The sequence below is a fragment of the Xanthomonas sp. NCPPB 2864 genome (assembly GCF_056675615.1).
Map to the genome: position 1 here is coordinate 1 of NZ_JBWWVS010000007.1, position 57,408 is coordinate 57,408.

Sequence of the window (57,408 nt, forward strand, 5' to 3'; positions counted from 1 at the left end):
TGCGCCGCGCCATCGACGGCCATGTCGGCGACAGCGTGCTGCGCAGCTTCGAGCAGCGCGACCTGGTGGGCCTGGCGATCTACGATTCCGGTGCGCGTTGCTTCTACAACACCAAGCACCCGCTGCATCGCCCGGAAGATCTCAAGGGCCTGAAACTGCGCGTGGCCTCGTCGGACATCTTCCTCAAGCTGATGCGCATGCTGGGTGCCAATCCCACCCCGATGTCGCTGGGCGAGACGTTCTCGGCGATGGAAACGCACATGATCGACGGTGCGGAAAACAACATGCGCAGCTTCCAGTCCAGCCGGCATTTCGAAGCCGCGCATTACTGGTCGCAGAGCGAGCATTCCTATGCGCCGGACATCCTGGTGATGTCGCGGCAGAGTTTCGAATCGCTGCGTCCGGACGATCGCGCTCTGGTGGTGGAACTGGCACGCGCCTCGGTACCGGTGATGCGCAATCTGTGGGATGCCTCGGAGACCGTGGCGCGCAAGCAGGTGATCGATTACGGCGTCAAGCTCAATCAGGTCGACATGCCGGCGTTCCGCGCCGCCGCCGCACCGCTGCTGGCCGAATACCGCAAGCAGCCGGAGATCGAAGCGCTGTACCGCCGCATCCGCGATTTTGCATAGAGGTGACCCGATGACCGAACCCGAGACCGTCGCCGTCCCGGTCGCGCCGTTGCAGCGCGCGCTGGACCGCGTTTCCGATACCGCCGTTGGCGTGGCATCCATCGCGCTGCTGGGCCTGGTGGTCGTGCAGGGCTGGCAGGTGTTCACCCGCTACGTGCTCAACGACTCGCCCAGCTGGACCGAGCCGGTGACGCTGCTGTTGCTCAGCACCGCCCTGAGCCTGGGCGCGGCCGCCGGCGTGCATACCAACCGCCACTTCGGCTTCTACCTGCTGGGCGAACACGTGCCGCCGCTGGTGCGCAGGGTGTTCGACCTGATCCGCCCGTTGATGATCATGTCCATCGGTGCGGTGCTGGCGTGGTGGAGCGCGGCGCTGCTGCTCGATGGCCTGGATATCAAGATGGCCGGCGCGCAGATGCCGCAGAGCATCAACTACCTGCCGCTGTCGATCGGCGGTGCGCTGATGGTGATCTTTGCCTTGTACAAGCTGTGGCGTGTGCTACGCCCGATCCAGGCCGGAGGAGTGCGCTGATGGGCATTGCGATGTTGTTGGGAACCTTCGTGGTGCTGCTGCTGATCGGCGTGCCGGTGGCGTATGCGCTGGGCGCGGCCGCACTGGCCACGCTGCTGTATCTGGACCTGCCCACGGTGGTGCTGGTGCAGCAGATTTCCGCCGGCAGCGGCTCGGCCTCGTTGATCGCCATCCCGTTGTTTATCTTCGCCGGCGAGCTGATGCTGCGCGGCGGTATCTCCGAACGCCTGATCGCGCTGGCCTCCTCGCTGGTGGGGCGCGTGCGTGGCGGCCTGGGCCAGGTCAGCGTGCTGTCGTCGCTGTTCTTCGGCGGCGTATCCGGTTCGGCGATCGCCGACGTTTCGGCGGTCGGCGGCACCATGATCCCGCAGATGATCAAGCGCGGTTACGACCGCGACTACGCGGTCAACGTGAGCATGACCGCCGCGCTGGTGGCGTTGCTGGTGCCGCCCTCGCACAACCTGATCCTGTTCTCGGCCGCGGCCGGTGGCGGGCTGTCGATCGCCGACCTGTTCGCGGCCGGTATCTTCCCGGCGCTGTTGATGACCGCGGCGATGATGGTCACCGGCTATGCGGTGGCGCGTCATCGCGGCTACGGCACCGAGCCGTTCCCCGGCTGGCGCGCAGTGGCGCTGCGCCTGATCGGCGCGTTGCCGGGCCTGGGCCTGGTGGCGTTGATCTTCATCGGTATCCGTGCCGGCATTTTCACCGCGGTGGAGAGCGCGGCGATCGCGGTGGTGTACGCCTTGATCGTCACCGCGCTGCTGTATCGGCAGCTGCGGTGGGCCGAGTTCTTCGCCGCGGTGACGCACGCGGCGCGCACCACCGGCGTGATCCTGTTCGTGATCGCCACCGCGGCGGTGTTCGGCTGGTTGCTGGCCTACCTGCAGGTGCCGGCGGCGGCGGTGAAGTTCCTGCAGGCCATCGCCGACAGCAAGAACACGGTGCTGCTGATGATCGTGGTGATGCTGTTGCTGCTGGGCATGTTCATGGACCTGGCGCCGAAGATCCTGATCTGCACGCCGATCTTCCTGCCGGTGGTCAAGGCCTACGGCATCGACCCGATCCATTTCGGTCTGGTGATGGTGCTGGCCGGCGGCATCGGCCTGATCACCCCGCCGATCGGCTCGGTGCTGTTCATCGGCACCTCGATCGGGCAGATCACCATCGCCCAGAGCATGCGCACCATCTGGCCGTTCTGGCTGGCGGCCCTGGGCGTGCTGCTGATCGTGGCGTTCTTCCCCGAACTGTCGCTGTGGTTGCCACGCGCGCTGCGCGCGTAAGTGCCCGCGATCCCGACTGCGTCCGTCAGGTGGGCGTGGTCGATGCGTGGCAGCGGCCTGCACGGCGCGTGCGATGCGATGTCCGCGCGCCGCGCCTCGCCCGACAAACGCCTGGCGACGTTACCGGCGCGCTGCCCGGCGTTGCTGCTGGCAGGTAGTTCCGCCCTCATCCAGGCGGCCGACGCTCCAGGCGCTGGCCGTCGTATCGCCCCGCCGAGCGGGGACTAGGAGCAAGCATGCGTGTGCGTATCGCTTCAACCCGTTTGCGTTGGCTGCTGGCCGGCGGCCTGCTGCTGTGTGCCGGGCTCGCTGCCGCGGCCGACTGGAAGCGCGGCATCGAGCACCAGCGCATCGCCGACCAGGGCGACGGCACCTTCCTCAACCCGGTGCTGGCCGGCGATCACCCCGACCCGTCGGTACTCAAGGACGGGCAGGACTACTACCTCACGCTGTCCTCGTTCGATGCCTACCCGGGCCTACCGATCTGGCATTCGCGCGATCTGGTCAACTGGCAGCCGCTGGGCCATGCCATCACCCAGAACGTCGGCGCGATCTGGGCGCCGGACCTGATCAAGCACGGCAAGCGCTATTACATCTACTTCCCGGCGCGCCGTGGCGACCAGGGCGAGCGCAGCAACTTCGTGGTCTGGGCCGACGACATCAAGGGCCCGTGGAGCGCGCCGATCGACATCGGCCTGGGCAAGTACATCGACCCGGGCCACGCAGTGGGCGAGGACGGCAAGCGCTATCTGTTCCTGAGCGGTGGCGATTACGTGCAGCTCTCCGATGACGGCCTGAAAGTGGTCGGCACGCCCAAGCACGTCTACGACGGCTGGAAATACCCGGAAAGCTGGGACGTGGAAGGCTACGCGCAGGAAGGCCCCAAGATCACCCGCCACAACGGCTGGTACTACATGACCACCGCCGTCGGCGGCACCGCCGGCCCGCCGACCGGACACATGGTGATCACCGCGCGTTCGCGCTCGATCCACGGCCCCTGGCAGAACGCGCCCAACAACCCGATCACCCGTACCAGGAGCGCTGACGAGCCGTGGTGGTCGCGCGGCCATGCCACCCTGGTGGAAGGCACCGACCAGCGCTGGTGGATGCTCTACCACGGCTACGAACACGGCTACTGGACCCTGGGCCGGCAGGCCTTGCTGGACCCGATCGAGTGGACCCCGGACGGCTGGTTCGTCGCCAAGGGTGGCGACCTGGGCACGCCGCTGAAAAAGCCCAGCGGGCAGGCCTTGCCGCATGGGCTGGCGCTGTCGGACGACTTCCGCGCCAGCACGCTGGGCCCGCAGTGGGCGTTCTTCAACCCGGCCGCCGACGAGGCCAAGCGGCTGCAGGTCGGCGATGGCGTGTTGCGCCTGCAGGGCAAGGGCAGCGCCCCGCGCAACGCCTCGCCGCTGACGGTGATCGCCACCGACCAGGCCTACCAGTTCGAGGTGCAGATGACCGTGGCACCGGGCGGGCAGGGCGGGGCGCTGCTGTTCTACAGCGACAAGCTCTATGCCGGCGTGGGCAGCAATGGCGAGAACTTCGTCATGCACCGCTACGGCGAGGAACGCCCCGGCACGCTGGCCCCCAGTGCGACCGGTGGCACCTTGTGGCTGCGGGTCACCAACAACCGCCACATCGTCACCATCCATAGCAGCACCGACGGCACCACCTGGACCAAGTACCCGGTGCAGATGGAAGTGTCCGGCTACCACCACAACGTGGCCGGCAAGTTCCTGGCCTTGAAGCCGGCGCTGTATGCCGCCGGGCAGGGCCAGGTGGAGTTCCGCAACTTCCGCTACCGCGCCCTGGACTGACCGTTCTGCATCGCCGGGCATGCCGCCGTGCTGCCGGCTGCGGCGCGTCCTGCACGGCGGGTTCGGGGTGGCGGCAGGCTTCGCTCAGGTCTGCCGGCCGTCTGGCCGGTAGAATCCAATCAACTTCACTGGTTGACCGCTATGCCCGCCCGCAAGATGCCTGAAGAGGGAATGCCCGGCCTGCCGAAGGGCAAGGTAGCCACGATCAACGACATCGCGCGGATGTCGGGCGTGTCCAAGAAGACCGTGTCGCGAATCATCAACAACTCGCCGCTGGTGCGGCAGGACACCCGCGAAAAGGTCGAGGCGCTGATGCGCGAGGTCGGCTACGCGCCCGACCCGCTGGCGCGCGGGCTGGCGTTCCGGCGCTCGTTCCTGATCGGCATGGTCTACGACAACCCCACCGCGCAGTACATCGTGGACATGCAGTACGGCGCGCTGGACGCGCTGCGCGGCTCCAGCTTCGAGCTGGTGGTGCACCCCTGCGACAGCCGCAGCCCCGGCTACATCGAAGGCGTGCGCCGCTTCGCCCAGGCGCAGAAGCTGCATGGCGTGATCCTGGTGCCGCGCGCCTCCGAGGACCAGGCGCTGGCCGACATGCTGGCCGAGATCGGCTGCCGCTACACCCGCATCGCTTCGGTCGCGCTGGACACCACCTCGCAGACGGTGATCACCCACGACCGCGACGGCGCCGCTGAGGCCGCCGATTACCTGCTCTCGCTCGGCCACCGTGACATCGCCCTGGTCACCGGCCCCAGTGCCTACCGTTCCTCGATCGAGCGCACCTCCGGCTTTGCCGACGCGCTGACCCGGCGCGGCATCGAACTGCCGCCCGAGCGCATCGTCGAAGCCGGCTACACCTTCGAATCGGGCGTGGCCGCGGCCGAAAAGCTGCTGCTGGGCAAGAAGCGCCCCACCGCCATCTTCACCGGTAACGACGAAATGGCCGCCGGTATCTACAAGGTCGCGCTGCGCGCCGGCATCAGCATCCCGCGCCAGCTGTCGGTGATCGGCTACGACGACAGCTCGCTGGCCTCCCGCCTGTGGCCGCCGCTGACCTCGGTGCGCCGCCACACCCGCGACACCGGCCGCACCGCCGCGGCGATGCTGATCCAGCCCGACAACGCCCCGCAACTGCCCACCGCCAGCGTGCGCCCGCACCTGATCGTGCGCGACTCCTGCCAACCGCCGGAGGATTGAGCGAGGTCAAAGCCCAGGCAAGGGGACGCCAGGCGAGCAACAAAGCCCCTCTCCCGTCGGGGCGAGAAGGCACGGCTTGCGCGCCATGGGCGCGCGTGCCTTGGAGCGCCCGCGCCGCCAGCGCGGGCCGGGGCGCGGGGCGGGGCGGGGGTTGGGGCGGCAGACAGCCATCTGAGAAAGCTCAGCCATGAGCTGAGGGCACATAAGCCTCCACCCGACCAATCAAGCCCCGCATCCAACACCGCGCGCAGCCTCGTCCCCTCATCCGGCGCAATGCGCCACCTTCTCCAGAGGGGAGAAGGGATTCCCACGCTGCCACGCCGCCATGCGGCTATCGTGCACTGCGCAATGACACCGGTTAACCAGAGTCGGTAGAATGGCCCGGTGCAAGCCAATCCCCCCGCGCTTGGCACCGGAGATCGCGCATGTCCCTGTACTGCAAGACCCACTACGCCACCCATCCCGACGCCATCAAGGGCGCCAGCAACGACGACCTGCGCGAGCTCTATCTGCTCGATGGCCTGTTCGTCGACGATGCGGTCACGCTCAAATACACCCACTACGAGCGCTTCGTGCTCGGTGGCGCAGCACCGCTCGGCACCACGCTGGAACTGCCCAGGCAGACCGAACCGGCGTCTGCCGCCGGCCATCCGTTCCTGGAGCGCCGCGAGCTGGGCATCCTCAATGTCGGCGCCGGCACCGGCAGCGTGACCGTGGACGGCACCGTCTACACGCTCGGGCCGAAGGACGGCCTGTACGTGGCGATGGGCAGCACCGATGTCAGCTTCGCTTCTGACGATGCCGCCAACCCGGCCAGGTTCTATCTGGCCTCGACACCGGCGCATGCGCGTTTCGAGACCAAGCAACTGTCGATCAAGGATGCCGTGGCGCTGGAGCGCGGCGCGCTGGAAACCAGCAACGAGCGCACCATCTACCAGTACATCGTGCCGACCACCTGCCAGTCCTCGCAGCTGTTGCTGGGCCTGACCGTGCTCAAGCCGGGCAGCGTCTGGAACACCATGCCGCCGCATCTGCACGACCGCCGCAGCGAGGTGTATTTCTACTTCGATCTCGGCGCCAATGACCGCGTCTATCACTTCATGGGCGAGCCGGACGCGCAGCGCCACATCGTGATCCAGAACAACGAAGCGGTGGTGTCGCCGCCATGGTCCATCCACATGGGCGCCGGTACCAGCAATTACGCCTTCATCTGGGCGATGGGCGGCGAAAACCTGGATTACACCGACATGCACGTGCTGGACATCTGCCAGCTCAAGTAAGGCCATGCGTGCCGGGCAGCACCGCACTCACCGCGTCGATGCGCTAGCGCCATCGACGCGCCAGTTCCACCCCATGCCAGCGGCCGCGCATCGCGCGGACGCACGCACTCATCCAACGTGGCACACCCAGCAGGAGCGATAAGGTAATGAGCAATCCGTTCAGTCTCGAAGGCAAGGTCGCACTGGTCACCGGTGCCAACACGGGCTTGGGCCAGGGCATCGCGCTGGCACTGGCGCAGGCCGGCGCCGACATCGCCGCCGCCGGCATCCAGGCGCCGACCGAGACCGAGGAACTGGTCAAGGGACTGGGCCGCCGCTTCGTCGCCATCCAGGCCAACCTGATCAGCGTCGAACCGGTCGAGCGCATCCTCAAGGAAACGCTGGACGGCCTGGGTCGCCTGGACATCCTGGTCAACAACGCCGGCCTGATCCGCCGCACCGACGCGGTGGATTTCAGCGAGCAGGATTGGGACGACGTGATGAACGTCAATCTGAAATCGGCCTTCTTCATGGCGCAGGCCGCCGGCCGCCACTTCATCGCCCAGGGCAGCGGCAAGATCATCAACATCGCCTCGATGCTGTCGTTCCAGGGCGGCATCCGCGTGCCGTCCTACACCGCCAGCAAGTCCGGCATCGCCGGCATCACCCGCCTGCTGGCCAACGAATGGGCCAGCAAGGGCGTGACCACCAATGCCATCGCGCCCGGCTACATGGCCACCGACAACACCGCCCAGCTGCGAGCCGACCAGGACCGCAACAAGGCCATCCTGGACCGCATCCCGGCCGCGCGCTGGGGCGTGCCGGCCGACCTCGGCGGCACCGCGGTGTTCCTGGCCAGCAGCGCCTCGGACTACGTCAACGGCGCCATCATCCCGGTCGACGGCGGCTGGCTGGCACGCTGAGTCAAACCTTCTCCCTCAGGGAGAAGGTGCCCGAAGGGCGGATGAGGGCCGGCAGGCACGTACATGACCAGACGCGTGCCGCAGCTCCGACAAGACCTTCAGCACCTGATCGCTCACCGACAAGGCACCTGAAAAGCGAAGCAAGACCGCATCCAGGCGCGCACACCAATCAACTCCACAGTCGACACAACTTCCCCAAACCAATCGGAGCATCCCCATGAAAATCGCACTCATGAATGAGTTCAGTCAGGCCGGCAAGAACCCGGTGATCCTGCAGCAGCTCAACGACGTCGCCGGCGAGCAGGGCCACAGCGTCTTCAACGTCGGCATGGACGGCGACGACGACCACCGCCTGACCTACATCCACCTGGGCATCGTCGCCAGCCTGCTGCTGAACTCCAAGGCCGTGGACTTCGTCGTCGCCGGCTGCGGCACCGGCCAGGGCGCGATGATGTCGCTCAACGCGCATCCGGGCGTGTTCTGCGGCTATTGCATCGAGCCGACCGACGCCTACCTGTTCGCCCAGGTCAACAACGGCAACGCGCTGTCGCTGGCATTCGCCAAGGGCTACGGCTGGGGCGCGGAAATCAACGTGCGCTACATCTTCGAAAAGGCCTTCAGCGGCGAGCGCGGCATGGGCTACCCGGCCGAGCGTCGCGAATCGCAGGCCGCCAATGCCGGCATCCTGACCCATGTCAAGCAGGCCACCGCTAAGTCCTACCTCGACGGCCTGCGCGCCATCGACCCGGAGCTGATCAAGCAGGCCGTGGGCGGCGAGCGTTTCCAGCAGTGCTTCTTCGACAATGCGCAGGACGCCGAGATCCGCAACTTCGTCGCCGGCGTGCTGGGCAAGCCCGAAGCCGCCGCCGCAGCAGCATAACGGCCTAAAGCCCTCCTCCCGCGGGGTGAGAGGGCACTGTTCGCGCGCCACTGGCGCGCGTGCCTTGGAGCCCGCGCTGCCGGCGCGGGCCGGGGCGCGGAGCGGGGAAGTGAGGCCGCGGCCTGCCCTGAAAGGGGAGGCTTGAAAGGCTTGAGACGACAGTACGGCCGTCCAACATTTCCTGTGCCGCCGCACCCTCATCCGCCCTTCGGGCACCTTCTCCCGATGGGAGAAGGAACAGCGTCGCGCACTCAGCATTTTTACCGGAGCCCACCATGCGTCTGCTGCTGTTCGCATTGCTGCTGCTCTGCGCAAATGGCGCCCGCGCCGACCCACACCGCATCTTCATCGCCGGCGATTCCACCGCCGCCGAATACGGTGCCGAACGTGCGCCGCAGGCAGGCTGGGGCCAGATGCTGCAGGAGTGGTTCGACCCGGCGCAATGGCAGGTGCGCAACCACGCCAAGGGCGGCCGCAGCACCCGCAGTTTCATCGCCGAAGGGCGCCTGGACGCCATCGCCAAGGACCTCCGTGCCGGCGACGTGCTGCTGATCCAGTTCGGCCACAACGACGCCAAACACGAAGATCCAACCCGCTACACCGACCCGCAGGGCGACTATCAGCAGTTCCTGCGCCGCTATATCATCGCCGCGCGCGACAAGGGCGCCACGCCGATCCTGATCACGCCGGCCGCCCGTCTGCTCTACGACTTCGGCGCGCTGCTCGACACCCACGGCCGCTACACCCTGGCCATGCAGCAACTCGCCGCGCAGGAACACGTGGGCCTGATCGATCTCAACGCCAGTTCCAGCGACTGGATCCGCGCCCTCGGCGAACAGGCGGCCAGGCCGTACTTCCTGTTCGTTCCCGAACAAGGCAAAGCCGACGGCACCCACTTCAGCCGCGCCGGCGCCACTGCCGTGGCGTGCCTGGTCGTGCATGGCTGGATGCAGCTGCAACCCGCTCTCACGCCACAGCTGCGCCGCGATGCCGATTGCGGCGCAGCTCCCGACACCGCCATCCAACGCGCGGCGCAGGCGCATCCCTCGTTGGTGGTGCACGAACGCGATCTCGCACGCCCGCAACCCGGCCCGCACGGCGGCGCCGGGCCGACCATGGCGTATCCGTTCTTCGCCGACGCACCGCAGTTGCCGTTCGTGCTGCGCAAGCGCGTGCTGCACAAGGGCGCCGGCATCGGCCTGCATCTGCACGACAAGGACGAGATCTATTACATCGTCAGCGGGCGCGGGCTGTACGCGCTGGATGGCAAGCAGTACCAGGTCACTGCCGGCGATGCGCTGCTGACGCGCCCGGGCAGCACCCATGCCTTGCAGCAGACCGGCGATGAGCCACTGGTGCTGCTATTGGCCTATCTCGCCAAGCCGGCAGGCTGAGATAGGCCCGGTGCGTCGGTAGCGCGTTGCGGGTGTGGACGATGCGCGATGCCGGCTGTGAGCCATGCGCGTCATTGCACGCGTGCTTACGCCTTGTCGACCCCGTAGTGGGTCAGGCCCAGCCGGGCCAGTTCGCCGGAGCGGCGGTAGTAGACCTCTTCCCAGCCATCCACGCGCTGGCGATCGGTCTCGCTCATCGCGTCGAGAATGTCTTCGATGCTGAGCAGGTTGGGGTCTTCTTCCAGGCGTTCGAATACCGTGCCCAGGCCTTCGATCGCCTGGCGCGCCTGCACCGCGCCCATCGCGCCCAGCCCCTGCAATGCGTCACGCCGGGTAGCGGCGTCCCAGCGGTCGAAGTAGCGTGCATAGCCGCTCTCGCTCATGTCCGCATCCAGCCGCGCCAATGCCACCAGTTCGCGCTCGCCCGGTGACAAGGCATCCATGCGTCCGCGCAGCGCGGTCAGTTTGGTTTGCGCGCGTGCGCTGCGTCGGCGCCACAGCAAATCGGGCATGTTGAGCAGCCCCTCATCCGTGGGCGGCGCCACCGCCGGCCAGTTCACCCCGAAGCCGTCGTCGGTGAGCTGCCATTGCGCGCGTTGCGGCGGCGTTGCCTTCAACAACAGCCGCTGCGCCTTGATCGGCTCGTCGATACGGATGCCGTTGGCCAGGGTGAACAGCAGGCGGGTGTCGTCCAGCTCCAAGCGCCGGATGCGAAGCTGCGTCAGGTCCATTGAGCGAAGGCGGTATGGGGAGGTTTGACCATAGTCTGCGTCGGCGATGGTGTCGAGTCGGTGCGGCCTCACACGTCGCCGTCTGTACTCCAGCCTTCGCCGCTGCCGCGCTGGATGACCCGATCCGTGTCCAGCACCTCGCCGGCCGGCACCTGCGCCTGCTGCGCAAGATCGGCATAGATCGGGGTGAAATCCGGCGCGGTGGCGCTCATCAACTGCGCAAAGCTGTCGATGACGAAGTAGGTCTTCTGGAAGCTGTCGATGCGGTAGCGCGTGCGCATGATGCGTTGCAGGTCGAAGCCGATCCGGTTGGGCGCCAGCGATTCCAGCGAATGCAGCGATTCGCCCTTCGACGACACGATGCCGGCACCAAAGATGCGCAGCCCCTGCGGTGTGGCGATCAGGCCGAATTCCACCGTGTACCAGTACAGGCGGGTGAGGTTCTGCAGCGCGTCCGCGCCGATGCCGTGCGCCTTGACCCCGCCACGGCCATAGGCCTGCATGAAGTCGGCAAACAGCGGATTCATCAGCAGCGGCACGTGCCCGAACAGGTCATGGAACAGGTCCGGTTCGGCGATGTAGTCGATCTGATCGGGGCGGCGGATCCACCACGTCACCGGGAAGCGCTGGTTGGCCAGATGCTCGAAGAAATCCAGCTCCGGCAGCAGGCCCTGCACGCCGACCAGGGTCCAGCCAGTGGCCGCCTGCAGCACCGCATTGAGCGCATCGAAACGCGGAATGTGGGTCTCGCCCATGCCCATCGCATCCTGCGCCTGCAGGAACTCGTCGCAGGCGCGGTCGACCAGCAGCGCGCGCTGGCGGCGATACAGGGTGCCCCAGGTGGCATGGTCGTCGGCGCTGTAGCCATCCCACGGCTGCTCGACCACGGCGGTGGTGTAGACCGGCACATAGCCCTTGTCGGTGAGCTGATTCTCGACGCGTTGCGGTGCGATGTTCATGCGGCGGCGGTTCCCGATGATCAGCGCTCACCTTAGCCGGATGGTCGCGCAACGGGATTGCGAATCTTGCGTGTCCGATGCTTCCGGGCGCAAGATTCGTGCGTCATCCTCTGCTGCTGCGCAACATATGGACCAGCCAATCGCCCTGGACCGCACCGATCTACGCCTGCTCGCCCTGCTGCAGACGCAGGGCCGCAGCAGCAATGCGGAGCTGGCGGTGCAGGTCAATCTGTCGGCCTCGGCCTGCCTGCGCCGCACCCAGCGGCTGGAGGCGGCCGGCATCATCGCCGGCTACGGCGCACGCCTGGATGCCAAGGCGCTGGGGCTGGGGCTGCAGGCCTTCGTGCGCGTGCAGCTGGAGCAGCACGGCCAGGCCGATATCGAACATTTTGCCGACGGCGTGCGCGGCTGGGACGAGGTGGTGGCCTGCTGGGCGCTCACCGGCGACATGGATTACCTGCTGCAGGTGCAGGTGCGCGACCTGGAGCATTTCTCGCGCTTCCTGCTCGACCGCCTGCTCAATGCGACCGGCGTGTCCGACGTCAATTCCAGCTTCGTGCTGCGCACGGTGAAGGCACCGGAAGGCCTGCCGCTCTCGCATCTGGGCTGATCCGGCGGGCTGCGAGGCAGGCACGCGTGCACTGTGACTTGCCTCTCAAACGATAACGATTTACATTTGCGTAACATCCGGCTGCGCCCGGCATGTCTTCTCGTCGATCCGCCAGCCCGACAGGGCCAGCCAGCTCGTCGCCCGAGTGGGACGCGCCGCGCATGCCTGCGTTTTTTGCCCGGTGACGCCGCGCGTCCCGCACCGATCGACGAGAACCCTCCAATGCCCGCGATTTCCGCCCCCCTGGCCACGTTGTCCGCTGCCTTGCTATGCGCGTTGGCGCTGACGCCCAGCGCTGCCCGTGCCGACAATGCCGCCGCCGATGCACGCGATGCCAAGACGCTGGACCAGGTCAACGTCAACGGTGCGGTGAGCCGCGCGCAGCCGGCCACCACCACACGCCTGCCGCTGACCTTGCAGGAAACGCCGCAGTCGGTGAGCGTGATCGGGCTGCAGCGGCTGGAAGAGCAATCGCTGTTCAGCATCGACGATGTGATGCGCAACGTCACCGGCGTCAACGTGTCGTTCTACGACACCCAGCGCCCGCTGTATTTCGCGCGCGGCTTCCAGATCACCGACTTCCAGGTCGATGGCCTGCCTACCTACAGCGGTGCGACCAACCAGGAATACGACACGGTCTTCTACGACCGCATCGAGGTGATCCGCGGCGCCAACGGCCTGCTCACCGGCGCCGGCATTCCCTCGGCCACGGTCAACCTGCTGCGCAAGCGCCCGGGCAAGGACTTCGATGCCTCGTTCGCAGTCAGTGCCGGCACCTGGGATTTCCGCCGCATGCAGGCCGACGTCAATGCGCCGCTGACCGAAGACGGGCGCTGGCGCAGCCGCGTGGTCGCGGCCTGGCAGGACCGCGATTACTACTACGACCGTTACCACGACAACAAGATGTCGGGCATGACGGTGCTGGAAGGCGACCTGACCGACAGCACCACGCTCACCGTCGGCTATCAGCGCCAGGACAACACCCCCGTCGGCTCGACCTGGGGCACGGTGCCGTTCTTCGCCGCCGACGGTTCGCCGGCCAACCTGCCGCGCTCGACCAACATGGCGCCCAAGTGGAGCCGCTGGCAGCGCGAGACCAGCACCGCCTTCGCCAACCTCGAACAACGCTTCGGCGAGGATTGGCTGCTGCGCGTCAACTACGCGCATACCAAGGGCGATGTGCAGAGCCTGCGCGTTTACGGCACCGGCTATCCGGCCGCCGATGGCAGCGGCATCTTTCTGCGCACCGGCGCCGGCGAAACCAGCGACGCGCGCGATGGCGTGGACGTGTACCTGTCCGGCGGTTTCTCGTTGTTCGGCCGCCAGCACGATGTGGTGGTCGGCGGCAGCTGGCAGGATCTGCAGTCGACCTCCTACGGCGTCGCGCAGACCTATCCCGATGACTGGGCGAGCTGCCCTAACGACTTTGGCCCGCCCGAGCGCTGTTATTTCATCCCCAATATCCGCAACTGGGATGGCGATATTTCCGAAGTGACCTATGCGCGGACCGGCCGCCGCAGCGAAGCGCGCACCACGCAGCGCGGCGTGTATGCCTCCACCCGGTTGCGTCTGGCCGACCCGCTGTCGCTGATCGCCGGTGCACGCCTGAGCTCCTGGGAAACCCGCACCCAGGCCTTCAATGCCAGCGGCGCCTACACCGGCACCAGCGGCCGGTACGAGGTGAGCGACGAAGTCACCCCGTATGTGGGACTGGTCTACGACATCGTGCCGGATGTGTCGCTCTACGCCAGCTATACCGAGATCTTCAACCCGCAGAATTACCGCGACAAGGACAACAACCTGCTCGCCCCGGTGGAAGGTTCCAACCTGGAAGCCGGCATCAAGGCGCAGTTGTTCGACGGCCGTGCGATGGCCACCGCCGCCGTGTTCGAGGCCAAGCAGGACAACTTCGCCGTGCGCGACATGACCCAGCCGGAATCCTCGCTGCCGGACGGCAATTCGGCCTACATCGGTATCAACGGCACCAAGAGCCGGGGCTGGGAAATGGATTTCAACGGCGAACTCCTGCCCGGCTGGACCGTCAATGCCGGCTTTACCCACGTCAAGGTGACGCGCCCTCCCACCGATGCGATCTACGCCAACCTGCCCGAGGATTACCTGCAGCTGTCCACGCAGCTGCGCCTGCCCGGCGCCTGGGAGCGCCTGAGCATCGGCGGCGGCGTCAGCTGGCAGAGCGCGGTGCGCGGCTTCAATATCCAGCGCCCCACCGGCGACGGCACCGGCGCCACCACGCCGGTGACCGTGGTGCAGAACCCGTATGCACTGGTGCACTTCAACGCCAACTACCTCATCAGCGAGCAATGGACCGCCACGCTGGCGGTACGCAACGCCTTCGACAAGACCTACTGGGCCAACCTGGATTACCAGAACTACGGCGAGCCGCGGTTTGTCAGCCTGTCGTTGCGTTGGCGCTATTGAGGCGTTGCCGATGAAGCGGATGCGTTACCGGTAAGGCATCGCGGCCAGGGCCGCTCCTACAGGAGTGGTGCTGGCCGCGCCGACATAGCCGATACACCCGCCCCTGGTAGGAGCGGACCCGGCCGCGACCCCATCCCGCCTCAGCGCACCTGAAAAAAATGCCCCGCCGTCGTAGGAGCGGCCCAGGCCGCGCCCCCCTCCGCGACACATCTCAGCGCAGCCGAAAAGAACGCCGCCCCGGCCGCGACCTCGTCCGGCACACCCTCGGTGCATCAACACAAGGCATCCAACAACGCAGTCGCCCTACGCATCGGCTTTAAAAATGCGCGTGTCTCGGAACAGGCGCCCACGCCCGCTCAGCTCCGCATGACCTCGCGCGGCACCCGCATCAGCTGCACATCGCCTCGCACCGCCTTTGCCTCACGGCGCCACGCAGGCCTCGTCCTTGCCGCGCAGTTTCTGCCAGCGCGAGCGCTCTTGCAGGCAGCGCCGATACGCTTCCGCCTTGGCGGCGGCAGCCTGCTCGGCGGCAGTGCGGGTGGCGCTGCTGCGCTGCGCCTGCAACTGCGCGATCTTGGCGCGGATCTGCGGCATCGCCGCCATCGCCGCACGCTCGCCTTCCAGGATGGCCGCGCCACGCTGGTTGAAATCGGCCGAGCCGATGTCGTTGACCTTGGGGCGGATCACCACATCGGCACGCTTGAGTTCCGCCTCGCCCAGGCGCTGGCCCATGATCGAGATCGATTGGTTGACGGTGCCGAGCAGATCGCCGGGATTCTTGCCGCTGGCCTTGCTGGAGATATCCACCGCCACCACGAATTCCGCACCGAGCTGGCGCGCCGCATCCACCGGCACCGGGCTGACCACGCCGCCGTCCACATAGTGGTATTGGCCGATGGTCACCGGCTCGAACACGCCGGGAATGCTGCTGGATGCGCGCACCGCCTGGCCGGCATTGCCGCGCACGAACACGGTGCGTTCGCCGTCTTCCAGCCGCGTGGCGACCGCCGCGAACGGCTTGCGCAACTTGTCGATCGGCTTGCCGCCGAGCTGTTCGTTGACGTAGTCCTGCAGCTTCTGGCCCTGCACCAGGCCGCCGGAGAAGATCCGCACATCGCGGATGCTGGTCTGGTCGAGCGCGACGGCCTTTTCCTGCATCTGGAACGCATCCATGCCGCTGGCATACAGCGCCCCGACCACGCTGCCGGCGCTGGTGCCCGACACCACCACCGGCGCAAAACCGTTGGCCTCGAGCATCTTGATCACGCCGATATGCGCAAAGCCCTTGGCCGCGCCGCCACCGAGCGCCACGCCGATCTTGACCGGTTTGACCGCGCCGGCAGACGGTGCCTGCACCACCGGCGCCGGTGCTGCCGGGCGCGGCTCGCCACCGCAGGCCGAGAGCAGACCGAGCATGGACAACAGGGCAAGCGAGCGTGGGCGGCGGAGCGCAGTCATGGCGAAAACGTCGATGGGAAAGGCGAGGGAGAATACACGCGTGCCGTCACGGTGGCGCTGATGGTAGGCGTGCGTGGAGATTGTTCAGAACGGCATCGTTTGCAGGCGTTGCACTGCCTTGTCCCGGCAAGAAGGGCGAGCCGGTTCGTTCGGGCGATGACCGCAGCCACCTGCACGGGCCGGGGGCGCGGAGCGGGGGGGAGGGTAAGGAGCGAGGCCACATGGGATCGCAGCAGGCTTCGCCGGTCCCCTCATCCGGCGCGACGCGCCACCGTCTCCCGGCAGGAGAAGGGTGCCCGCACACCCGCCTGCCGCGTCACCCCATCAAAATCGGTTGTCGCCATCCAGCAACCTTCCCAGGCCGCCCAGCACCGAGCCCTCGCCGCGTTGCTGGCCGCCGGCCTGTGGGGCGGCCTGCAGCATGCGGCCGGCCATGCGCGAGAACGGCAGCGATTGCAGCCACACCTTGCCGGGGCCGGTGAGGGTGGCCAGGAAGACGCCTTCGCCGCCGAAGAACATGCTCTTCAGCCCGGCGACGCGGCGCACGTCCATGTCCACACCGGCGTGGTAGGCGACCACGCAGCCGGTGTCCACATCGATGCGTTCGCCAGGGCCGAGTTCGCGTTCCACCACGGTGCCGCCGGCATGCACGAAGACCCAGCCGTCGCCTTCGAGCTTCTGCATGATGAAGCCCTCGCCGCCGAACAGGCCGGTGAGGATCTTGCGTTGAAACGCGATCCCCAGCGACACGCCGCGCGCGCCGGCCAGGAAGCTGTCCTTCTGGCAGATCAGTTGCCCGCCATGCTCGGACAGGCGCAGCGCCAGCACCGTGCCCGGATAGGGCGCGGCGAATGCGACCCTGGCCTTGCCGCTGCCGGCATGGGTGAACACGGTGGTGAACATGCTCTCGCCGGTGACCACGCGTTTGCCGGCCGACAGCAGCTTGCCCATCAGCCCGCCGCCGCCGCTCTGGCCGGCATGCGAGCCGTCGCCGAACACGGTGTCCATCTGCACCGCGGCGTCCTTGTACATCAGCGCGCCGGCCTCGGCGATGGCGCTTTCGCCCGGGTCCAGCTCGACCTCGACGAACTGCATGTCGTTGCCGACGATGCGGTAGTCGATCTCGTCGGCGCGCCCGGCCGCGCCGGTCAGCGGCGGCGGCAGGCCGCTGCCGCCCTGCAGCTCGGCCAGCTGGCGGGCCGGCGTCCAGCCATCGAGTCCGTCGCGCCAGGCCAGCGCGTCGGGCTGGCGCTGGGCATGCGCGCGGGCGCTGGCATCGTCGAGCGGGCCGATGCGATCGGCCTGTCCGGGAACATGGAAATACCACTGGGCCATCGGGACGACTCCTGTCTGTGCGTGCGCCGAGTCTAAGCGCAGCCGCGGTGACGGCGTCCCGTGTCCAAGGTCATGCCCGGAAGGTACGGTTGGGCGCGGTTGTGGGCTGTAAGGAGCGCGTCGCTGCCGGCTGTCGTCGCGCAGCTTGCGCAGGGTCCCCGGCCTGCGCGCACGGCAGGGGGGGGGCGCTTACTCGCCCACCGTCGCCCAATAGCGCTCGCCGTCGCGCTGCACCCGCACCGGGCCACCAAACACGTCCGACAGGCTGGCGTCGGTGAGCAGCGCATCGCGCGGACCATCGGCCACGACGGTGCCGGCACGCAGCAGGATCACCCGCGCGATCTCCGGCACGATTTCCTCGATGTGATGGGTCACCAGGATCAGGGTGATGCCTTGCCGGGCCAGGTGACGCATGGTGTCGAGCAGGTGCTGTCGCGCCACCAGGTCCAGGCCGGTGGACGGCTCGTCCAGTAGCAGCGCCTGCGGGCGGTTGACCAGTGCGCGCGCGATCAGCACGCGGCGGGTCTCGCCGGCCGACAGTTCGGCAAATTGCCGGTCCAGCAACGGCAGCGCGCGCGCCAGGGCCAAGGCCTCCCGTGCCCGCGCGCGCATGTCGTCGCTGATCTCGCGATGCGGTGGCACCACATAGCTGGCGAAGAAACCGGACAGCACCGCGCTTTCCACATCCAGCCCCGGCATGTCGGCCAGGTTGACGCTGAGGTCGCCAGTGACGATACCCAGCTGCGAGCGCAAGCGATCCACCTGCCAGCGCACCTGCCCGAGCACTTTCACCGCGGCCTGGCCGTCGGCGCGCACCAGCGGATACAGCTCGCGGGTGATCAGCTTGATGAAGGAGGATTTGCCGCAGCCATTGGGGCCGAGGATGGCGGTGTGCTGCCCCAGCGCGATGCGCAGGCTGAGCGCATGCAGCACGCGTACCTGGCCGCGCATCACGCTGGCCTGGTCGAGCTCGATCAACGGGATGGCGTTGGCAACAGCAGCAGGATCGGTGGACATTTCGGCAGTAACCGTCATACGGGTGACATCAGGCGCAGTGGGGAAGGGGAGCGTGTGAACCGCTTTAGAAATGTAGGGCGCACCCTACGCATCCGGAGGGTGAAGTTTGCCGCCATCGCCCCCATCATGTCTCCATCGACCCAACCCGATGGCGCCGCTGTGGAAATGCCGATGTTGTCCGACCCGATCATCGACCTTCTGACTTCCGGCGTGGCCGGGCTGGGCGTATGGGGCATGCTGGCGGTGCTGCTGGTGTTCACCCAGCTCACCATCTTCGCAGTGACCTTGTACCTGCATCGCAGCCAGGCCCATCGCGGTGTGGACTTCCATCCGGTGGTGGCGCACTTCTTCCGCTTCTGGACCTGGCTGACCACCTCGATGATCACCCGCGAATGGGTGGCAATCCATCGCAAGCATCACGCCAAGGTCGAGACCGAGGAAGACCCGCACAGCCCGCAGACCAAGGGCATCAGCCAGGTGTTCTGGCGTGGCGTGGAGCTGTACCGCGAAGCGCGTGCGCAGCGTGCCGACATCGAGCAATACGGCAAGGGCGCGCCCACCGACTGGATCGAGCGGCATCTGTACACCCCGCATGCCAATGCCGGCCCGATCGCGTTGCTGGTGATCAACGCGGTGCTGTTCGGTTTGCCCGGCATCGCGCTGTGGGCGATCCAGATGGCGTGGATTCCGTTCTGGGCCGCCGGCGTGGTCAACGGCCTGGGCCACTGGTGGGGCTATCGCAATTTCGAGTCGGCCGACACCTCCACCAACCTGACGCCGTGGGCGCTGTGGATCGGTGGCGAAGAACTGCACAACAACCATCATGCGTTCCCGAGCTCGGCGCGGTTTTCGATGCGGCGCTGGGAGCTGGATATCGGCTGGGTCGCCATCCGCGGGCTGCAGGCGATCGGCCTGGCCAAGGTGCTGCGGGTGGCACCGTCGCTGGACATCCGCCCCAACATCGCCGTGCCCGATGCCGACACGCTCAAGGCCCTGCTCTCGCATCGCTTCCAGGCGATGACCGATTACCAGCGCAATGTGTTCACCCCGGCGCTACGCGAAGAGGCCGCGGCCACCGGCGCCAAGTTGCGGCAGCTGTTGCCGCGGCGGCTGCGCAAGGGCCTGGTCGATGACGGGCGGTGGCTCAAGCCCGATGCGCGCGCGCAACTGCAGCACTGGGTGGCCGAGCGCCCGCGCATGCGCACGCTGGTCGAGTACCGCGCACGCCTGACTGCAGTGCTGGAGGCGCGCAGCCACGATGCGTCCGAACGGCTCAAGCACCTGCAGCAGTGGTGTCACGAAGCCGAAGCCAGCGGCAATGCCGCCTTGCAGGCCTATGCGGCGCGGTTGAAGGGTTATGCGCTGAGTGGGTCGTAATCGTCGGGGCACGCGTGCTGCTGTGCGTGTGCGTGGATCGTATGGCTTGATCGCGCGCGGCCTGCTGCTGGCGGGTGTTGTGTGCGCTCCGGCTTTTCTTGCGCAAGCGCAGGCCCAGGTGCAGGACAGCCAGCAGTATCTGCAACGCATGGATACCGATGGCGATGGCCGGGTCAGCCGCGATGAATATCTGGCCTGGATGAGCTATGCCTTCGAGCAGCGCGACCTGGACCATGACGGCGTGCTGCAGGGCGATGAGCTACCTGGCCGGCGCGGCAAGCCGATCACCCGCGCCGCGCATCGCGCCACGCTGATCGAGCGCTTCGCGCGGCAGGATGCCAACGGCGACGGCTACCTGAGCGCGCGCGAGTTGCTGGCGCCGCCGCGCTGATGCGTACCTTCGCGCGCGTCTGACGCTGCGTTCGGCAAGCTCGAGCGCATGTTCACTCTCGACCAGGTCAGCCGGCGCTACGGCCAGGCCATTGCCCTCGACTCCGTCTCCCTGCAGTTCGCCAGCGGCATCACCACCGCCTTGATCGGCCCCAGCGGCGCCGGCAAGTCCACCGTGTTGCGGATGCTGGTGGGGCTGGAGTGGCCGGACAGCGGCACGGTCGCCTTCGATGGCGCGCCGCTGCAACGCGCCGGCCTGCAGGCGCAGCGCCAGCGCATCGGTTATGTGATTCAAGAGGGCGGGCTGTTCCCGCATCTGGATGCACGCAGCAACGTGGTGTTGCTGGCGCAGACGCTGGGCTGGACGCGGCAGCGCATCGACCAACGCCTGCAGACCCTGTGCGCGCTCTGCCAGTTGCCGCCGGAGTTGCTGGCGCGTTATCCGGCCGAGCTGTCCGGCGGTCAACGCCAGCGCGTGGGCTTGATCCGTGCGCTGATGCTGGATCCACCGGCCCTGCTGCTGGACGAGCCACTGGGCGCGCTCGACCCGATCGTGCGTTACGACCTGCAGGCGCAGATGCGCGCGCTGTTCGCCCAGCTCGGCAAGACCGTGGTGCTGGTGACCCACGACGTTGCCGAAGCCGCCTACCTGGCCGACACCCTGGTGCTGATGCGGGCCGGCCAGGTGGTGCAGCAGGGCAGTGCGCGCAGCCTGCTGGAACAGCCGGCCGATCCGTTCGTGCAGCGCTTTCTCACTGCGCAGCGCAGCATCGGCGACGCCGCATGATCGCGCGCGTGCTGCTCGCCGTGGCACTGCTGATCGCAAGCGTCGGTGCGCAGGCCGCGCAGGTGACGATCGGCTCGAAGAACTTCACCGAGGCCGTGCTGCTGGGCGAGATCGCCACCGCCGCCGGGCAGCGCGACGGCGTGGACGTGCAACACCGCGCGCAGCTCGGTGGCACGCGCATCCTGTGGCGCGCGCTGGAGACCGGGCAGATCGATGCGTACGCCGAATACACCGGCACGCTGGCGCAGGAACTGCTGCAGCTGCCCAAGGCTAGCCAGGCCGAACTGCGCGCCGCACTGGACGCGCGTGGGCTGGCGATGACCGACTCGCTCGGCTTCCAGAACACCTATGCCTTCGGCATGCGCGTCGAGCGCGCGCAGGCGCTTGGCATCGCATCGATGTCGGATCTGGCACGGCATCCATCGCTCAAGATCGGGCTGAGCAACGAATTCATGCAGCGCGCCGATGGCTGGCCCGGCGTGCGCGCCGCCTATGCACTGCCGCAGACCGCGACCGGGCTGGATCACGATCTGGCCTATCGCGCGCTGCAGAGCGGGGCGATCGAGGTCACCGATCTGTACAGCACCGATGCGGAAATTCCGTATTACCGGCTGCAGGTGCTGCGCGACGACCGCCATTACTTTCCCGATTACCAGGCGGTGTTCCTGTATCGCAAGGACCTGGCGCAGCGCTCGCCGGCGATGCTCAAGGCATTGCGGGGGCTGCAGGGGCGCATCGACGAGGCGACCATGCAGCGGCTCAACGCACAGGTGAAGCTGGAGCGTCAGTCCGAGGCGGCGGTGGCTGCGCAATGGCTGGGCGTTACGCCGGCATCGGCAGCCGACTCGCGTGTGGCGCGTCTGCTGCGGCATACGCGCGAGCATCTGGCCCTGGTCGGCATCTCGTTGGGCTTTGCCTTGCTGATCGCGTTGCCGCTGGGCGTGCTGGCGGCCCGGCGGCCGCGGCTCGGGCAGGTGGTGCTGTCGTTGACCGGCGTGCTGCAGACCTTGCCGTCGCTGGCAGTGTTCGTCTTCATGATTCCCTTGTTCGGCATCGGCGCCAAACCGGCGATTGCCGCGTTGTTTCTCTACAGCCTGCTGCCGATCGTGCGCAACACGCATGCCGGGCTGACCTCGATCCCGCGCGAGTTGCGCCAGACCGCCGAGGCGATCGGGCTGCCGGCATGGACGCGCCTGTGGCGGGTGGAACTGCCGCTGGCGCGTCGCACCATCGTGGCCGGCATTCAGACCGCGGCGGTGATCAACGTGGGCACCGCCACGCTGGGCGCGTTGATCGGCGCAGGCGGCTACGGCCAGCCGATCCTCACCGGCATCCGCCTGGACGATATCGGCCTGATCCTGGAAGGCGCGATTCCTGCGGCGGTGCTCGCGCTGATCGTGCAGGCGCTGTTCGAAGGCCTGGAGCGCTGGGTCACCCCGCGTGGGCTGCGCATCCGCCAGCGCGGCTGAGCCCGTAGGAGCGGACCCGGCCGCGATGTGGCTTAGCCGGTAACGCCCCGTCGCGGCCTGGTCCGCTCCTACGGTTAGGCGGCTGGCAGCGCTGCGATCAGGGCTGAGAGCGCATCCTCGGTGACATTGAGGTGCGGTGCGATACGTAGACGTCCGTGTCGGCGTGTGCAGATCGCCCCGCGCGCGCCGAACGCCGTCGCCACCGCATCCAGCCGGTTTGCTGGCGGCTGCAACGCGGTCAGATGCGCCGCGTGGGCGGGCGTGCACCAACTGCCCAGACCGCGTGCCTGCAGCGCCGCATCCCAGCGCGCGGTGAGCGCGCCCAGCGCCTGCGCGATGCGCGCCGGTTGCCAGGCAGCGACCTGCTGCAAGGCCACCGTCGCCATCGCGATCCTCATTGGATCGGCAACGCCGCCGGCATCGAACCGGCGCGCACCGCTGCGATAGGACGGCGCCTGGGCCACCGGAAATTCCCAGCTGCTGCCGGCATCGCGGCCGATCCAGTGTTCTTCGATTGGCACGCCGTGCGCCCGCCATTGCGGGGCCACCCACAGCCAGGCCAGCCCCATCGGCCCCAGCAGCCATTTGTGGCCGACGCTGACCACGAAGTCCGGCCGCCAGCGCGGCAGGTCGGTCGGCAGCACGCCCAGGCTCTGGCTCAGATCCAGCACCAGCGCCGCACCGCGTGCGTGCACCGCGGCGCTGATGCGGTCCAGATCGAGCTGTCGTCCATCCAGCCAGTACGCATGCGGCAAGGTCACGATGCGCAAGGCCGGTGTCTGGGCGATGGCCTGCAGCACCGCCGCGGTCAAGGCATCGCCACCGGCCGTGGACACCGCCACGATATGCGCGCCCACCTCGGCACAGCGGCGTTGCCAGATCAGCAGGTTCGAGGGGAACTGGCCTTCCAGTAGCAGCACCGCCTCGTCGCGTCGCAGTGGCAGGTTGCGTGCGGCAGTCGCCAGGCCGTGCGCGGCCGAGGGCAGCATTGCCACGCCGTCGGCATCGTCGTCGAACAGGCCTGCAGCGAGCGTGCGCAAACGCTCGATGTCCTGCAGCCAGGCATCGAACGGCAGCTGCCACGGGGTGGCCAGCGCATCCACCGCCTGATGCGCGACCGCTTGCACCGCGCGCAGCAGCGGGCCGCGCGAGGCGGCATCCAGATAGGTGATGTCGGCAGGTAACGCAAATGCCTGCTGGCGGCGTTCCCATTCGACGGGCGCGGCGAGCAGGCTGGACAGAGAAAAAGAAGACATGGCGACAGCTTACCGCTGGCTGCCACGCTGCCGACACGGCGCGTTCACAGGCGCTCCTCAAGCATATGGCGATGTCTGCACTCTCATCTCTGCTGGGCCACCACCAGCAACAGCAGCTGACGCTGCTGGAACGCTACGCGCAGACCCGCGCGCTGAGCGATCGCCTCGCCGCACCCCTGAGCGCTGAAGACGCAATGGTGCAGAGCATGCCCGACGCCAGCCCCAGCAAATGGCATCTGGCACACACCACCTGGTTTTTCGAACGCTTCGTGCTGCAGGCCGATCCGGCCTACCGTGTGTTCGACCCGGCCTGGGATTTCCTGTTCAACAGTTACTACCAGAGCGTGGGCCCGATGCATGCGCGCGCGCGTCGCGGGGTGTTGTCGCGGCCGTCGTTGCAGCAGGTGCGCGACTACCGGGCCGCAGTCGATGCGCAGATGCAGCAGCGACTTCGCGATGGGGTGTTGGACGCGCAGGCTTGCACCATCGTGCAGCTCGGCATACAGCACGAGCAGCAGCACCAGGAATTGCTGTTGACCGATATCAAGCACGCGCTGTGGAGCAATCCGCTGCAGCCAGCGTACCGCGATGCGCCGGCACCGCCTGCGGCCGTCGCCAGCACGCTGCGCTGGCAGGCACGCGACGAACAGATCGTGGAGATCGGCGCAGCGGCATGGCCGCAGGCCGACACCTTCGCCTACGACAACGAGTCGCCGCGTCACCGCGTGCTGGTCGGTGCGCATGCGTTGGCGCATCGGGTGGTCAGCAACGCCGAGTTCCAGCAGTTCATCGACGCCGGTGGCTACCGCAGTGCCGGTGCGTGGCTCAGCGATGGCTGGGCGATGGTGCAGGCGCAAGGCTGGCAGCACCCGCTGTATTGGGACGCGGACGGACGCGAGTTCACCCTGGATGGCTGGCGCCCGCGCGACGCGCATGCGCCGGTATGCCATCTGAGCCTGTTCGAAGCCGATGCGTTCGCGCGCTGGGCCGGCGCACGCCTGCCCACCGAAGCCGAGTGGGAACAGGCCGCCACCGGTGTGCCGGTGCAGGGCAATTTCGTCGATAGCGACGCCTTGCATCCGCGCGGCGCCGACGCGGTGGATACCGGCCTGCAGCAGTTGTTCGGCGATGTCTGGGAATGGACCGGCAGCGCCTACCTGCCGTATCCCGGCTTTGCGCCGTGGCCCGGGTCGCTGGGCGAATACAACGGCAAATTCATGAATGCGCAATGGGTGCTGCGCGGTGGCAGCTGTGCCACGCCGGCCAGCCATGTCCGCGCCAGTTACCGCAACTTTTTTCCCTCCGATGCGCGTTGGCAGTTTGCCGGCGTGCGCCTTGCCAAGGATCTGCCTTGAACGCCGCCGCCCATGCCATGCAACGCGCGCACGCCGCGCTGACCGACCTGCGCCCGCAACCGGATGACATCACCGCCGACGCGCTGGCCGGCCTGTCGCAAACGCCCAAGACGCTGCCGTCGAAGTATTTCTACGATGCGCACGGCTCGCAGTTGTTCGAGGCGATCACCCGGCAGCCGGAGTATTACCTCACCGGCACCGAACTGGCCTTGCTGGAGGCCAGCATGGCCTCGATCGCGCAGGCGATCGGCGCTGGCGTGCACGTGGTCGAATACGGCAGCGGCAGCGGGCGCAAGACCGAATTGCTGCTGCAGGGCCTGCGCGATGTGGTGGCTTACACGCCGCTGGAAATCTCGCGCACGGCCTTGCTTGAGAGCACCGCGCGGCTGGCGCAGCAGTTCCCGCAGATCCAGATGCTGCCGGTATGCACCGACTTCACCAAGCCGCTGCAGCTGCCGCAGGCGCAGCGCCCGGCGCGCCGGCATCTGGTGTTCTTCCCCGGTTCGACGCTGGGCAATTTCACCGATGATGCCGCCGTCGAGTTGCTCGATGCGATGCGCCAGACCATGGGCAGCGACGGGTGCGCCCTGGTCGGCATCGATCTGGACAAGGATGCCGGCCTGATCGAGGCCGCCTACAACGATGCGGCCGGCGTCACTGCCGAGTTCACCCTGAATCTGCTGGCGCGGCTCAACCGCGAGATCGGCAGCGACTTCGATCTGGACGGCTTCCGCCACCACGCGGTGTATGCGCGGGAGCGCGGCCGCATCGAAACCTTCCTGATCAGCCAGCGCGCCCAGCGCGTGCAGGTGGGCGGCAAGGCATTCGAATTTGCCGAAGGCGAGGCGATGCAGGTCGAATACAGCTACAAGTACACCGACGCGCGCTTTGCCGAACTTGCCGCCGCTGCGGGGCTGAAAGTCACTCACGGCTGGAACGATGCCAAGGACTGGTTCGGCCTGCGCGTGTTGCGCCCGCTCTGAGTTCTGGCGTCTGGCGTGCAACGGATCGACGAGGCGCATATCGTCGCGACCATCCGCGCGCTACTGGCGCGCCGGCGGCCGGAGCAATCGATCTGCCCGTCCGAGGTTGCCCGCGCACTCAGCGGCGACGAAGCGCGCTGGCGCGCGCTGATGCCGCAGATCCGCAGCGTTGCTGCTGATCTGGCTGGCAGGGACGTGGTGCAGATCAGCCAAAGCGGTGAAGTGGTCGATGTGCGAACTGTGCGTGGGCCGGTCCGCCTGAAACGCGGTCTGCATTTCGAATGACGGGTGGGCGCTGCAGGCGCAGCACCGCTCGCGTGCGCGGCAGGAGCGCCTTGGCGAGCCGATCGTGACGCCGGCAGCCCATCGCCTCAGCCGGCACTGACCGCCGTCATGCGGCAAACGTGATCAGTCGACGCAGCAGCGGCCGTTGCGCGGCGTCTGTGCCACGACCCACCAGCCTGTCACTGCCGCACTACCGGCAACACCTCATCGGGTCGGCGCGCAACGCGTTGATCCTGCAACGCTGATCCGCAGACCTACGCCGCCTGCACCACATGCAAGGCCTTGGGATTGCGCCACTGCACCAGCAGCGCGGCTTCGCGTGCCTTGGCTTCCTGCAGGTGCGCGTGCTTGATATGCCCATAGCCGCGGATATGTTCGGGAATGCTGGCGATCTGCGCGGCCAGGCCGACGTTGTCGGCATCCAGCCGTTGCAGCAGCGTGTCCACTGTTGCCACGTAGTCGGCAATCAGCTGACGCTCGCCACGCCGTTCGGCGCTGTAGCCGAACACATCCAGCTTGCCGCCGCGCAGGAACTTCAGCCGCGCCAGCAGCTTGAAGGCAGTGAACATCCACGGCCCGTATTCGCGCTTGATCGCGTGGCCGTGCGCATCCTTCCTGGCCAACAGCGGTGGTGCCAGATGGAAGTGCAAGGTGTAGTCGCCGTCGAACTGCTGCTGCAACCGGCGCTGGAAGTCGCCACGCGTATACAGCCGCGCCACCTCGTATTCGTCCTTGTAGGCCATCAGCTTGAAGAAGTAACGCGCCACTGCCTCACTCAGCGCGCTGCTGCCGGGCGCCTGTTGCGCTTCGTGCGTGCGTACGCGCTCGACCAGGCTGCGATAGCGCTGTGCGTAGGCGGCATCCTGGTAGTCGGTCAGAAACGCCGCGCGCCGCGCGATGGCTTCGTCCAGCGACTGCGCCAGCTGCTCGTCGTCGAGCGGATGCGTGGGCGCATCGACATCGCCATGCAGCGTGTTGCCGTCGCTCTGCGCCAGCGCATGCGGTGCGGTCTGTCCGCCAAGATCGTGCTCTTCCCAGCTGCCCGGTGCGCGCACTGGCGGCGTATCGCCCTGTGCATGCGCACGCTCGCCACCCTTGCGCAGTCCTGCGGCCTGCTGCACCGCCGGCAGGTCGATCGCGGCCAGGCGCCCCCACGCAAACGCCTGCTGGTTCATCGCCACCGCCGCGCCATTGAGCTCGATGGCGCGCATCAGCGCGGCATGCGACAACGGCACCAGCCCGTGTTGCCAGGCATAGCCGAGCACGAACAGGTTGCTGGCGATCGCATCGCCCAGCAGCGCGGTCGCCAGTTGCGTGGCATCCAGCAACAGCGGCTCCTGGCCGCCCAATGCGGTGCGCACGCCGGCAATGATCTCGGCGGCGGGGAACTGCAGATCCGGCTGGGTGGTGAAGTTGCCCGGCATCGCTTCGTAGGTGTTGAGCACCACCTGGGTGCGGCCGTCGCGCACCTTGGACAGGGCCCAATAATCGTTGACCACCACCATGTCGCAGCCCAGCACCAGATCCGCTTCGCCGGCCGCGATGCGCACCGCGTGGATATCGGCCGGCCGGCGCGCGATGCGGATATGCGTGGTCACCGCGCCACCCTTCTGCGCCAGGCCGGTCTGGTCCAGCACCGTGGCGCCCTTGCCTTCCAGGTGCCCGGCCATGCCGAGCAATGCGCCGATGGTCACCACGCCGGTACCGCCGACGCCGGTGATGAGGATGTTCCAGGGCTGTTGCAGCGTGGTGCGTTGCGGCGGCGCGGGCAGGTTGCCCAGCAAGGCGCTGGCATCGCGCTGTTTGCCCTTGCGCGGCGCACCGCCATGCACGGTGACAAAGCTCGGGCAAAAGCCCGACACGCAGGAATAATCCTTGTTGCAATTGGATTGGTCGATCTGCCGCTTGCGGCCGAATTCGGTCTCCTTGGGCAGCACCGACACGCAGAAACTCTTTTCGCCGCAATCGCCGCAGCCTTCGCACACCAGCGAATTGATCATGACGCGCTTGGGCGGGTCGACCAGCTTGCCGCGCTTGCGGCGGCGGCGCTTTTCGGTCGCGCAGGTCTGGTCGTAGATCAGGATCGACACGCCCTTGACCGTGCGCAACTGCTGCTGCACCGCATCCAGTTCGCTGCGATCGTGGAACGCCACCTCGCTGGGGAAGCGCTCGCGCCGGCGCGTCCATTTGCCGATGTCGTCGCTGACCACCGCGATGGTGTGGATGCCTTCGGCGCGCAGCTGCTGCGCGATGTCCGGCACGGTGAGCGTGCCGTCCACCGGCTGGCCGCCGGTCATCGCCACCGCATCGTTGTAGAGGATCTTGTAGGTGATGTTGACGCCGCTGGCGACCGACTGCCGGATTGCCAGCGAGCCGCTGTGGAAATAGGTGCCGTCGCCCAGGTTCTGGAACACGTGCGGCGTTTCGGTGAACGGCGCCTGCCCCGACCAGGTCACGCCTTCGCCGCCCATATGGGTGAAGGTGTCGGTGGAGCGGTTCATCCAGGTCACCATGTAATGGCAACCGATGCCGCCCAGCGCACGCGAGCCTTCCGGCACCGCGGTGGAGGTGTTGTGCGGGCAGCCGGAGCAGTAATGCGGCACGCGCGGGAACAGCGCGCGCGGCAAGGCCATTTCGGCCTCCTTGCTGTCCATCCAGCGCAGCCGCTGTTCGATCGACTCGGTCATCGCGCTGGACGGCAGTGCAAAGCGCTGGATGCGCTTGCCGATCACCGCGGCGATCGTGGCCGGGGTCAACTCGCCGGTGGACGGCAGGATCCATTCGCCCTGCTCGTCGTACTTGCCGACGATGCTCGGCCGTGCACCGGCGCTGGCCGGCCAGTTGTAGAACAGCTCCTTCATCTGGCGCTCGATGAAGGCCTTTTTCTCTTCCACCACCACGATATCGTCGAGCCCGCGCGCGAACGCGCTGATGCCCACCGGCTCCAGCGGCCAGGTCATGCCGACCTTGTACACGCGGATGCCGATCTGCGCGCAGGCCTGCGCATCCAGGCCCAGGTATTCCAGCGCCTGCAACACGTCCAGATAGCTCTTGCCGGTGGTGACGATGCCCAGCCGCGCATGTGGCGAATCCAGCACCAGCTTGTCGATCTGGTTGGCCCGTGCGAAGGCCTGTGCGGCGGCGATCGCATAGCGGTGCAGGCGCATTTCCTGGTCCACCGGCGGGTCCGGCCAGCGGATGCTCAGGCCGCCCGCCGGTAGCGCAAAGTCCTCCGGCAACACGATGCTGCGTGCGAACGGATCCACATCCACCGAGGCCGACGACTCCACCGTCTCGGCAATGGTCTTGAAGCCGACCCAGCGCCCGGTATAGCGGCTCATCGCCCAGCCGAGCAGGCCCATGTCCAGGATGTCCTGCACCCCGGCCGGGTTGAGGATCGGCATCATCGCGCTGACGAATTCTTCTTCCGAACCGTGCGGCAGGGTGGAGCTGCGGCAGGCATGGTCGTCGGCGGCCAGTGCCAGCACGCCGCCATACGGCGAGGTGCCGGCGGCGTTGCCGTGCTTGAACACATCGCCGCTGCGGTCCACGCCCGGGCCCTTGCCGTACCACATGCCGTAGACGCCCTGCACCTTGGCACCGGGGAACAGGTTGGTCTGTTGGGTGCCCCAGACCATGGTGGCGGCCAGATCTTCGTTGAGGCCGGGGGTGAAGGTCACCCTGGCCGCGTCCAGATGCTTGCGCGCACGCCACAGCTCCAGGTCGAAACCGCCCAGCGGGCTGCCGCGATAGCCGCTGATGAAGCCGGCGGTCGCAAGGCCGGCGGCGTCATCGCGCAGGCGCTGCATCAACGGCAGCCGCACCAGCGCCTGCACGCCGGACAGGTAGATGCGCCCGTCGGCACGCGTGTACTTGTGCTCCAGCGTGTAATCCGCATCCACCTGGCCGAGCTCCGGCGTGTTGGCAGAGTCGGGAGAAGAGAGTGCAGCAGTACTGGTCATGGCGTGCCCGGAAAGGGTGGCTGGGACCCGGTGCGTGTCATCTGAAACCAATGACCTGCCCGACGGATTCCAAAACGGCGGTGCAAAGTGTAACAGTCGCCCTTCACGCGCCCGTTGCATGCGGATGCACAGCCGTCGCGCTGCGGTTACGATGGGGACGGGAAGGGTCGTTTGCTGTCAGGGGATAAAGCCAGTGAAAAGGAAATACGCATGGGCCGCGATGTTGGCCTTGCTCGGGGGCGTGTGGTCGATGGCGCAGGCGCAGAACCTGCCCAAGCCCAAGGAGTTCTATTTCGACGAAGATCGCGGCACCACCAAGGCCGTGGTCGCGGTACAGGGGCAGGGCGATGCGGTGGTCGACCGCCTGGCGGCGATGGTGCAGCGTGACGCCCGCGCGGCCGAGCCGCGCGCGCAACTGGCCTCGCTGGCCTATGCCGGGGGACGCACGCAGTTGGGCGACGAGCTCTACCAGGGTGCCCTGGGGCTGGTCTCCAACGGCAGCCAGCAATACCGTGCCATCACCTGGAACTACGGCTGGGATCTGTTGCGCGCCGACCAGCCCGACAAGGCCTTGCAGCAGTGGGCCGGCCTGGCCAACGGCCGCCCGGCCGCGCCGGCCTGGTTGCCGACGACTGCGGCGCTGGCGCTATGGCGCAGCGGGCGTAAGCAGGAAGCGGTCGAGTGGTATGCCGCCGCAGTGCGCACCTGGCCGGATCGCTGGAGCAGCACCGCCAGCTACGCCACCTTGCTGCCGGATTGGCGCGAGGCCGAACGCGCCAGCCTGGCCGAGGTCTTTGCGGCATGGCAGGCGAACCCGCCGGCGTTTCCGTAACTCGGCGGCGGCGCGCTGCAGAAAGCCCCGTAGCGCGCTGCTGTACATCACGTCGCACGGCGTTTGTGGCCGGCGCCGGCTGGCCATCGCGACTTGCGATTGGCCTGTGCGGATGGATCACATGTAAAGCGGATGATCTGCGGCTGGGCTGCAGGGCCCTTGCCCGCCCACCCTCGCAGGACACGCCGCAAGTACGTCCATGTAGGCTCTTACGCGGCATCCATGCCGCGTAAGGTCCCGCGACGGTGGGCGGGCAAGGACTGGTCGAGATGGTCGGTCTTTTGAGGTAGTCGTCCGTGCGATAGCTCAATCGTAGAGCGGTTGATCTGCGGTTTGGCTGCAGGGCCCTTGCCCGCCCACCATCGCGGGACACGCCGCAAGTACGTCCGTGTAGGCTCTTACGCGGCATCCATGCCGCGTAAGGTCCCGCGACGGTGAGCGGGCAAGGACCCGTCGAGATGGTCGGTGTGCACGGTCAAGAGCGGTGCGCGATGTGCATCGCTGGAGAATGATGGGCCGGCTCAATGGCTCAATGGTCGATGCATCGAGCAAGCAGTTTTTCATTCGGCCACCGACCAACTTCCTAGTGCGGTGAGGGCGCCGAGCCCTCGACTGACTAGCTTTGGCAACATCCCGGAAGCGGCAAGCCTCGACATGCTTGTCGCCAGGCGTTGAGCGACCGATCTGCGCCACGCGTAGGCATGCTTGCCGATTTAGCCCGTCGCCGATCCAGCCCGTCACTGATCCAGGCACGACACGCCCACTATGCGATGCTGAGTGTCGCTTTCCCACGGACATGACCACGCCATGGCGGTGGATGCATTTGCGTTGATTCTGGCGATGTTGGGGCTCGGCCTGCTGTTCGCGCGCTTGCGGGTGCTGCCGGACAACAGCGCCGATGTACTCAATCGCATCGTGCTGTACATCTGCCTGCCAGCCTCGGTGCTGACCTATGTGCCGCGGTTGCACCTGGATGCCTCGCTGGGTGGGGTGATCGCCACCCCGTGGCTGCTGACCGCAATCATCGTGCCGCTGCTATGGGGCTGCAGCCGCCTGTTCCGGTTCAAGCGCGAGGAATACGCCGCGCTGCTGATGTGCGTGGTGTTCACCAACTCCAGCTTCATCGGCTTTCCGATGGTGCGCGCGTTGATCGGCGATCACGCCCTGCCGTATGCGGTGGTCTACGACCAGTTCGGCACCTTCGTGCTGTTATCGACGTTCGGGCTGTATGTGCTGGCCCGCTACAGCGGCGACACTCCGCCGACCGCAAAGCTGATCCTGTTGCGCGTGCTGCGCTTCCCGCCGCTATGGGCATTGCTGTTTGCATTGACGGTGATGCCGGAACAGCCGCCGACCTGGATCGGCGCGGGCTTGAAGAGCCTGGCCGACGCGATGCTGCCGCTAGTGATGCTGGCGGTAGGCTTCTCGCTGCAGTTGCGCCTGCCTGCGGACGAACTTAAACCCTTGGCCGTGGGCCTGGCCTTCAAGTTGGCAGTGATGCCGATCCTGGCATTGCCGCTGTCGTTGGCGCTCGGCCTGCATGGCGCGATGCTGCAGACCAACGTTCTCGAATCGGCCATGCCCACCATGATCACCGCCGCCGCGCTGGCCATCACGCATCGGCTGGCGCCGCGCCTGGCCGCAGCGATGGTCGGCTACAGCATCCTGCTGTCGCTGCTGACCCTGCCTGCATGGGCCTGGCTGTTGGCACGCCTGGTGGCTTGATAGGGCCTGGTCCGTATGAAATGCTGGCCCGCAACACTGCGCGCCCACATGGACAGGAGCAATACATGCACGGATATCGCTTGATCACCACGGCGCTGCTATGGCTTGGCAGCGTCTGCGTGGCACATCCGGCCATGGCGGCAGCGCCTGCGAGCACAGCGGCTGCGGCCAACGATCCGCTGGTGGATCAATGGGCGCGCCAGGTCGGCCAGACCATGCAGGCACGCCTGCGCAGCATGGCGTCCAGCGGCGAGCCCAGGCAGCTGTATCTGGCCGGTCTGTTGTGGGTCGATGCCGAGGACGACGCGGCGTCGGCCGCAGACGGAGGCTATGCCCCCATCCAGCGGGTCTGGCTGCAGCGTGCCCTGGACGCGCGGCCGCGCGACCCGTTGGTGGCACGCATGGAAGCCGCCGGTTGCGCACCTGCGTTGCGCTGTGACCCAGGCGCTGCGCTGGCTTTCCTGGAGCAGGCCGATGCCGGCAACGCCAGTGTGCATCTGCGTGCCTATACGGCTGCGCAGCGCCGCGGCGACCAGGCGGCTGCCGAGCGCGCCTGGCAGGCGGCCGTGCAGTCCGATCATTTCGACAGCGGTGCGCTGGCATTCGGCAAGGCCCTGCATGCCAGCTACGACAGCGTGCAATGGCCATCGCTGGCCTCGGTCAGCCTGCGCGCGCAACTCGACGCGCAAGGCATGCCTTCCACTGGCGCGGACATGGCGGCGATGTTCGTGATGGGTGCCTGGTCTGCACATGCACTTCCCGCGCTGGGCGATCTGATGCGGCGTTGCAGCCCCACCGGTGTCACGGCCGCGTTACGCGACGAGTGCATGGCCGTGCTGAACAACGTGGCCAATGACGAGTCCACCTTGGCCACCGCCATGATCGGCAGCAGAGGCATGGCGGCACTGAGCAGCGGCGCCGATGCCACGCGCTGGCAGGCGCGGGTGCGGGAACTGCAGTGGCTACAGCAGCAGGAGCAGCTCCGCGCGTCCACCGTCGATGGCATGTCCGACAAGCTGGAGGCCGTCCTGACGCAGGGCGAAGTGCCGGCGTTGCGTGCGCGGTTACAGCGTCAAGGCCTTGCAGTGCAGCCGCCAGCGGGTTGGCAGCCGGGCGCACCGGGCCACCAGACCCGCTGATCCGCTTGGCCGGCGCATGTCGCCTCGGCCATTCGCCAGCGGACGATGCTGCAGTGCGAGAGCGATCGACGGTGGACGTTTAACGCCTTTCGACTACTTCCTCACTTCGTCGCGGTGTACGCTGCCGGCTTGCTCCCGGAAGCGAGGCGTGCATGAAGACAGTCCTGGTGGCCGGCTCCAAAGGCGGCGTCGGCAAGACCACGATCGCCACCAATCTGGCCGCCCATGCGGCCTTGCAGGGCCAGCGCACCGTGCTGGCGGACGCCGATCCGCAAGGCTCGTCCACGCGCTGGGCGCAGCGTCGCGCCAGCCTGGAAAGTGCGGTGTTGCCGATCGACGCCACCCGCCGGCGCAACTGGCAGGCCGCGGTGCCCGATGGTACCGACCAGCTGGTCATCGATGCTCCGGCCGGTGCGATGGCCGACGACCTGAGCGGCTTCCTCGACCACGTCGATGCCATCGTGGTGCCGGTATTGTCCTCGGCGCTGGATATCGAAGCGGTGGTCGGCTTCCTCAACACGCTGGCCAAGGTGCCGCGCGTGCATCAGCGCAAATTGCCGGTGGGCCTGGTGCTCAACCGCGCCCGTCCCTGGACCCAGACCTCGCAGCAAGCTGCCGAGATGATCGGCGCCTGGCCCTATCCCCTGGTAACCCAGCTGCGCGACACCCAGGCCTATGTGGTGATGGCCGGGTTGGGGCGCAGCCTGTTCGATTACCGCTCGGCGCAGGTGCGCGACCATCAACAGGACTGGGAGCCGCTGTTCAAGTGGCTCAAGAAGTCCTAGACCGGAGTGTTTTCATGCGCGAACTGATACTGCTGCGACACGCCCACGCCGAACCGGCCGATACCGGCCAGGCCGATCTGGATCGCCCGCTGTCCCCGCACGGCATCGCCGAGGCCGAATCTGCCGGCCGCTGGCTGCGCGAGCAGCGCCTGGTGCCCGACCGCGTGCTGTGCTCGCCGGCGCGACGTGCGCGCGAGACGCTGGAAGCGGTGCTGGAACTCACCGGCTACATCGAACAACGCCTGGACGAGCGGATCTACGACGCCACGCCGGGCACCCTGGCCAGCCTGGTGGACGAACACCGCGATGCCGAGCGCCTGCTGCTGGTCGGCCACAACCCGGGCCTGGAACGGCTGGCCGCCTTGATGCACAGCGGCCAGACCGGCGACTACCGCGGCATGCCGACCGCCGCGATCGCCCTGCTGGCACTGCCGCTGGATGCGGCCATCGAACCGGGCATCGCCCGCCTGACCGCCTTCTGGTGGCCTTGATCCGTGTCATCGTCGCTGCGCTGGTTTGCCTGGCTCGCGCTCTGGGTCGCTCTTCCCTGCATGGCGCAGCAGAAGCTGCATTCCATCGATCCGGTGCAATCGCGCTTCGGGTTCGAGATCAGGACGCGCTTCGGCATGAAGATCGAGGGGTTCTTCCCGCGCTTTCGGGGTGAATTGGCGGAATTGCCTGACGGGCGCCAGCAGGTGCGTTTCCGTCTGGATGCCACGCAGGTGGAAATTCCCGGCAAGGACCGCTACACGGCGTGGATGCGCGGCGAGGATTTTTTCGACGTCGCGCAGTATCCGGTGGTGGAATTCGAGTCGTTTCCCTATACCGCGGAGGTGGTGAAGAAGGGCGGCGACATCACCGGCAACCTGACCATTCGCGGAATCACCCACATCGAGACCCTGCACGTGGTGCCGGCTGAATGCGCGCGGCCGGGCTATGATTGCGATGTAATCAGTCGAGGTACGGTCCTGCGTGGACGTTACGGAATGAATGCGTGGCAGATGGCCCTGGGCGACAGGGTGACGTTCATTCTGCGTGGGCGGTTGCAGGAGGCGCGGCGCCCGTGAGGTTCCTGTTGAGGATGCTTGTGCTGGCAACGCTGTTGCTCGGCACCGGATGCGCCGGCCTGTCGCAAATCGAACGCAACCGTGCCGCCGGGGTGGCGGCCGCTGCCCGCAGCACCGTGGTCAGCTGCACGCAGGCCAATCGTTGCGCCCAGCTCTCGCCATTGCGCGCGCTGGGTGGCGAGGCGATCACCGCCTCCACGCCGGCCGCGCCGCGGCATTACGCCACCATCGTCGATCACGGCGAAGAATCGCTGGTGGCGCGGCTCAACCTGATCCGCAGCGCCACCCGCAGCATCGACCTGCAGACCTACATCTTCGACAAGGACGACAGCGCGCGGATGGTGCTGGATGCGCTGACCGATGCGGCGCAGCGCGGGGTCAAGGTGCGCATCCTGATCGATCAGCTTTCGGCGATCGCCGATCTGCAGATTCTCGGTGCGCTGGCCAGCACTCACGAAAACCTGCAGCTGCGCATCTACAACCCGACCTTCGGCAAGGTCAAGCTCAATTACTTCGACTATGCCGGCAGCGTGGTGTGCTGTTTCCGTCGCTTCAACCAGCGCATGCACAACAAGCTGCTGGTGGTGGACGACGTGCTCGGCGTGGTCGGCGGCCGCAATTACCAGGACGACTATTACGACTGGGACAGCGAGTACAACTTCCGCGACCGCGACGTGATCCTGGCCGGGCCGGAAGTACGCGCGATGGCCGCCAATTTCGATGCGTTCTGGCGCGCGCGCCGCAGCGTGCCGGCCGAGCGTCTGAACGATGTCGGGCGCCTGCTGCTGGAGCAGGGCGCGCCCAAGATGCCGCCGGCCACGTTCCGCCGCCCCGATCGGGTGGAGCGGGTCGATCAGGAGGCGCGCGATCCGCAGTTCGTGCGCGATGCGTTCGTGACCCCGGCCATGCCGGTGCAGCGCGTGCTGTATGTGGCCGACCTGCCGCAGAAGCACCGCAAGGAGCACGCCGCCAAGGCGGTATCCACCGCGCCGGAGCTGGACGGCCTGATTGCCGGCGCGCAGCAGGAAGTGCTGCTGCAGACGCCGTATCTGGTGCTGTCCGACGAGGCGCAGGCGATCTTCCGCGCATTGCGCCAGCGCCCGCAGCCGCCGCGGATCGTGGTGTCGACCAATAGCCTGGCCGCCACCGACAACCCGATCGTGTATGCGCTGTCGTACAAGTTCAAACGCCGCAACATGCGCGAGCTGGGCTTCAACGTCTATGAATTCAAGCCGTTCCCGCTCAACGCGCCGGTGGAGTACGCCAACCTGGTGCCCGATCCGCTCAACCCCGCGGCGGCCGAGTCGGCCGAAGACGATGGTCGGGTCAACCGGGTGATCGGCGGCAGTGCGGCCGGCAACGCCATGCGTGGCAGTGGTGGCGGTGGTACGGCCGGCACTGCGATCCGCGGCAGCGGGGGTGGCGCAGGCCGTGCGCCCGGCGGCAGCGAGGTCGATCGGCGCGTGCTGCGCACCGAGACACGGCCCTCGTTCCTGGGCACGCGCGCGGTCAACAGGCCGCTGCCGGTGACCCGTGCCGGTGCGCGCATGGGCCTGCATGCCAAGTCGTTGGTGGTGGACCGCCGCATCGGCGTGATCGGCACGCACAACTTCGATCCGCGCAGCGAGAACTACAACACCGAAGCGGCGGTGGTGATCGACGATGCGCGCTTTGCGCAGGCGCTGGCGGCCAGCATCGAGCGCGACATGGCGCCGGAAAACGCCTGGACCGTGGCCCCGCGCGAAAAGCCGCCGGTGCTGAGCGGATTGAACTACAGCGTGGGCAAGGTGTCCGAAGCCTTGCCGGTGCTGGATTTCTGGCCCTGGCGCTACGCCACCAATTACGAGTTCCAGCCGGGGCCGGGTTGCCCGTTCCCGCTCAAGCGCCAGGACCCGCAGTTCCGGCAGTGCTATGTGGCGGTAGGCGATTTCCCCGAGGTCAACGTTGGCCCGAAATGGCTGCTGGTGCGGATGCTGACCGCCTTCGGTGCAGGATTGGTGCCGATCCTCTGATCGCAGCGGTGCCGGCCCGGGGCCGGCATCGAGATGGCGCGTGGCAACCGGTGCATCGTGGAGTGACGCACCGCTGCAATGGCGCGGTGCGCTGCGGTAGGTAAATGGGCGGCGCGCCACACACCGCCATCCGCCGAAGTCACCATCGCGGGCTGGCTCGTAGCGCCAGCCAAAGGCAGTTGCATCAGATCCCAGCGCCGCAGATGCTGTTCCGATTCCCGATTCCCGATTCCCGATTCCCGATTCCCGATTCCCGATTCCCGATTCCCGATTCCCGATTCCCGATCCCCAATCCCCAATCCCCAATCCCCAATCCCCAATCCCCAATCCCCAATCCCCAGCCTATGACCTTCCGCGAACCCGTCGACCTGGCCGCCCTCAACGCCTCCAGCCGTGACACCTTGATCGAACATCTGGGCATCGTGTTCACCGCCGCCGGCGACGACTGGCTGAGCGCCACCATGCCGGTGGATGCGCGCACCAAGCAGCCATACGGCCTGCTGCACGGCGGTGCGTCGGTGGTGCTGGCCGAAACCCTGGGCAGCAGCGCCGGCAACCTGTGTGTGGACATGACCACCCAGATCTGCGTCGGGCTGGAGATCAATGCCAATCACCTGCGCGCTGCCACCGATGGCCTGGTCACCGGCACTGCGCGTGCGGTGCATGTGGGGCGCAGCACCCAGGTCTGGGACATCAGCATCGAAAATCCGGCCGGCAAGCGCGTCTGCGTCTCGCGGCTGACCCTGGCCGTGGTCCCGCGCAGCAATGGCTGAGCACGCCGTGCAAGTGCATGGGTGGAACAGCGCCACCCGCGGCGGGCACTGCGCGCAGGCCACGCTGCTGTCACAATAGTTGCGCTTCCTTCCCCTGGTACCGGTCCGGTTCCGTCAATGAGCGAGTCATCCCTGGACGCCACGCGCGACGCTGGCAGCGTGCTGCGTTGGTTCCGGTACCTGTATCGGGTGCCGTTGTTGCTGGTGCATCTGAGCATCTGCCTGCCGATCACCATGCTGTGCGTGGTGGCGCCGCCGCTGGCGCGCATCCGCACCGGGCGCGACGACACCCTGGACGAGCTGATGATCCGTTGGTGGCAGGGCAACCTGATGCGCATCTTCGGCTTCCGCCTGCGGCGCTTCGGCACCCCGCTGCCGGGCGCGACCCTGTTCGTGGCCAACCACGTCAGCTGGGTCGACATCTCGATGCTGCACAGCCAGCGCGTGATGGGCTTTGTGGCCAAGCGCGAGATCGCCGGCTGGCCGCTGGTCGGCTGGCTGGCGACCAAGGGCCAGACCATCTTCCATCAGCGCGGCAATACCGAATCGCTGGGCGGGGTGCTGCAGGAAATGCTGCTGCGCCTGCGCAGCGGCAAGCCGGTGGGTGTGTTCCCCGAAGGCCGCACCCGTGGCGGTACCGAAGTCGGCCCGTTCCACGCACGCATCTTCCAGGCCGCGGTCGAGGCCGGCGTGCCGGTGCAGCCGGTGGCACTGCGCTACGGCGAGCGCGGCAATGCGCAGGCAGTGGTGGCGTTCGGCGAGCGCGAGAGTTTCTTCGCCAATATCGTGCGTCTGCTCGGCGAGCCGTCGCGGCTGGCCGAGGTGCATTTTCTCGAGCCGATCCGCGCGCTGGATATCGAAGGACGCCGCCGCCTGGCCGATACCTCGCGGCAACGCATCATTGCGGCAATGGAGTCCTGAGCCGACGATGCAAGCGCTCATCACCCCTGCGGCTGGCACCCCCTTGTCTGGCCCGATGAGCGCATGAACGCCTCCGACTATCTGCCGCCGCGCTGGCTGCGCAATCCGCATGTGCAATCGGTGCTGGGCAGCAGCGCCTTGCGCCGGCTCCGCAGCCGCCAGTTGCTGGCCGCCAGCGGCGCGGTCACCAGCGAACACATTCTCGACGGCGGCGACGGCGTGCGCCTGCAGGGCTGGATGAGCATCCCGCCCGGCGATGCCCCGGTGCGCGGCACGGTGCTGCTGCTGCACGGCTGGGAGGGCAGTGCCGAGTCCAATTACATGCGGCTGACCGCCGCGCGCCTGCTCGGCCTGGGCTATCAGGTGTTCCGGCTGAATTTCCGCGACCACGGCGGCACGCACCACCTCAACGTGGACCTGTTCCACTCCGATCGCATCGAGGAAGTGGTCAACGCGGCGGGCGATCTGTGGCGGCGGTTTCCCGCGCCGCAGTTGCTGGCGGCGGGCTATTCGCTGGGCGGCAATTTCGCATTGCGGCTGGCGCTGCGGGCACCGGCGGCCGGGCTGCCGCTGGCGCGCGTGGCGGCGGTGTGCCCGTTGCTGGATCCGGCGGCGACCATGCTGCAGCTGGAGAAGGGCCCGCAGTTCTACGATTGGTATTTCCGCCGCAAGTGGCGCGAGTCGTTGCTGCGCAAGCGCAAGCTGTTCCCCGATCAGCACGGCTACGACGACGCCACGCTGGCGCTGGACATGCGCGGGTTGATGGCCTGGCTGGCCGAGCAGCACACCGGGCATGGCTCGCTGGAAGCGTATTTCGACAGTTATTCGATCGCCGGCGAGCGCCTGGCCGGCCTGCAGGTGCCGGTGGACATCCTGATGGCCGAAGACGACCCGGTCATTCCGTTCGAGGATTTCGCCGCCTGGCAGCTGCCGGCGCATGCACAGCTGGAAATCGCGCGCTGGGGCGGCCACTGCGGCTTTCTGGAAAATGCCCGCGGCGATGGTTTCGCCGAACGCTGGGTGGCCGAGCGGCTGGCGGCGCAGGGGTAGGTCGGCGGCACCCCGCGCATCGTTACAATAGGCGTTTGTCCTGGACACGCCCTCCGCCATGCAAGACGCCATTCTTCAAGCCCTGCGCCGCAACGCGGCCGACGATGCGGTGGCGCTGGCCCGCGAGTGGGTCCTCAGCGCGCCCGAAAACGCCGCCACGCATCGCTGGCTGGGCCTGGCCCTGCAGCAGCAGGGTCAACCGGCGCTGGCGCTGGCCAGCATCGAAACCGCGCTGACGCTGACGCCGGAAGATGCCGATCTGCATCTGCTGCGCGCCGGCCTGCTGCTGGCGATGCGCGAGCTGTCGGCAGCGGACGACGCGTTGTCGCGCACCACCGCGCTCGACCCCAACCAGTTCAACGCCTACGTGATGCAGGCGCATCTGGCGGTGGCGCGCGGCGATCTGGACGAGGCGCAGCGGCTGAGCCGCACTGCCGCGCGTCTGGCGCCCGAGCACCCGCAGTTGCTGGCCGTCGATGGCGTGGTGGAACTGCGCCGCGGCCAGGGCGAGCGCGCGCTGTCGCTGCTGACCCGCGCCGCCGAGCAACTGCCCGACGACCCGCGGGTGATGTTCGCGCTGGGCTTTGCGTATCTGCAGAAGGAGCATTTCGCGTTTGCCGAGCGCGCCTTCGAGCGCGTGGTCGAGCTCAATCCACCGGGTACGGCGCTGCGCGCCTTCATCGCCCAGTTGGCCCAGCGCCAGGGCCGCCTGGACGATGCGCTGGCTGCGATGCAGGGCGTGTTCGCCCAGGCCGGCGGCGATCTCCCGGCCATGCGCCGGCTCGCCGGCGAGATGGAATTGCAGGCCGGCCGCCCCGACCAGGCCGCCGCGCACCTGCGCCTGGCGCTGGCGCATTGGCCGGCCGACCGGCGCACCTTGCATGCCTTGCTGACCGCCTGGGAGCGGCTGGGCGCGGTGGACGATGCGCGCGACACCCTGGACGCGGCGCTGGCCACCTCGGCCAATGCGCACGACCTGTGGCTGGCGCGGCTGGCGGTGGAGCCGGTCGGCGGGCCGCAGGCGCAGGCAGTGATCGAGCGCTGGCTGCTGGCCATGCCCGAGCATCTGCCGGCACTGGAAGCGCTGATGCGCGTGCACGACATGCAGGGCCATGCCGAACAAGCGGAAATGGTGGCGCGCCAGATCGTGGCGGTGGAGCCGGGCCGCCTCAGCGGCGAGCAGCGCATCGTCGAGGCGCTGCTGGAGCGCGACCCGCCGGCGGCGATCGCCTGCGTGCAATCGCTGATCGACTCGCTGCCCGAGCCACAGCAGACCGTGCTGCGGCCGTGGCTGGGCAATGTGCAGGACCGCGCCGGCCAGCCCGACGCGGCCGTGGCGACCTGGATGCAGTTCCAGCGCGAACAGACCCAGCACCGCCTGCCATTGCCACCACAGGCCGCCAAGCAGCCGATGCAGTGGCCGGAGCTGGGGACCATTCCCGAGACGGTGACGGCACGGCCGCTGTTCGTGTGGGGCACGCCCGGCTCGCATGTCGAACGCCTAGTCGCGGTGATGGGCGCGGCCACCCCGCTGGTGCGCGACGACCGTTATGGCAGCACGCCGCCGTCCGATGCGCTGCAGAGCTACCGCACTGTCGAGCAGCTGGCGTCGGGCGAGCTGGCGCCGATGGCGCTGGTGGAAGGCTGGAAGGCGCAGCTGCCGCGGCGCGGTATCGACGACGGCAACGTCATCGACTGGCTGCTGTGGTGGGACAACACCTTGCTGACCGCGCTGCGCCCGCACCTGCCCGAAGGCCGGCTGGCGATCGCGCTGCGCGACCCGCGCGACATGCTGCTGGACTGGCTGTCGGCCGGCGCGCCGGCACCGCTGGCCGTGCAATCGCCACAGCAGGCCGCCGACTGGCTGTTGACGGCGCTGGAACAGCTCGCCGTGCTGCACGAGCGCGATCTGTATCCGCACCGGATCATCCGCCTGGACGGCATCGAGAGCGATCCGCAAGGCATTTCCACCGCGCTGGAACAGGCGTTCGGCCTGCGCTTTCCGCTGGTCGAACCGCGCGGCCCGGCCCGCCTGGCCGCGGGTCGCTGGCGCAACTACCGCAATGTACTGGGCGCGCAATTCGATCTGCTCACGCTGATCGCGGTGCGCTTCGGTTACCCGCAGGACTGAGCACCGCTCAGCACGGCTGCGCTCACTGCCAGGTGGGCGCGGCCGGCGCCCGGTGCGGCATGCATTCGGCGGCGCAGCCCGCGCCACCCCGTAGGAGCGGCCCCGGCCGCGACGAAGCGTTACCGATGAACACCGCCACCGACGATGCGTCGCCACCGAATGATGTGGCTTTACCGATAACGCCGCGTCGCGGCCGGGTCCGCTCCTACGCTCGGTGCGGATTGGTCGGCGAACGAATGTGGCGCTCCCGGCCCGGTGGGCGCGGCCGGCGCCTGGGGCGGCCTTCGGCGGCGCAGCCCGCACCACCTCGTAGGAGCGGACCCGGCCGCGACAAGGCGTTACCGATGAACGCGGCCACCGACGATGCGTCGCCACCGAATGATGTGGCGTTACCGATAACGCCCCGTCGCGGCCGGGTCCGCTCCTACGAATCTGTGCAGGTTGGTCGGCGAACGAATGTGGCGCTCACTGTCGGTGGGCGCGGCCGACGCCCGGGGCGGCCTTCGGCGGCGCAGCCCGCACCACCTCGTAGGAGCGGCCCCGGCCGCGACGAGGCGTTACCGATGAACACGGCCACCGACGATGCGTTGCCACCGAATGATGTGGCTTTACCGATAACGCCCCGTCGCGGCCAGGTCCGCTCCTACGAATCGGGGCAGATTGGCCGGCTGAATATGGCGCTCCCTGCTACGCGCACGCGGGCGCTGCAGTGTCCACTTTGCCGATGCATGATCACGCGGCCACGGCGTTCGCTGGCGTGGTGAACCGGCCGCGATAAACCCGGCCGGGCGCACCAGAGGGTTCCATGGCGATGGCTTCCTCTGCGGCGCGGACCCAGGCACCCTGGTCGGCCTCATTGCCCCGGAGACTCCTGCATGCGCCTGACCAGCAACAGCATCGAAAACGGCAAGCCCATCGCGGTGGAATTTGCCGCCGGAACGCCCGAGGGCTTTGCGCCTAACCGCAACCCGCATCTGGCCTGGAGCGAGGTGCCGCCCGGCACGCGCTCGTTCGCGCTGCTGTGCCTGGATCCGGATGTGCCGACCGTGCCGGAAACCGTGGGCCGCGACGATGTGCAGATCCCGGTCGATCAGCCACGCACCGATTTTGTGCATTGGGCCATGGCCGACATCCCCGCCGACGTGCATGAGATCGCCGCAGGCAGCTGCAGCGACGGTTTCGTGCCCAAGGGCAAGCAGCAGCCGGCCGGCCCGGCCGGTGCGCGCCAGGGCCTGAACTCGTATACCGAATGGTTTGCCGGCAATGCCGACATGGCCGGCAATTATCTGGGCTACGACGGCCCGTACCCGCCGTTCAATGACCTGCGGGTGCACCGCTATTTCTTCCGCGTGTTTGCGCTGGACGTGGCGCAGCTCAGCCTGCCCGAGACCTTCACCGCAGCCGATGTGCTGGCGGCGATCCAGGGCCACGTGCTGGCCGAGGCGGCGTTGCATGGCACCTACACGCTGAATCCGGCGCTGCGCTGACGGCAACGAACGGTCCTGCGCCACCGGTCAGGTCGGCGCGGGGCCGGTTGTGGCCAACGGCGACCTTGGTGCGTGCTGCGTCAATCGCACGATCGCCGCCACACCGGGTCAACCGTTGGCTTCGATCATCTGCTCGAGCACGTACACCGGCGCGCCATCCGTGCCTGCAGCGGCCGGGTAGCGGGTGACCCGCAGCAGGGTGCGGATGCCGGCCTCGTGCTCGAAGCCTTCGATCTTGCCCTCGAAGGCTTGCCAGGTCTGGGTGACAGGCTGCCCTGCCGCATCCTGTTCGCGCAGTTGCAGGCATTGGCGCGCCGGGTCGGACCCACATGCCACGGTGTCGGCCGCCACTTCGATCAGCAGCGTCTGGCCGCGGCCGCCGTAGCGGGTGTCGGCCGTGGCGACACCGCCGAACACCAGCCGGGTGCCGTCGCTGCGGGTCAGGGTCAGCTGCGGCGAGGCCTGCGCGGTGTTCAGCGCCACCGCGAAGCGGCCGGACAGCAACTCGCTGGCAGCGCGCTCCTGGGCCATCCGCCGCGGTTGCGCGCACAGGCGTTTGCTCGACACCACCCGGCCGATCTGCAAATGCGCCTGCGCCACGCTGTAGTCGGCGCCCAATGCGTTGCAGGTCTGGCTGACCTGGATGCGGTGATCGCTGAAATCCAGCTGCAAGGGCGGTGTGCCGGCGACGAACAGGCTGCGCAAGGCAGTGCCGTGCGCATCGCTGGCCTGCTGCAGCTGCCAGTGTTGCGCCCGCAACGTGGCCTGCAGTGGCGCGTTGTCGGCGGCGATTGAGCTGGTCGCGGCCGGCTCGGCGGCAGCGGCGTCGGCGCTGGATCCGGGCGCCTGCGGCGGCGTGCTCGACCCGCAGGCCGTCACGCCCGCTGCCAGCAGTGCAGGGGCAAACAACACGGCACGCATGCGGCGGCTCCCGGTGATCGATATGTCAGTGATACCGCCACCGCGCGGCCAGGGCAATGACGCAAGTCACTGCCCGGCCATGTGCCTCGCATGCCGCGCCGGCTCAGCCGGCACGACACGCGACCGCGTGGCCGTTTCAGGCCAGCGCCGGCAGCCACAGCAGCAGGGCGGCGCCCAGCACGATGCGGTAGACCGCAAATACGGTGAAGCGGTGCTTCTTGATGTAGCCCAGCAGCCACTTCACCACCACAAAACCAGTGATGGTCGCCGCCACGAAGGCCACCGCCACATCGGCCCAGTTCTCGCTGCCGAAGCCACCTTCCTTGTACATCTCCAGCAGGGCATACCCGCTGGCCGCGAACATGGTCGGGATGCCCACCATGAACACGAAATCCGCCGCCGCCGAGCGCTTGCTCAGGCCCAGCAGCATGGCCAGGAAGATCGCCGAGGCCGAGCGCGAGGTGCCGGGGAACACACCGGCGACGACCTGTGCCAGACCGACCGCGATGGCCACTTTCCAGGTCACCACGTCGCGCTCGGGCAGTTTGCCGGCGAAGTGCTCGGCCACCAGCATCCACAGCCCGCCGATCAGCAACGCCCAGGCCACCGGGTGCACGGTTTCCGGCAGCTGCCAGCCGGCCTTGCGCACGATCAGCCCGACCACCGCGGTAACCAGGAAGGCCACGCCGATCTTCAGCACGTAGTCGCGGTTGTCGCGCTGGCCCAGGCCGGTGGCCAGGGTCCACAGCTTCTGCCGCAGCGCCAGGCAGATCGCCAGGATCGCGCCGGCCTGGATGACGATGTTGAAGAAGTCAGAACGGCGTCCGAGCCATTGTTCGGCGATCAGCAGGTGGCCGGTGCTGGAGATCGGCAGGAATTCGGTGAGGCCTTCGAGAATGCCCAACAGCAGGGCGGAAATCAGATCGGACATCGGACTGGAGAGGGGATGGGGGAGGCGTCAGGATAGTGCATTGCGGCATGCACCATATCGGTGCACCATGCGATTGCTTAGCACCTAAAAGGTGCTAGCTAGACGTGAGCGGCCTCAAGCGATGCAAGCAAAATCAAGGACTTGTGAAGATCCGGCGCTTGGCATGGTCCCTGCTGTAGTTCCGCTCACGAGCCACTTAACTCCTGCAGAGGTTTCTTCCGATGTCCGTGGAAAATGTTGAAAAGCTGATCAAGGACAACAAGGTCGAGTTTGTCGACCTGCGCTTCGTCGATATGCGTGGTGTACAGCAGCACATCACCTTCCCGGCCAACATCATCGAGCCGGCGCTGTTCGAAGAAGGCAAGATGTTCGACGGCAGCTCGATCGCGGGTTGGAAGGGCATCAACGAGTCGGACATGGTCCTGCTCCCGGACGCCGGCACTGCGTATCTGGATCCGTTCTTCGCCGATCCGACCATCGTGCTGACCTGCGACATCCTCGATCCGGCCACCATGCAGAGCTATGAGCGCGACCCGCGCGGCATCGCCAAGCGTGCCGAGGCCTACCTGAAGTCCTCCGGCACCGCCGACCAGGCGTTCTTCGGCCCGGAGCCGGAATTCTTCATCTTCGATTCGGTGCGCTTTGCCAACGACATGGGCCACACCTTCTTCCAGGTCGGCTCGGAAGAGGCTGCCTGGAACACCGGCGCCAAGTACGACGGCGGCAACAGCGGCTACCGTCCTGGCGTGAAGGGTGGCTACTTCCCGGTTCCGCCGACCGACACGCTGCACGACCTGCGCGCGGAAATGATCAAGACGCTGGAACAGGTCGGCATCGAGACCGAGGTGCACCACCACGAAGTGGCCACCGCTGGCCAGTGCGAGATCGGCACCAAGTTCAGCTCGCTGGTGCAGAAGGCCGACGAACTGCTGACGATGAAGTACATCATCAAGAACGTTGCCTACCGCAACGGCAAGACCGCGACCTTCATGCCCAAGCCCATCGTGGGCGACAACGGCTCGGGCATGCACGTGCACCAGTCGCTGACCAAGGGCGGCGTCAACCTGTTCTCCGGCGACGGCTACGGCGGCCTGTCGCAGATGGCGCTGTGGTACATCGGCGGCATCTTCAAGCACGCACGTGCGATCAACGCCTTCTCCAACTCCGGCACCAACAGCTACAAGCGCCTGGTCCCGGGCTTCGAGGCGCCGGTGATGCTGGCCTATTCGGCCCGCAACCGTTCGGCCTCGTGCCGCATTCCGTGGGTCACCAACCCGAAGGCGCGCCGCATCGAGATGCGCTTCCCCGATCCGTTGCAGTCCGGCTACCTGACCTTCACCGCGCTGATGATGGCCGGCCTGGACGGCATCAAGAACCAGATCGACCCGGGCGCGCCGAGCGACAAGGACCTGTACGACCTGCCGCCGGAAGAAGAGAAGCTGATCCCGCAGGTCTGCTCCAGCCTGGATCAGGCGCTGGAAGCGCTGGACAAGGACCGCGAGTTCCTCAAGGCCGGCGGCGTGATGAGCGACGACTTCATCGACGGTTACATCGCGCTGAAGATGCAGGAAGTGACCAAGTTCCGTGCTGCGACCCACCCGTTGGAGTACCAGCTGTACTACGGCAACTGAGTTCCACCGCGGTGATGGCGGAGGCTCCCCCTCCCACCTCCGCCATCGCCGCACATGTTTGATCGCTCCACGGCACCGGCCGGGGAGCGAAGGGGTATTGAGAGAGCACACAGTTCGCGACGCGCGGGCCTGACCTCTCCCACGGGGCGGATGCATCTGCATCGGCCGAGGTCTGCGTAATCGCGAACGCGCGGATGCCGGGGTTGGCATCCAGGTGAATGACACCGCCGGGCGGCGCAATGCCGGCCGGTCTTTTCCACCATTCGGGGTATGCGCATGAAATTGATCACCGCCATCATCCGGCCGTTCAAGCTCGACGAGGTCCGCGAGGCCCTGTCCGCAGCAGGCGTGTCGGGCATCACCGTGACCGAGGTCAAGGGTTTCGGGCGCCAGAAAGGCCACACCGAGCTGTACCGCGGCGCCGAGTACGTCGTCGATTTCCTGCCCAAGATCAAGATCGAGACGGTGGTGACCGACGACCGGCTGGACGCAGTGGTCGAGGCGATCCAGAACGCCGCCGGCACCGGCAAGATCGGCGACGGCAAGATCTTCGTGACCGCGATCGAGCAAGTCGTGCGCATCCGCACCGGCGAGATCGGCGCCGATGCGCTCTGAGTCCCCCACCCCCGGAGTTCTTATGAAGACAGCCCTTTTTGCCGGGTGGAAAGCCCGGTTCTACAGTGTCTGCATGCTGATGCTGTTCAGCGCGCTGGTGGTGGGCGGCATGGGCAGCGCGCACGCGCAGTCCACCCCGCAGGTCACCCCGCTGCCGACCGAACCGGTCACCACCGAACCGCTGCCGTCGGCGCAGCCGCCCGCCGCACCGGTGGCCGCCGCCGAAGCCGCGCCGGTGGTGGAGAAGGGCGATGTCGCCTGGATGCTGACCTCCACGCTGCTGGTGCTGCTGATGGTGGTGCCGGGCCTGGCGTTGTTCTACGGCGGCATGGTGCGCGCCAAGAACGTGCTGTCGGTGCTGATCCAGGTCGCGGTGGTGTTCTCGCTGCTGACCATCCTGTGGGTGGTGTACGGCTACAGCCTGGCGTTCTCCGGCGAAGGCCCGTGGATCGGCAATCTGGACAAGGCGCTGCTCAAGGGCGTGACCATCGAGACGCTGGCAGCCACCTTCACCAAGGGCGTGAGCCTGCCGGAATACGTGTTCGTGGCGTTCCAGGCGACCTTTGCCGGCATCACCGGCGCGCTGATCGTCGGCGCCTTTGCCGAACGCGCCAAGTTCGCCGCGGTGCTGCTGTTCTCGGTGATCTGGTTCACCTTCGGCTACCTGCCGCTGGCGCACATGGTCTGGGCCACCGGCGGATACCTGTTCGGCCTGGGCGCGCTGGATTTTGCCGGCGGCACCGTGGTGCACATCAATGCCGGTATCGCCGGCCTGGTCGGCGCCTACTTCGTCGGCAAGCGGGCCGGCCTGGGCCGTGAGGCGATCAAGCCGCACAACGTGACCCTGACCTTCGTCGGTGCCTCGCTGCTGTGGGTGGGCTGGTTCGGCTTCAACGCCGGCTCCAACCTGGAAGCCAATGCCGGTGCGGCGCTGGCCTTCCTCAACACCTTGCTGGCCACCGCGGCCGCCATCCTGGGCTGGTCGCTGACTGAGAAGATCATCAAGGGCAAGTCGTCGGCGCTGGGTGTGGCTTCGGGCATGGTCGCCGGCCTGGTCGGCATCACCCCGGCCTGCGGCACCGTGGGTCCGTTCGGTGCGATCGTCATCGGCCTGGCCGCCGGCGTGCTGTGCGTGTGGGGCGTCACCGGCCTGAAGCGCCTGCTGGGCGCCGACGACAGCCTGGACGTGTTCGGCGTGCATGGCCTGGGCGGCATCATCGGCGCCATCCTGACCGGCGTGTTCTCGGCGGCCTCGCTGGGCGGCCAGAAGGGCGGCGATTACGACATCGTGCATCAGGTCGGCATCCAGGCGCTGGGCGTGGGCATCACCCTGGTGTGGATCGGCGTGGTGTCGGTGGTGGGCTTCCTGGTCGCCAAGCTGGTGTTCGGCCTGCGCGTCACCGAAGAAGCCGAGCGCGAGGGCCTGGATATCACCTCGCACGGCGAAGCGGCATACGAGTCCTGAGCATGCACACCCGCGGCCACGCTGCCGCGGGTGGCGCAACGACCCGGCCGGGACAGCCGTGCCGGGTCCGTTTTCCCCGTTGCCCGACTGGGCGCGGACCAACTGCCGAGGTGCCTGCATGACCAGCCCCACGCCTGTGACTGTCGGCGCGGATGCCCGCTGGATCGGTGCGACCTGCTGCCATCCGGCCCCGATTCCTTGCCTGCATGCTTCGTTCTGCGCGCCATATGCGCAGGCCGATCGTGCTTGCACTAAATTGGTGCAATGCTGATGTCGTCCATTCTCCCGTCGCTGGACAGCCTGGGCACACCGGTGGCCTGGGCCGACCGCGAGGGCCGCGTGCTGGGCGTCAATCCGGCCTTCGCGCGCTGGCTCGGGGTCAGTGCGCGGCGTCTGGTCGATCAACCGCTGGCCGCGCTGGAAGTGCAGGGCGATGCGCTGGCCCGTTTCCTGCTCAACGACGAGCGCGACGTGCTGCGCCTGCATCGGCTGGCATTGGGCCTGCCCAATGACGCGCCGCGCTTTGCCGAAGGCTGGCTGTCGCGGCTGGACGACGGCGGCTGGCTGCTGGAAACCCATCCGGTCGACGAATTCCCCGCGCTGGATCCCACCCACGCGCTGCCCAATGCCTTGAGCGCCGCGCTCAAGGGGCTGGCGCACGAACTGCGCAATCCGTTGGCCGGGCTCAAGGGCGCGGCGCAGTTGCTGGCGCGGCGCTCGGCCGGGCGCGACGAGGACGAGCGCGAGCTGATCGAGTTGATCGGCACCGAGATCGAACGCCTCAATACCTTGCTCGAACGCCTGCTCTCGCCCACGCCGGCGCGCCCGCACGACCGCCTCAACATCCACGTCGTGCTCGAGCGTGTGCTGCGCCTGGCCGAGGCCGAGGGCGGCTGGTCGGTGCAGGTGCAGCGCGATTACGACCCCAGCATTCCCGACATCCTCGGCGATGGCGACCGCCTGACCCAGGCGGTGTGGAATCTGGTGCGCAATGCGTTCCAGGCCGGCGCCACGCGGGTGACCCTGCGCACCCGCGTCGAGCACGGCCAGCGCATCCGCGACCGCGTGCATGCGATGTCGCTGCGGCTGGAGATCATCGACGACGGCGGCGGTGTGCCGGAGGAACTGGCCGAGCACCTGTTCCTGCCGCTGGTCAGTGGCCGCGCCGAAGGCAGCGGCCTGGGTCTGGCGCTGGCCCAGCAGGTCTCGCGCGAACACCACGGCACGCTGACCTACCGCTCGCGGCCGGGACATACCGTTTTCACTCTGCTGTTGCCCGAGCTGGCCGGCGATCACGACAAGGAGCATCTGCATGGCTGAGGCCGCCGCCGCATCCCACCACATCTGGGTGGTCGACGACGACCGTTCGGTCCGCTTCGTGCTGTCCACCGCCTTGCGCGATGCCGGCTACGCCGTGGATGGCTTCGAGAGCGCCGCCGCCGCACTGCAGGCACTGGCCATGCGGCCCACCCCGGATCTGCTGTTCACCGACGTGCGCATGCCCGGCGAAGACGGCCTGAGCCTGCTCGACAAGCTCAAGTCCAGGCACCCGCAACTGCCGGTGATCGTGATGTCGGCCTACACCGATGTGGCCAGTACCGCCGGCGCCTTCCGCGGCGGCGCGCACGAGTTCCTGTCCAAGCCCTTCGATCTGGACGATGCGGTGGCCTTGGCCGCACGCGCGCTGCCGGATGCCGATGCCGGTGTCGAGGAGATCATCGGGACGCCCTTTGCAGAAGGCTCGGCCTCGCTGATCGGCGACACCCCGGCGATGCAGGCGCTGTTCCGCGCGATCGGCCGGCTGGCGCAGGCACCGCTGTCGGTGCTGATCAACGGCGAGACCGGTACCGGCAAGGAACTGGTGGCGCGCGCACTGCATAACGAATCGCCGCGCGCGCGCAAGCCCTTCGTCGCGCTCAACACCGCCGCCATTCCCGCGGAACTGCTGGAAAGCGAGTTGTTCGGCCACGAAACTGGCGCCTTCACCGGCGCCACCAAACGCCACATCGGCCGCTTTGAACAGGCCGACGGCGGCACGCTGTTCCTGGACGAAATCGGCGACATGCCGCTGCCGCTGCAGACCCGTTTGCTGCGCGTGCTGGCCGAGAACGAATTCTTCCGCGTCGGCGGGCGCGAGTTGATCCGCGTCGATGTGCGCGTGATCGCCGCCACCCATCAGGACCTGGAGGCGCTGGTCGAACAAGGCCGCTTCCGTGCCGACCTGTTGCATCGCCTGGACGTGGTGCGCCTGCAATTGCCGCCGCTGCGCGAGCGCCGCGGCGACATCGCGCAGCTGGCCGAGAATTTCCTGGCCATGGCCGGGCGCAAGCTCGACATGCTGCCCAAGCGGCTGTCCTCGGCCGCGCTGGAACAACTCCGCCAATACGATTGGCCCGGCAACGTGCGCGAGCTGGAAAACGTCTGCTGGCGCCTGGCGGCCCTGGCCACTGCCGACATCATCGACGTGGTGGACGTGGAATCGGCACTGGCGCGCGGCGGCCGCCGCCAGCGTGCCGGCCGCGGTGACGGGCAATGGGACGAGATGCTCTCCAGCTGGGCTGCGCAACGCCTGAGCGAAGGCGCCCAGGGCCTGCACGCCGAAGCCCGCGAACGCCTGGACAAGACCCTGCTCGAAGCCGCCCTGCAACTCACCCAGGGCCGCCGTGCCGAAGCCGCCGCCCGATTGGGTCTGGGCCGCAACACCGTCACCCGCAAACTCGGTCCGGGCCGCAAACGCCGGTGATCTGAATCTAAGCCCCTCTCTCATGGGAGAGGGGTTGGGGTGAGGGTCGCTGTGGTGATGGAAGCGCTACTGCACGCGCATCTATTCCGCCGTGCCTCGATCGAGCTGAGGCTGCCGACACTGCCCGCGGCAAGCGTTGATCAGGGACGCGCCGCCGCGTCCTTGCGCTCGATGACGCCATTGCAGTTCTAACGTGCAGACGCCATCGTCCAAGCAGCTCACGACACGTGTACTCGGCGCTTCGCACACCATCCCAACAACCCACATCCCATCGACCCGCACCTCCAACAACCCGACCATCCACACCAACCCCGTAAACTCCTGTGCTGCCAGCGGCGCATTTCATGACATGTGAACATGCGCCCGCATAGGTTTCCAGCCTGATCAGGAGAACAGCTCGATGCGTTACCGGTCGTCCACGATCGTTGCCCTCACCGCGCTGGCGCTTGCCGCCTGCAGCAGCACGCCACCGCCTCCGCCACCACCGCCCCCGGCGGCGCGGGTGGTGCCCGTGCGTCCGGTCCAGCAGGCCGAAGCGGCGCTGGCATCGGCATCGGGCAGCCTGGTCAGCGGTCGGGTGGTGCTGGTCCCTGCGCTGCAAGGCATCCGTATCACCGGCACGGTCGGTGGCCTGCGCCCGGGCGGCGTGGCCGGTTTTCATGTGCACGAACGCGGCGATTGCAGCGCCGCCGACGCCAGCAGTGCCGGTGCGCATTTCAATCCGACCGGTGCGGCGCACGGACGTGCCGGCAACACTCCCCACCACGCTGGCGACATGGACAATCTGCGTGCCGATGCCGAAGGTGTCGCGCATCTGGACATGATCGTTGCCGGCATCACCCTGGGCGATGCCGCGCCCACCGACGTGGTCGGCAAGTCGCTGGTGGTGCATGCCGACGCCGACGACTATCGCAGCCAACCCAGCGGCAACGCCGGCGCACGTCTGGCCTGCGGCGTCATCCGCGTCACCCAGTGGCGCACACCCCCTTCGCAGCCCTGAGTCGGGGCACCCCTGGCTGCAGCTGCGGCCTTTCTACAGGAGTTTTCTCATGCGCATTCTTCCAACGACGTTGTTCCTGGCCACCGCGCTGGTGCTGACCGCGTGCAAGCGCGACGAACCCGCTCCGGCCGATCCTGCACCCGCACCGCAGGCCGGCGCAGCGGCCGAAGCGGCGCATGGCGGTGAGCACGCCGCGTCCATGGTCACCGAAGCGGCGGCCACCACCACCGCCACCGCCGAGCTCAAGCCGACCAAGGGCAGCGACGTCAAAGGCACGGTGAGCTTCAAGATCGTCGACGGCGCGCTGCGCGTCACCGGCCAGCTCAGTGGCCTCAAGCCCGACAGCGAACACGGCTTCCATATCCACGAAAAGGGCGATTGCAGCGCACCGGACGGCAGCAGCGCCGGCGGCCACTTCAACCCGGCCCAGTCCGATCACGGCGCCGTCAGTGCCGATCCGCACCACGGCGGCGACATGCCCAACATCAAGGCCGATGCGCAGGGCAATGCCAGCATCGATGGCCCGGTGTCGAGCAACGTCAATCTGGGCAAGGCCGACCAGTTCGATATCGCCGGCCACGCGGTGATCGTGCACGCCGATGCCGACGACTACAAAACCCAGCCCACCGGCAACGCCGGCGGCCGTCTGGCCTGCGGTGTGATCACCACCGACAACGCCCCAGCTGCAGCCAAGTAAGCAGGACAGGCCAGCAGCCAGGCAAAACGCCGCGGTGATCGATTACCGCGGCGTTGTTGTTTCTGGGCTACGGTGGGGGAGCGATCCGGTCCTGCGGCGTGCCGACGCTAGTGCATCCGGCACGCCGCATGTCGCGCGCTGCATGCTTCCTGTTGAATTGTCGGTACATCTCGAACCGTCGATACACCGCACACCGGGCGCACCGCACAGGCGACCAACGTCGATCGCTTGCGCAAGACCCGCGTCATCGGCACTCAGTAATTCGGCCACAGCCCCGGCGTCGCCAGCTCCAGCAGATGCGCATCCGGATCGCGGAAGTACAGGCTGTGCCCGCCGCCCGGCCATTGCGTGCGGCCCTCGATAGGCACGTCGCAGGCCTGCAGATGTGCCTCCCATCCAGCCAGCGCATCGGTGGCGATGGCAAATGCGAAATGCGCGCGCCCGCTGCCATCGTGCGGCGGAATCGTGCCGCCCAGCAGCGTGACCGTGGCGGCGGTGCTGCCCTGCAGGAACAGCAGCAGCACCTGCCCGGGTGCGATTGCGTACGCGGCCATGCGCGTGTCGCGATACATGGCTGCCAGTCCCAGTACGCGGGCATAGAACGCGCATGCGCGTTCCAGGTCTGCCACATACACGCCGGTTTCCAGTACGCCCTGCAACGCCGGCGCTGTGGAAGCCGGCGTCTGGCTCACGCGGCCAATGCCTGGCGCGGATCCTGGCCCGGTTCCACATGCACGTACAATACCGGCAGGCCATGCGCTTCCAGCACTGCGGCCATCTGTCGCTGACGCGAGAGGAATTGTTCGTAGACGCCGCGCAGGCGCTCGCAATTCTCGCGGTCGTGCGCGTAGTAATCGCACCAGCCGGCCGGGTCGAACAGCGCGATGCGCACTTCGCCCTCGACATAGCGCAGCACCGGCTCGGGCGGCTGTTCCAGCCACTCTTCGGTATGCGGCGCCAGCAGGGCGGCTTCGATCAGCGGCCACAACGGGGCCAGGCCCTGGTTGTCGTACTGCATGGAAATCATCGCCGCCAGATCGTTCGCGGTGAGATACCGCGCGTGTTCGATGCGTGCGCCGAAGCTTTCCTGCGCCAGCAGCGCGGTATCGGCCTGCGCCATGCCCTGGGCCAGCAGCACTTCTTCCATCGCATCGGCCACCGTCGCCACGATCTGCGGATCGCCGGAGAGCAGGAACGGCAGCACGCGCAGGCCGCCGCCGGTCAGCTGTGCGTCGGCCTGGAAGGGCAGGGGGATCTCGCCCTGCGCATCGGCGCCGAACGCCAGCACGCGCGGGCCCTGGTCGCGCCCGGGGGCGCGCGCATGCAGCTCGTCCAGCCGGCGATGCAGCGGCCAGCCCGGCCGCAGCACTTCGGCCGGGTCGAAGTGCGCCATTGCCACGCTGAGCTCGAGCGCGCGGACTTCGGGGATCCACTGCGCCAGGTCGCGGCCGATGCGTTCGGCCAGCATGCCGGCTTGCTCGGGCGCCAGGGCGCCGCGCTCGGGGGCGGTGCCGCCCGTCAATTCCAGCGCCATCACACCCATGGCGGTCACGCCGTGTTCGGTCTTGCTCATGATTCGCGGTTGGCCCATCACGGGGTCGAAGCTACACTGCGGCCATTATGCCTGCCGGCCCTGTGCAGGCCATGTCCCCGAGTCCTCCATGCCAGGTCAACCGATGCCCGCAGCCCGTCCCGTCGCCATTCTGGGCGGCGTTCGTATCCCGTTCTGTCGTCAGAACACCGCTTATGCGGACGTGGGCAACCTGGGCATGTCGGTGCGCACGCTGGGCGCGCTGGTCGAGCGCTTCGGGCTGCACGGGCAGCAACTGGGCGAAGTGGCGATGGGGGCGGTGATCAAGCATTCCTCGGACTGGAACCTGGCCCGCGAGGCGGCGCTGTCGTCCGGGCTATCGCCGCTGACGCCGGGCATCACCCTGCAGCGTGCCTGCGGCACCAGCCTGGATTCGGTGATCACCATCGCCAACAAGATCGCGCTGGGCCAGATCGATTCGGGCATCGGCGGCGGCTCGGACACCACCTCCGAAGTGCCGATCGTCTACGGCAAGAAGCTGCGCGCGCGGCTGATGGCCGCCAACCGCGCCAAGGCCACCGGTGACAAGCTCAAGGCCCTGCTGCGCGGCTTCAAGCTGAGCGAGCTCAAGCCTGAATTCCCCGGCGTGGCCGAGCCGCGCACCGGCAAGAGCATGGGCGACCACTGCGAGGACATGGCCAAGGAATGGAACATCTCGCGTGATTCGCAGGACGAATGGGCGGTGTCCTCGCACCACAAGCTGGCCGCTGCCTATGAGCGCGGCTTCTTCGACACGCTGATCGCGCCGTTCCGCGGCGTCTCGCGCGACAACATCCTGCGCGCCGACACCTCGCTGGAAAAGCTGGCCACGCTGCGTCCGGCCTTCGACAAGACCTCCGGCCGCGGTACGCTGACCGCGGCCAATTCCACCCCGCTCACCGATGGCGCGGCCGCGGTGCTGCTGTCCAGCGAAGCCTGGGCGCTGGCGCATGGCCACACTCCGATGGCCTATCTGCGCGATGCGCAGGTGGCGGCGGTGGATTTCGTGCATGGCGAAGGCCTGTTGATGGCGCCGACCATTGCGGTGCCGCAGATGCTGGCGCGTCAGGGCCTGACCCTGCAGGACTTCGACATCTACGAAATCCACGAGGCCTTCGCCGCGCAGGTGCTGTGCACGCTGCGCGCCTGGGAAAGCGAGGATTACTGCCGCAATCGCCTGGGGCTGGAAGCGCCGCTGGGCCGTATCGACCCGGACAAGATCAACCCGCTGGGCTCGTCGCTGGCCACCGGCCACCCCTTCGCCGCCACCGGCGCACGCGTGGTGGCCACCGCCGCCAAGCAACTGGAAGAACGTGGCGGCGGCCGTGCATTGATTTCGATCTGCACCGCTGGCGGCATGGGCGTGGTGGCCATCGTCGAGCGCTGACGCTGCTGCGCAGCGTGGGATTGGGCATTCGGGATTGGGGATTCGCAAAAGCAGCTGCGGACTCCTGATTTTACGAATCCCCAATTCCCAATCCCGAATCCCCAACCTGCAAGGACGCATGGATGTCGAACGTTGATTCACACGAGCCCCCTACGCTTTATCTGCCTCCGACGCACGGCGCCGTGTGGCG

49 protein-coding genes and 1 pseudogene (1 of these 50 only partly in view) are annotated in these 57,408 nt (G+C 67.6%); 39 read left to right on the forward strand and 11 right to left on the reverse strand.

The genetic code is table 11. The annotated features are described in order from the left end of the window. The 9 genes from dctP to AC1KVE_RS14900 all read left to right on the forward strand — a co-directional run. Positions 1–632, forward strand: a 632-nt coding sequence (gene dctP / locus AC1KVE_RS14860) for a TRAP transporter substrate-binding protein DctP (RefSeq protein ID WP_481093066.1), incomplete at its 5' end; no start/stop codon positions are given. A 10-nt stretch (positions 633–642) separates the two neighbouring features. Beyond that, positions 643–1,164 carry a TRAP transporter small permease gene (locus AC1KVE_RS14865; protein WP_016901233.1) on the forward strand — a complete coding sequence of 174 codons (522 nt, stop codon included), beginning with the start codon at positions 643–645 and terminating at the stop codon, positions 1,162–1,164. Continuing rightward, on the forward strand, positions 1,164–2,447 hold the full coding sequence (locus AC1KVE_RS14870; protein WP_016901232.1) for a TRAP transporter large permease: 1,284 nt from the start codon (positions 1,164–1,166) through the stop codon (positions 2,445–2,447). The genes AC1KVE_RS14865 and AC1KVE_RS14870 overlap by 1 nt, the downstream gene beginning before the upstream one ends. Positions 2,448–2,683: 236 nt before the next feature. Then, complete coding sequence (locus tag AC1KVE_RS14875) at positions 2,684–4,267, forward strand: family 43 glycosylhydrolase (protein ID WP_053051811.1); 1,584 nt, start codon at positions 2,684–2,686, stop codon at positions 4,265–4,267. A gap of 141 nt (positions 4,268–4,408) precedes the next feature. Next, entirely contained in the window at positions 4,409–5,467 is a 1,059-nt protein-coding gene (locus tag AC1KVE_RS14880; RefSeq protein ID WP_024939515.1) for a LacI family DNA-binding transcriptional regulator, read from the forward strand. 425 nt (positions 5,468–5,892) lie between these two features. Continuing rightward, positions 5,893–6,747, forward strand: a complete 855-nt coding sequence (gene kduI / locus AC1KVE_RS14885) for a 5-dehydro-4-deoxy-D-glucuronate isomerase (RefSeq protein ID WP_016901229.1) — start codon at positions 5,893–5,895, stop codon at positions 6,745–6,747. 146 nt (positions 6,748–6,893) lie between these two features. Continuing rightward, complete coding sequence (gene kduD, locus AC1KVE_RS14890; RefSeq protein WP_016901228.1) at positions 6,894–7,649, forward strand: 2-dehydro-3-deoxy-D-gluconate 5-dehydrogenase KduD; 756 nt, start codon at positions 6,894–6,896, stop codon at positions 7,647–7,649. Between the two features lie 217 nt (positions 7,650–7,866). Beyond that, positions 7,867–8,529, forward strand: coding sequence for an RpiB/LacA/LacB family sugar-phosphate isomerase (locus AC1KVE_RS14895; protein WP_184432611.1), 663 nt, complete (start codon positions 7,867–7,869; stop codon positions 8,527–8,529). A gap of 275 nt (positions 8,530–8,804) precedes the next feature. Next, the gene (locus tag AC1KVE_RS14900; RefSeq protein WP_184432609.1) at positions 8,805–9,923 is read left to right on the forward strand and encodes a cupin domain-containing protein; all 1,119 of its coding nucleotides are present in this window, start codon (positions 8,805–8,807) and stop codon (positions 9,921–9,923) included. Positions 9,924–10,009: 86 nt separating this feature from the next. On the opposite strand, the gene AC1KVE_RS14905 is transcribed toward AC1KVE_RS14900, so the two are convergent. After that, positions 10,010–10,654 (reverse strand): DMP19 family protein, encoded by a 645-nt coding sequence (locus tag AC1KVE_RS14905; RefSeq protein WP_184432607.1) that lies wholly within the window; start codon positions 10,652–10,654, stop codon positions 10,010–10,012. A 68-nt stretch (positions 10,655–10,722) separates the two neighbouring features. After that, entirely contained in the window at positions 10,723–11,613 is an 891-nt protein-coding gene (phhA, locus tag AC1KVE_RS14910; protein WP_039814301.1) for a phenylalanine 4-monooxygenase, read from the reverse strand. Positions 11,614–11,740: 127 nt separating this feature from the next. On the opposite strand from phhA, the gene AC1KVE_RS14915 reads away from it, so the two are divergent. Next, positions 11,741–12,223, forward strand: coding sequence for an Lrp/AsnC family transcriptional regulator (locus AC1KVE_RS14915; protein WP_016901223.1), 483 nt, complete (start codon positions 11,741–11,743; stop codon positions 12,221–12,223). A gap of 222 nt (positions 12,224–12,445) precedes the next feature. Beyond that, on the forward strand, positions 12,446–14,662 hold the full coding sequence (locus AC1KVE_RS14920) for a TonB-dependent siderophore receptor (RefSeq protein ID WP_184457736.1): 2,217 nt from the start codon (positions 12,446–12,448) through the stop codon (positions 14,660–14,662). 420 nt (positions 14,663–15,082) lie between these two features. Here AC1KVE_RS14920 and AC1KVE_RS14925 read toward each other — a convergent pair whose 3' ends face one another. The 3 genes from AC1KVE_RS14925 to AC1KVE_RS14935 all read right to left on the reverse strand — a co-directional run bounded on the left by AC1KVE_RS14925 (position 15,083) and on the right by AC1KVE_RS14935 (position 18,490). Next, a complete protein-coding gene (locus tag AC1KVE_RS14925) occupies positions 15,083–16,120 on the reverse strand; it encodes a patatin-like phospholipase family protein (protein ID WP_016901221.1) in 1,038 nt (345 codons plus the stop codon). A 324-nt stretch (positions 16,121–16,444) separates the two neighbouring features. Beyond that, entirely contained in the window at positions 16,445–17,455 is a 1,011-nt protein-coding gene (locus tag AC1KVE_RS14930; protein WP_016901220.1) for a TIGR00266 family protein, read from the reverse strand. Positions 17,456–17,644: 189 nt separating this feature from the next. Beyond that, positions 17,645–18,490, reverse strand: a complete 846-nt coding sequence (locus tag AC1KVE_RS14935) for an ABC transporter ATP-binding protein (protein ID WP_016901219.1) — start codon at positions 18,488–18,490, stop codon at positions 17,645–17,647. Positions 18,491–18,643: 153 nt separating this feature from the next. Here AC1KVE_RS14935 and AC1KVE_RS14940 point away from each other — a divergent pair, with 153 nt between their 5' ends. Genes AC1KVE_RS14940 through AC1KVE_RS14955 form a run of 4 tightly spaced genes read left to right on the forward strand, consistent with a single transcriptional unit; the run spans position 18,644 to position 22,495 of the window. After that, the gene (locus AC1KVE_RS14940; protein ID WP_016901218.1) at positions 18,644–19,849 is read left to right on the forward strand and encodes a DesA family fatty acid desaturase; all 1,206 of its coding nucleotides are present in this window, start codon (positions 18,644–18,646) and stop codon (positions 19,847–19,849) included. 46 nt (positions 19,850–19,895) lie between these two features. Further along, positions 19,896–20,240 (forward strand): EF-hand domain-containing protein, encoded by a 345-nt coding sequence (locus AC1KVE_RS14945; protein ID WP_221234180.1) that lies wholly within the window; start codon positions 19,896–19,898, stop codon positions 20,238–20,240. Between the two features lie 48 nt (positions 20,241–20,288). Continuing rightward, positions 20,289–21,026 carry an ATP-binding cassette domain-containing protein gene (locus tag AC1KVE_RS14950; RefSeq protein ID WP_024939502.1) on the forward strand — a complete coding sequence of 246 codons (738 nt, stop codon included), beginning with the start codon at positions 20,289–20,291 and terminating at the stop codon, positions 21,024–21,026. Then, positions 21,023–22,495: an ABC transporter permease/substrate-binding protein gene (locus AC1KVE_RS14955; protein WP_481092582.1), complete on the forward strand. Its 1,473-nt coding sequence runs from the start codon at positions 21,023–21,025 to the stop codon at positions 22,493–22,495. The genes AC1KVE_RS14950 and AC1KVE_RS14955 overlap by 4 nt, the downstream gene beginning before the upstream one ends. 74 nt (positions 22,496–22,569) lie before the next feature. Here the strand turns inward: AC1KVE_RS14955 and AC1KVE_RS14960 are convergent, their stop codons facing one another. Next, entirely contained in the window at positions 22,570–23,751 is a 1,182-nt protein-coding gene (locus AC1KVE_RS14960) for an aminotransferase class V-fold PLP-dependent enzyme (RefSeq protein ID WP_481092581.1), read from the reverse strand. A gap of 65 nt (positions 23,752–23,816) precedes the next feature. On the opposite strand from AC1KVE_RS14960, the gene egtB reads away from it, so the two are divergent. The 3 genes from egtB to AC1KVE_RS14975 are packed head-to-tail and all read left to right on the forward strand — an operon-like array spanning position 23,817 to position 26,374. Continuing rightward, positions 23,817–25,106 (forward strand): ergothioneine biosynthesis protein EgtB, encoded by a 1,290-nt coding sequence (gene egtB / locus AC1KVE_RS14965; RefSeq protein WP_164740847.1) that lies wholly within the window; start codon positions 23,817–23,819, stop codon positions 25,104–25,106. Further along, entirely contained in the window at positions 25,103–26,089 is a 987-nt protein-coding gene (gene egtD, locus AC1KVE_RS14970) for an L-histidine N(alpha)-methyltransferase (RefSeq protein WP_481092580.1), read from the forward strand. Before egtB ends, egtD begins: the two co-directional genes overlap by 4 nt. A 15-nt stretch (positions 26,090–26,104) precedes the next feature. Then, on the forward strand, positions 26,105–26,374 hold the full coding sequence (locus AC1KVE_RS14975; protein WP_481092579.1) for a DUF3253 domain-containing protein: 270 nt from the start codon (positions 26,105–26,107) through the stop codon (positions 26,372–26,374). Positions 26,375–26,628: 254 nt separating this feature from the next. Here the strand turns inward: AC1KVE_RS14975 and AC1KVE_RS14980 are convergent, their stop codons facing one another. Further along, positions 26,629–30,336: an indolepyruvate ferredoxin oxidoreductase family protein gene (locus AC1KVE_RS14980; protein ID WP_481092578.1), complete on the reverse strand. Its 3,708-nt coding sequence runs from the start codon at positions 30,334–30,336 to the stop codon at positions 26,629–26,631. Between the two features lie 193 nt (positions 30,337–30,529). On the opposite strand from AC1KVE_RS14980, the gene AC1KVE_RS14985 reads away from it, so the two are divergent. From AC1KVE_RS14985 to AC1KVE_RS15040, 12 genes are all read left to right on the forward strand, one after another. Next, positions 30,530–31,168: a hypothetical protein gene (locus AC1KVE_RS14985; protein WP_046345310.1), complete on the forward strand. Its 639-nt coding sequence runs from the start codon at positions 30,530–30,532 to the stop codon at positions 31,166–31,168. A gap of 807 nt (positions 31,169–31,975) precedes the next feature. Beyond that, complete coding sequence (locus AC1KVE_RS14990) at positions 31,976–32,893, forward strand: AEC family transporter (protein ID WP_016904237.1); 918 nt, start codon at positions 31,976–31,978, stop codon at positions 32,891–32,893. 65 nt (positions 32,894–32,958) lie between these two features. Next, positions 32,959–34,032: a hypothetical protein gene (locus AC1KVE_RS14995; RefSeq protein ID WP_481092577.1), complete on the forward strand. Its 1,074-nt coding sequence runs from the start codon at positions 32,959–32,961 to the stop codon at positions 34,030–34,032. 152 nt (positions 34,033–34,184) lie between these two features. After that, entirely contained in the window at positions 34,185–34,817 is a 633-nt protein-coding gene (locus tag AC1KVE_RS15000; RefSeq protein ID WP_016904235.1) for a ParA family protein, read from the forward strand. Positions 34,818–34,831: 14 nt separating this feature from the next. Beyond that, on the forward strand, positions 34,832–35,308 hold the full coding sequence (locus AC1KVE_RS15005) for a SixA phosphatase family protein (RefSeq protein WP_016904234.1): 477 nt from the start codon (positions 34,832–34,834) through the stop codon (positions 35,306–35,308). A gap of 3 nt (positions 35,309–35,311) precedes the next feature. After that, entirely contained in the window at positions 35,312–35,884 is a 573-nt protein-coding gene (locus tag AC1KVE_RS15010) for a YceI family protein (protein WP_024939492.1), read from the forward strand. Then, entirely contained in the window at positions 35,881–37,896 is a 2,016-nt protein-coding gene (locus tag AC1KVE_RS15015; RefSeq protein WP_481092576.1) for a phospholipase D family protein, read from the forward strand. Before AC1KVE_RS15010 ends, AC1KVE_RS15015 begins: the two co-directional genes overlap by 4 nt. Positions 37,897–38,240: 344 nt before the next feature. Next, positions 38,241–38,669: a hotdog fold thioesterase gene (locus tag AC1KVE_RS15020; RefSeq protein WP_440584794.1), complete on the forward strand. Its 429-nt coding sequence runs from the start codon at positions 38,241–38,243 to the stop codon at positions 38,667–38,669. A gap of 21 nt (positions 38,670–38,690) precedes the next feature. After that, positions 38,691–39,590: a lysophospholipid acyltransferase family protein gene (locus AC1KVE_RS15025; RefSeq protein ID WP_180969535.1), complete on the forward strand. Its 900-nt coding sequence runs from the start codon at positions 38,691–38,693 to the stop codon at positions 39,588–39,590. A 63-nt stretch (positions 39,591–39,653) separates the two neighbouring features. Then, positions 39,654–40,640 (forward strand): YheT family hydrolase, encoded by a 987-nt coding sequence (locus AC1KVE_RS15030; RefSeq protein ID WP_102255367.1) that lies wholly within the window; start codon positions 39,654–39,656, stop codon positions 40,638–40,640. A gap of 58 nt (positions 40,641–40,698) precedes the next feature. Continuing rightward, a complete protein-coding gene (locus AC1KVE_RS15035) occupies positions 40,699–42,771 on the forward strand; it encodes a tetratricopeptide repeat protein (RefSeq protein WP_481092575.1) in 2,073 nt (690 codons plus the stop codon). Positions 42,772–43,646: 875 nt separating this feature from the next. After that, complete coding sequence (locus AC1KVE_RS15040) at positions 43,647–44,258, forward strand: YbhB/YbcL family Raf kinase inhibitor-like protein (RefSeq protein ID WP_005912167.1); 612 nt, start codon at positions 43,647–43,649, stop codon at positions 44,256–44,258. Between the two features lie 108 nt (positions 44,259–44,366). Here AC1KVE_RS15040 and AC1KVE_RS15045 read toward each other — a convergent pair whose 3' ends face one another. Further along, complete coding sequence (locus AC1KVE_RS15045; RefSeq protein ID WP_184457756.1) at positions 44,367–45,179, reverse strand: META domain-containing protein; 813 nt, start codon at positions 45,177–45,179, stop codon at positions 44,367–44,369. Between the two features lie 136 nt (positions 45,180–45,315). After that, entirely contained in the window at positions 45,316–46,110 is a 795-nt protein-coding gene (locus AC1KVE_RS15050; RefSeq protein WP_047124532.1) for an undecaprenyl-diphosphate phosphatase, read from the reverse strand. Positions 46,111–46,331: 221 nt separating this feature from the next. On the opposite strand from AC1KVE_RS15050, the gene glnA reads away from it, so the two are divergent. The 7 genes from glnA to AC1KVE_RS15085 all read left to right on the forward strand — a co-directional run bounded on the left by glnA (position 46,332) and on the right by AC1KVE_RS15085 (position 54,261). Next, entirely contained in the window at positions 46,332–47,741 is a 1,410-nt protein-coding gene (glnA, locus tag AC1KVE_RS15055) for a type I glutamate--ammonia ligase (protein ID WP_016903411.1), read from the forward strand. A gap of 276 nt (positions 47,742–48,017) precedes the next feature. Continuing rightward, positions 48,018–48,356 (forward strand): P-II family nitrogen regulator, encoded by a 339-nt coding sequence (locus AC1KVE_RS15060; RefSeq protein WP_002808480.1) that lies wholly within the window; start codon positions 48,018–48,020, stop codon positions 48,354–48,356. 22 nt (positions 48,357–48,378) lie between these two features. Continuing rightward, positions 48,379–49,821, forward strand: a complete 1,443-nt coding sequence (locus AC1KVE_RS15065) for an ammonium transporter (RefSeq protein WP_024940499.1) — start codon at positions 48,379–48,381, stop codon at positions 49,819–49,821. Between the two features lie 264 nt (positions 49,822–50,085). Further along, complete coding sequence (locus tag AC1KVE_RS15070; RefSeq protein WP_016903409.1) at positions 50,086–51,141, forward strand: two-component system sensor histidine kinase NtrB; 1,056 nt, start codon at positions 50,086–50,088, stop codon at positions 51,139–51,141. After that, positions 51,134–52,564, forward strand: coding sequence for a nitrogen regulation protein NR(I) (ntrC, locus tag AC1KVE_RS15075; protein WP_102255371.1), 1,431 nt, complete (start codon positions 51,134–51,136; stop codon positions 52,562–52,564). The genes AC1KVE_RS15070 and ntrC overlap by 8 nt, the downstream gene beginning before the upstream one ends. A gap of 400 nt (positions 52,565–52,964) precedes the next feature. Beyond that, positions 52,965–53,564 carry a superoxide dismutase family protein gene (locus AC1KVE_RS15080; protein ID WP_039516513.1) on the forward strand — a complete coding sequence of 200 codons (600 nt, stop codon included), beginning with the start codon at positions 52,965–52,967 and terminating at the stop codon, positions 53,562–53,564. Between the two features lie 49 nt (positions 53,565–53,613). Next, positions 53,614–54,261, forward strand: coding sequence for a superoxide dismutase family protein (locus AC1KVE_RS15085; protein WP_024940497.1), 648 nt, complete (start codon positions 53,614–53,616; stop codon positions 54,259–54,261). Positions 54,262–54,515: 254 nt separating this feature from the next. Here the strand turns inward: AC1KVE_RS15085 and AC1KVE_RS15090 are convergent, their stop codons facing one another. Together AC1KVE_RS15090 and AC1KVE_RS15095 are read right to left on the reverse strand one after the other, a co-directional pair. After that, the gene (locus tag AC1KVE_RS15090) at positions 54,516–54,953 is read right to left on the reverse strand and encodes a VOC family protein (protein ID WP_184457758.1); all 438 of its coding nucleotides are present in this window, start codon (positions 54,951–54,953) and stop codon (positions 54,516–54,518) included. Then, positions 54,950–55,834: a hypothetical protein gene (locus tag AC1KVE_RS15095; RefSeq protein WP_184457760.1), complete on the reverse strand. Its 885-nt coding sequence runs from the start codon at positions 55,832–55,834 to the stop codon at positions 54,950–54,952. The genes AC1KVE_RS15090 and AC1KVE_RS15095 overlap by 4 nt, the downstream gene beginning before the upstream one ends. An 88-nt stretch (positions 55,835–55,922) precedes the next feature. Here AC1KVE_RS15095 and AC1KVE_RS15100 point away from each other — a divergent pair, with 88 nt between their 5' ends. Then, the gene (locus tag AC1KVE_RS15100) at positions 55,923–57,218 is read left to right on the forward strand and encodes an acetyl-CoA C-acetyltransferase (protein ID WP_024940494.1); all 1,296 of its coding nucleotides are present in this window, start codon (positions 55,923–55,925) and stop codon (positions 57,216–57,218) included. A gap of 122 nt (positions 57,219–57,340) precedes the next feature. After that, a pseudogene (locus AC1KVE_RS15105) lies at positions 57,341–57,408 on the forward strand (hypothetical protein) (it continues 473 nt past the right edge of the window).

What these genes read in the sequence shown, in the direction of transcription:
- AC1KVE_RS14865 (WP_016901233.1), top strand. Translation starts at nt 643, where the DNA reads ATGACCGAACCCGAGACCGTCGCCGTCCCGGTCGCGCCGTTGCAGCGC.
- AC1KVE_RS14870 (WP_016901232.1), top strand. Translation starts at nt 1,164, where the DNA reads ATGGGCATTGCGATGTTGTTGGGAACCTTCGTGGTGCTGCTGCTGATC.
- AC1KVE_RS14875 (WP_053051811.1), top strand. Translation starts at nt 2,684, where the DNA reads ATGCGTGTGCGTATCGCTTCAACCCGTTTGCGTTGGCTGCTGGCCGGC.
- AC1KVE_RS14880 (WP_024939515.1), top strand. Translation starts at nt 4,409, where the DNA reads ATGCCCGCCCGCAAGATGCCTGAAGAGGGAATGCCCGGCCTGCCGAAG.
- kduI (WP_016901229.1), top strand. Translation starts at nt 5,893, where the DNA reads ATGTCCCTGTACTGCAAGACCCACTACGCCACCCATCCCGACGCCATC.
- kduD (WP_016901228.1), top strand. Translation starts at nt 6,894, where the DNA reads ATGAGCAATCCGTTCAGTCTCGAAGGCAAGGTCGCACTGGTCACCGGT.
- AC1KVE_RS14895 (WP_184432611.1), top strand. Translation starts at nt 7,867, where the DNA reads ATGAAAATCGCACTCATGAATGAGTTCAGTCAGGCCGGCAAGAACCCG.
- AC1KVE_RS14900 (WP_184432609.1), top strand. Translation starts at nt 8,805, where the DNA reads ATGCGTCTGCTGCTGTTCGCATTGCTGCTGCTCTGCGCAAATGGCGCC.
- AC1KVE_RS14905 (WP_184432607.1), bottom strand. Translation starts at nt 10,654, where the DNA reads ATGGACCTGACGCAGCTTCGCATCCGGCGCTTGGAGCTGGACGACACC.
- phhA (WP_039814301.1), bottom strand. Translation starts at nt 11,613, where the DNA reads ATGAACATCGCACCGCAACGCGTCGAGAATCAGCTCACCGACAAGGGC.
- AC1KVE_RS14915 (WP_016901223.1), top strand. Translation starts at nt 11,741, where the DNA reads ATGGACCAGCCAATCGCCCTGGACCGCACCGATCTACGCCTGCTCGCC.
- AC1KVE_RS14920 (WP_184457736.1), top strand. Translation starts at nt 12,446, where the DNA reads ATGCCCGCGATTTCCGCCCCCCTGGCCACGTTGTCCGCTGCCTTGCTA.
- AC1KVE_RS14925 (WP_016901221.1), bottom strand. Translation starts at nt 16,120, where the DNA reads ATGACTGCGCTCCGCCGCCCACGCTCGCTTGCCCTGTTGTCCATGCTC.
- AC1KVE_RS14930 (WP_016901220.1), bottom strand. Translation starts at nt 17,455, where the DNA reads ATGGCCCAGTGGTATTTCCATGTTCCCGGACAGGCCGATCGCATCGGC.
- AC1KVE_RS14935 (WP_016901219.1), bottom strand. Translation starts at nt 18,490, where the DNA reads ATGACGGTTACTGCCGAAATGTCCACCGATCCTGCTGCTGTTGCCAAC.
- AC1KVE_RS14940 (WP_016901218.1), top strand. Translation starts at nt 18,644, where the DNA reads ATGTTGTCCGACCCGATCATCGACCTTCTGACTTCCGGCGTGGCCGGG.
- AC1KVE_RS14950 (WP_024939502.1), top strand. Translation starts at nt 20,289, where the DNA reads ATGTTCACTCTCGACCAGGTCAGCCGGCGCTACGGCCAGGCCATTGCC.
- AC1KVE_RS14955 (WP_481092582.1), top strand. Translation starts at nt 21,023, where the DNA reads ATGATCGCGCGCGTGCTGCTCGCCGTGGCACTGCTGATCGCAAGCGTC.
- AC1KVE_RS14960 (WP_481092581.1), bottom strand. Translation starts at nt 23,751, where the DNA reads ATGTCTTCTTTTTCTCTGTCCAGCCTGCTCGCCGCGCCCGTCGAATGG.
- egtB (WP_164740847.1), top strand. Translation starts at nt 23,817, where the DNA reads ATGGCGATGTCTGCACTCTCATCTCTGCTGGGCCACCACCAGCAACAG.
- AC1KVE_RS14980 (WP_481092578.1), bottom strand. Translation starts at nt 30,336, where the DNA reads ATGACCAGTACTGCTGCACTCTCTTCTCCCGACTCTGCCAACACGCCG.
- AC1KVE_RS14990 (WP_016904237.1), top strand. Translation starts at nt 31,976, where the DNA reads ATGGCGGTGGATGCATTTGCGTTGATTCTGGCGATGTTGGGGCTCGGC.
- AC1KVE_RS14995 (WP_481092577.1), top strand. Translation starts at nt 32,959, where the DNA reads ATGCACGGATATCGCTTGATCACCACGGCGCTGCTATGGCTTGGCAGC.
- AC1KVE_RS15000 (WP_016904235.1), top strand. Translation starts at nt 34,185, where the DNA reads ATGAAGACAGTCCTGGTGGCCGGCTCCAAAGGCGGCGTCGGCAAGACC.
- AC1KVE_RS15005 (WP_016904234.1), top strand. Translation starts at nt 34,832, where the DNA reads ATGCGCGAACTGATACTGCTGCGACACGCCCACGCCGAACCGGCCGAT.
- AC1KVE_RS15020 (WP_440584794.1), top strand. Translation starts at nt 38,241, where the DNA reads ATGACCTTCCGCGAACCCGTCGACCTGGCCGCCCTCAACGCCTCCAGC.
- AC1KVE_RS15030 (WP_102255367.1), top strand. Translation starts at nt 39,654, where the DNA reads ATGAACGCCTCCGACTATCTGCCGCCGCGCTGGCTGCGCAATCCGCAT.
- AC1KVE_RS15035 (WP_481092575.1), top strand. Translation starts at nt 40,699, where the DNA reads ATGCAAGACGCCATTCTTCAAGCCCTGCGCCGCAACGCGGCCGACGAT.
- AC1KVE_RS15040 (WP_005912167.1), top strand. Translation starts at nt 43,647, where the DNA reads ATGCGCCTGACCAGCAACAGCATCGAAAACGGCAAGCCCATCGCGGTG.
- AC1KVE_RS15045 (WP_184457756.1), bottom strand. Translation starts at nt 45,179, where the DNA reads ATGCGTGCCGTGTTGTTTGCCCCTGCACTGCTGGCAGCGGGCGTGACG.
- AC1KVE_RS15050 (WP_047124532.1), bottom strand. Translation starts at nt 46,110, where the DNA reads ATGTCCGATCTGATTTCCGCCCTGCTGTTGGGCATTCTCGAAGGCCTC.
- glnA (WP_016903411.1), top strand. Translation starts at nt 46,332, where the DNA reads ATGTCCGTGGAAAATGTTGAAAAGCTGATCAAGGACAACAAGGTCGAG.
- AC1KVE_RS15060 (WP_002808480.1), top strand. Translation starts at nt 48,018, where the DNA reads ATGAAATTGATCACCGCCATCATCCGGCCGTTCAAGCTCGACGAGGTC.
- AC1KVE_RS15065 (WP_024940499.1), top strand. Translation starts at nt 48,379, where the DNA reads ATGAAGACAGCCCTTTTTGCCGGGTGGAAAGCCCGGTTCTACAGTGTC.
- AC1KVE_RS15070 (WP_016903409.1), top strand. Translation starts at nt 50,086, where the DNA reads ATGCTGATGTCGTCCATTCTCCCGTCGCTGGACAGCCTGGGCACACCG.
- ntrC (WP_102255371.1), top strand. Translation starts at nt 51,134, where the DNA reads ATGGCTGAGGCCGCCGCCGCATCCCACCACATCTGGGTGGTCGACGAC.
- AC1KVE_RS15080 (WP_039516513.1), top strand. Translation starts at nt 52,965, where the DNA reads ATGCGTTACCGGTCGTCCACGATCGTTGCCCTCACCGCGCTGGCGCTT.
- AC1KVE_RS15085 (WP_024940497.1), top strand. Translation starts at nt 53,614, where the DNA reads ATGCGCATTCTTCCAACGACGTTGTTCCTGGCCACCGCGCTGGTGCTG.
- AC1KVE_RS15095 (WP_184457760.1), bottom strand. Translation starts at nt 55,834, where the DNA reads ATGAGCAAGACCGAACACGGCGTGACCGCCATGGGTGTGATGGCGCTG.
- AC1KVE_RS15100 (WP_024940494.1), top strand. Translation starts at nt 55,923, where the DNA reads ATGCCAGGTCAACCGATGCCCGCAGCCCGTCCCGTCGCCATTCTGGGC.